A 57,269-nucleotide genomic window follows, 5' to 3' on the forward strand; every position below is an offset into this window, starting at 1 on the left:
GAACGGTTCTTTCATGTGATAGCGCGGCACTTTGCCCATCGACTTCCCAGCACTGTGGGAAGCGACCCTGAATCGATCGAGAAAGCGCTATCGGACCCGGGAGGCAATATCCACCTGACCGTCGAACTGACTGAACTTGAGGACATGGTACATGTCGTGCTATCGAACTATAACGGCACGGCACACAAAGGCACGGGAGCCCGAACCCCTCTTGAGGCTATGGCCTACTCGGTTCGCTCATCACCGGGCTTTCTCAGGACACTGCCAACACCAATCCGCAGCAATCTGTGCCTGATGCAGGAGGCAAGGATAGCGACGATTAAAGGATCTACTTTTAAAGGTGTGCGCCCCCATGTCAACTTCGCTCATGTCCGCTATTCCAGCCCAGTATTAAGCACCAATGCCGCTCTCATTGGACGTAAGGTACGGATTTATTACGATGTACGGGATGTGCGAGCAATCAAGGCATTTTTCGAAGATGGCAGCGAGCTAGGCGTGCTTACTGCTACACGCCCATGGAATATTACGCCGCACTCGCTTCGGGTCCGCCAGGAGATTCACCGACTTCTCGCCGAACGCAAGCTGCGCGTGGGCCCTGAGGACTGTCCAATTGGCGCATGGACACGGATGAAATGGAAGGAGTGCCGCACCAGCAAGCGCGCCGTGAACGCCCTGGCCAAAGCTAACGTCAAGGCCCCAGCCCCGGCGGCTGTGGAAGCTTCGATGCCAGCTCAACAGAACGCACTGACTACCGGCGTATCCGACGAGGTCAATGCAGTTAATCAGCCCGCGCCTGATAACGCGGTGGTCGTACCAACACCAATGCAAATTCGCCGCACGATCATCTTTTGATCAGGAGCCCCCATGTCCGCTGTTGAAACCAGGCCGATTCCGCTCGATAGGCACCCGATCACGCTGCACCAATACATTGTCGCCACTCCTAGCATTGATGCGCTAATCCGCAAGATAAAGCAGCTCATTCGCATGCATACGCCTGGAGCGATCATTTTCGCGTATCCCCGGTTCGGGAAAACCTATGGGATCCGGTATGTAAAGAATTCGCTACAGTACGACTATCCGGGAGTGGTTTGCCTGAGCTGCGGCACAGAGGCCAAGAAGAACCCGTCCGAGGACGCATTTTTCACCACGCTGCTCGAGGCAGCTGGGCACCCAGGCGCTTTAACGGGGACGGTCACGCGAAAACGCCGGCGGCTGCTGGAGCGAATCATGGAACTTGTCGATGCATCGGGCTACAACTGGTTTGTCATGTTCGCCGATGAAGCCCAGCGGCTTGAGGTCATGGAGTACGAGTGGCTCCGTGACGTTCACGACTGTTTGGAGCGTCGCGGCGTACGGATGATCACGCTGCTTGTGGGCCAACCGCAACTGCTCAATCAGAAGTCCGCGTTTCGCCAGAGTAGCCACACACAGATCGTGCTTCGCTTTATGATCAGCGAAATGCGCTTTGACGGCTTGAAGGATGCAGACGCGCTTGCCGCCTGCCTGCGGGGTTATGACGAGGCAGTCCATCCGCCTCAATCCGACTGGACATTCACGCGCTTCTTTTTCCCCTTGGCTTACCAGCATGGCTTTCGCCTTCTTAGCGAGGCGCGAACTGTATGGCAAGCGTTTGCACGTGCTCATGAACAGTCAGGATTAAAAGTATCGATGGAGATTCCGATGCAGTATTTTGCGCATGCCGTGGAGATTGCGCTGGAGACGAACATGGCACAGGACCATTCCACTTTTCAGTTCACGCCCGATATGTGGGATTTTGCAGTGGCCGAATCGTTATACGTTGAGGCCCTCACCGAACTTCATCTCGGCATGGCTTCTCACTAGCTCGACATGGCTTCCAAACGAATACTCGTCGATACCTACAGCCAGGTTGAGAACCAATGGTGTTGGCGCGACCAGTGGGCCGTCTTGGGTGAATCAGCATGGACGTTACTCTACAAATTCGCTCGCCTCAATCAGCTAACGGCGCGCGAATTCATGGAACTGGCAATCAGCCGCACGTGCCGCCGCCGCGTCGCCATCTGCACTAAACCCATGGTCGACCTGAGGGAAGATGACGTCTTTGACTTGGCCGTCTTGTCGCAGATGTTCCGCATGCCGCTTAAAGCGGTACGCAGTGCTTTTCTCTATTCACTGGTTCCAGGAAGCGTTTTACGTTCTTGTAGTCACTTACGCTGGTGTCAGCAATGTCTTGACCGTGGCTTTCATTCCCCGCTTTTCCAACTTCGCTGTACCCGTACATGTCCGATCCACCAGGTGGACCTCCTCGAGCATTGCATGACGTGCAAGCGCCCGATACCATATCAAATCAGCTCGCATTTTTTCCTGAAGCCGTTTAGTTGTCCCCATTGCGCGACTGCGCTCGCTCCAGCGTTAGCAGTTGACCGTCCCGTCATTCGCCAGATGACAAAAGGCGAGGCGTCAAGTATGACATTTTTGCTCCGCTTTCATCGCGGGGCGGACGCCGATATTGTTTCGAACACCGATGCGGAGCGCCTCTTTGCTGGCATAACCACCCTGGGGATTTCCCATGTTCCACTCGCTCAGACTGATATCGACATGCATTTCGCCGGCTTTATCGCAGCGGTGCTTGAAAGGATCAGGCCGTCGCAAACACGGCGGGGGAAAGGGCTGCGCCGTGTGCAGTTAGACGTGCATGAGTGCGGCTGCGCTGCGTCATGCTCAGCGCTGGACGACGACCGCGACGAATACTACGATGAGGACAATATTGCGGCGCAACGCGCGCTGAGTGCGTCACAACAGCGATATGACGACCTTGTGGCCGTGTACAAGGCACTACGGCGCCGCCTTTGGCGAAAGCAGCTGGGCACACACAAACGCTGCGCGATCACGGCTGCGAGAGCCTTGTGGTGGGACCTTCGAGGCGAGAGGACAAAAGGTTTCTGCTCGGAGGCACAAGCGTTTCTTCAATGGAGGATGCTATGGGAGGGAAGTGGAACTCCGCGCACGCTGATGACCGCGCCGTCGAAAGACTATTTTGGAATTTTAGGTTGGCACCTTGCCCGCCGCGTTCCAATGCCCGCATATTGGTCGCCGCAGACTAAAGCATGGGTGACGCGCCGCATCTTCGCCTCCACCTTGATAGACTCGTTTGCGCGCCTGCTTCACCAGACCAGGCACGCTCTCAGTGGCGAGGAAGTAGAGTGGATGGAGCGGTGCAACCCGATTTACCTTGATTGCCTGTGGGCAGTCACGGGCAGCGACTGCCGCGACGAACCGGCGCGTCTCTATACGGAATCTATTGAGTACGGCGTCGGCCGTGCCTTCAAAAAAGCACACTGGGCACGACACCTGGCACAAGTTTCACAACTTCGACGCTAGGCGGCAGAGAAATGTGAGGGGGACGCCCGGCTAACTGGGCAATGCATTTTCCCGCGCTAAAAGTCCCGGCTCAGCCTGTTCGGAGGCGCGAATCAAGTCAAGCGCCTGCTGTTCAGTGTAGATCATGGTGGTACCGATATCGCGATGGCCCAGCCAGCCGGCCACAGTGCGCAGATCGTGGCCAGTCATCAGTGCAGCCTTAGCAAAAGTGTGTCGAAGCCAATGGGGCGAGGCGGCAAGGATTTGTTCGCGACGTGCCATGTCGCCAACGGAAGCCAGAAAATCCGCTGTCTGCGCGATGCGGCCCTTGACGATCGCGTACAGGCTATGTCGGGAGGTTAGGGGTAAGCGTGACGCCAGCACCGTCTGGACGCAAGTAGGCATGCCCGCCAAAGTAGTTCCCACTACTTTTATGATGGGAACTACTTTGGATACTGAAATGAAGCCGGGAAACCGGAAAGGGCGGCCGAACTATCCGGTCGAGTTCAAGCGGCGCCTTGCCGCTGCGGCGTGCGAAGCCGGGGTGTCGGTTTCGAAGCTTTCGATGGCCAACGGCGTCAACGCCAACATGGTGTTCAAGTGGCGCCGCGAGTATCGCGCAGGTCTCTTTGACAATATACCGGACGCAAGCACAACGTTGCTGCCGGTCGTTATTGCGGATACTCCGTTGATGGTGGCGCCGGCGGTGATCGCCCAAGCGGCGTCGCCTGCCGCCAACCTGAGCACGGTCGAGATCATCTTCGCCGACGCGGTCGTGCGTGTTCACGAGGGCGTCGACGCTGCGCTGCTCAGAACGATCTTCCAGAGTCTGCGACCATGATCGGGCTGCCGGCGGGCACACGTATCTGGATCGCTGCAGGCTTCACGGATATGCGCTGCGGCTTTAACGGCCTGGCGGCCAAGGTGGAGAGTGCGTTGCTGGACGACCCATTCAGCGGCCACGTGTTCGCGTTCCGTGGTCGGCGCGGCAACGTCATCAAGTTGCTGTGGTCCAGTGGCGATGGCCTGTGCATGTTCGCCAAGCGCCTCGAGCATGGCCGCTTCGTCTGGCCGCAAGCAACCGACGGCAAGGTCCATCTGACGCCGGCCCAACTGTCGATGCTCCTCGAAGGCATCAACTGGAAACAGCCCGAACGCACCGCGCCCCTCATGTCGGTGTTGTAAACGTTTAAACATGCGCGTAAACTGCGCGCATGCCTTCCAGCCCTACCTCACTTCCCGACGATATCGAAGCCTTAAAAGCGCTGCTGCTGCAGCGCGACGGCGAAGTGCAACAACTGCGCGATACCGTCACGACGCTGGAGCAGGCCCTCAATGTCCGCTCTCTCGAAATCGAGCAGCTCAAACTCCAGTTGGCAAAGCTCAAGCGAATGCAGTTTGGCCGCAAGTCCGAGAAGCTCGACCGCAAGATCGAACTGCTGGAAACGCGGCTGGAGGATCTCATTGCCGAGGATGGCGCCGGCGAGCAGAAAGCGACATTGCCCGCTGCGCACGCGCGCAAGGTTGCGCGCCAGCCGCTGCCGGTGCATCTACCGCGCGAAGACAATATCATTGAGCCGCCGGACCAGGCCTGCTCCGAATGCGGTGGCAAACTCAAGCCCTTGGGCGAGGATGTATCCGAGCAGCTTGAGCTCATCAATTCGGCCTTCAAGGTAATTCGGCATATACGCCGCAAGAAGGCATGCGCCTGCTGCGATCACATCGTGCAGGCGCCAGCGCCTAGCCGCCCCATCGAACGCGGCATCGCAGGACCAGGCTTGCTGGCGCACATACTCGTCGCCAAGTTCGCCGACCATCTGCCACTGTACCGCCAGTCCGCCATCTACGCACGTGACGGCGTCGAGCTTGATCGTTCCACGATGGCGCGCTGGGTAGGTGCGTGCGGGGCCCTGATGCGCCCCCTGGTCGACGCACTGCAGCGCTACGTGCTCCAGCCCGGCAAGATCCATTCGGATGACACGCCGATGCCTGTGCTTGCGCCGGGGAACGGCCAAACCAAGACAGCACGCCTGTGGGTCTACGTGCGCGACGACAGGCGCTCCGGCTCGACTGCGGCGCCGGCCGCATGGTTCGCCTATACGCCGAATCGCCAAGGCCAGCATCCACAGTCGCACCTGGCCAACTTCACTGGGGTTCTACAGGCCGACGCGTTTCCAGGCTACGATAAAATCTTCGCCGATGGCCGCGTGCGCGAAGCAGCGTGCATGGCGCATGCGCGACGCAAGATCCATGATCTGCATGCGCGCAAGGCGACCGTGACAACGACAGAAGCGTTGCGGCGGATCGGCGAACTGTACGCAATCGAAGAACAGATCCGCGGCCAGCTGCCTGATCATCGACAGCGAATACGGCAAGCACAAGCGCGGCCTTTGCTCGACGACTTTGAAGTATGGTTGCGGGCACGGCTGCTCACACTATCGACCCAGTCCGACACTACGAAAGCCATAAACTACTTGCTCAATCAGTGGCAGGCGCTGGTGTACTACTGCGAAGATGGCTTGGCCGAGATCGACAACAACATCGCCGAGAACGCGTTGAGAACCTGCTGCCTTGGCCGCAAGAACTTCTTGTTCATGGGCGCAGACAGCGGCGGCGAGCGCGCTGCAACGATGTACTCGCTGATCGTCAGCGCCAAGCTCAACGGCATCGATCCGCAGGCTTATCTACGCCATGTGCTGGCCCACATCGCCGACTATCCGGTCAATCGGGTTGAAGATTTGTTGCCGTGGAATCTGGCTGATAAACTGAGCACTGTCAGCGCGTAGTTGTAACGTCACATCCGGTGATGGTAATTGCGCGCATTGAACGAAACTCTCATGGCCAAGAAAAATATCGTCATCACTTTGCGCATCAGCATCGCAGACATCACGCCGCCAATCTGGCGCCGTATCGTCGTCGACGGCGACCTCAGCTTGCGTGCGCTTCATCACATCATCCAGGCCGCGTTTGGCTGGACCGACGCCCATCTTCATGAGTTTCGTGTTGAGGGCCGCACCTACAGCATGCTTGACAACGAGCATGTTCTTGAGGGCAGCTACGACAGCGACGAGGAAATGTTCGATGACCGAAAAGGAAAGCTGAATCGATTGCTGTACACCGGCCAGCGCTTCACCTACCAATACGATTTCGGGGACAGCTGGCAGCATGAAATTCACGTCGAAAAAATTGAGCAACGTCCAGAGCCAATGGGCAGTGCCTATATCATCGATGGCAAGCGCGCATGCCCGCCTGAAGACGTCGGCGGCATCGGCGGCTACGACGACTTCCTCACGACACTGCGGGACGAACCGAAGAGCCAGGAAGCAAAGGACTATTTGAGATGGGTGGGCGGCAGCTTCGACGCAGAGGCCTTCGATCAGCGAATGGCGAACGCGACGCTGCTGCGCATGGCTTGGAATGGCTGGGGCCGGAAGTAAGCGGGCGTCAAGACGGTACTGATGCCACGCTTACGGTTAGGGCGCGCCAGGCGCCAAAATCACGTCGTGCTGCCATCGACTTGATTGCCAGGCCGCCTGAGGTGGTTACACCCTTGCGAGTGCGGGGCGACAACAATAGTGGAGTCTCGTCCGACGGCAATGGAAGTGCGGTCAGTCCAAACGCCTTTCGGTACGCCATCAAGGCCACGAGTGCAGTCTTCGTCACTGGGATCTTGCGCTCGATGTTGCCTTTGGCGGTCTCTTGTTCAATATGCATGATCCAGTATGTGTGGCCTGACTTGGGATCGGACAGTGGCTGAAACGCGCCCATGGTCGCTTTGATGAATTCGGTCGTACGCAGTCCCAGTTCACGCAATCCAATCAACACAAATCTGTCGCGCACGTAGCGCTGCCGCTGCTCGAATGTGAGCTTTTCCTCAGCTTCCATGGTTTCGAGCACCACCCCGTATAAATCAAGGGGCACGGCACGGTTTGCGTTCACTTTGCGCTGAGTGCCGGCGCCGTGGAAACCCATAGGGTTCATCCCAATGTAGCCCACCTCCCGCCAGGCACGGTACATGGCGTGCACGCAGCGTTGCAGGTCGGACTGGCTGCTGGCCGACGGCTTGCAGCGAAACGGCGTGTATCCAGCCTCGTCAGCACGGGCAAACCGGTAGCCATCATGCGCGCATATGGCGGTTTCCGGTAAGTCTCTCAAATATTCGAAGAATGCGGTGACATCAGGCATGACCCAGCGTGATGGCGGCTTTCCTGCGACGTTGTCACAGTACCACCGCAGTTTGGCCAGGTGATAACGGTACGTCGCGACGGTTTCAGGGGATCCTTTTTTGGGACGGCTCCCGATTGCCCGGAGCCAGACTTCTGCAGCTTCCCAATCGTCGGCGACTACGCCCAAACCATGCTGCGGCCGTGCGACCTCTACGGTGACTGACGACGCCACCATCGGTGCAATGCTACTCATGTATGTTCCTTCGCAACCGCTAATGCCGCTGCCAGGTTAGCCCGCCGCATGGTGTCCAGCGTCTGTGCATCGCGGGCCTGCTGCAGCTCCAGATTCGCACAGCGCTCCTTCCAGGTCCTCACTTCACCACGCGCATCGTCAATGCTCATCAATGAAAACTTTCTCATTTCGTCACCACTTTGCACCATCTTGTCGATAATCTGGGTCAGCTGATCATTCTTTTCGCGCAAAGCTTCGCATTCAATGCGATATTGTTCAGCACTTGTACGGGCCGCCGCCGACTCAGCGGCTGCGGTGGTGGCCAGGCTACGGAGAAGGGTGAGCTCTCGCTCAGCTTGCTCTAGCGCATGCTGAAAGTAGTCGAGCTGAGCGTTCTGCATATGCTCGGCAGTACCGAGGACGGCGCTCATTTTCCGATCGAGAGCCGCAATAGCGGCATTCGTCGTCAGCATTGAAGCGTCGGGCTCGGTGAACTCAGGCGGATCGGTGGCCGGTACAACACGCCTATGAAGCAACTGTTCAGCCTGTTGCCTCTCGCGCGCCAACGTGGCCATCGAAGGCCGTCTCTGGGGCGAATACGCATCCATCAGTCTCCGATAGATTTCTGGGCTGAACAGACGGCCTGTTGCCCCAAACACCAATGCAATGAACGAGCGGACGTAAGGCCGGTGGCTACGCGCGTCGATTGGAATGGTCGCATCAAGCTCCATAACGCCGCGGGCGATGTGTGCTGCTTGCTGGTCGGTAAGCTGGAACGGAGGGCGCGGCATAAAAAAACGAGGTTGAGCAGTGATAATAACCGTTATAAATATCACGGTCAATCGTGTGTAATCAACTTAGTCCGAGCTAAGTTGAGTAGATTTAATGGACGGTTTTTTTGCGTCAGCGCCCGCATTCCTGGCCCACTTTGAAACTATTACGGTGTAAGAGGGGGGAAGTCCCACGCCTGGTGGGCGCCTTTCCGGTTTCGGTGGCGACGCCCTGTCGTGCACCCTTGTGCTGGGCAATAAATGGATATAGAGCAGGCGTTTCCCCCTGCACGCTATGGGCGCGACGCGTAAGGTGTGGAAAATGTGCGTCTTATGTGTAAAATCCGCACATACCGGTCCGGAGAGTTAAATGAACACTACTACAAAAAATCGCGGCGCCGTTCGGGTGAGCTGCGAGATGTCGCCGCAGCTCAGCGCAAGGTTGATAGAGATTGCTGAAGCGTCACACTTGAGCGTGTCGGACGTGTTGCGTCGCGCCGTCGCCCTCATTGACCTCGCTTACCAAGCCAAACTGGATGGGCATAAGCTTGGTCTGTTAGATTCCAACCGCGTCCTCATAACCGAATATACGAACGTTCTTTGAGAGACTAACCCTATGCTTCCGCCTGTGAATTCAAGACTCCGTTCCGATGGCTTCGGTAGCGCTCGAATACCGCCCAGTGTTTTGATTTTGGAGGTCAAGCGGAAACGGCAAGATCAGAATGAAGAATTGCTGGAGTGGGTGCTTGTCGAAAGGCGAGAGGAGGTAGAACGCGATGGGAAGACCGGCAAGGTCCACCGTGCTAAGGTATGCATCTACTATTGGGATCTGAGCGGTCAGGGAGATGCGAACGATGTTCCCAGCGGGGACTTTTTAGGAAGCTATGATGCCAGATGGAATACGGTATCCCTCACAGCCGGTGCGCTAGATACCGGAGGATACGTTCTCATTGAACCGTGTCGGCTACGAAGCGCCCGCCTTGGCACCTATCTGATGAATACGATTGTTGCGTGGGCAAAGCAATGGCCAGACGCACAAGTCAGGGAGGTCAAATTGCTTTCAAGCGACGCCAACGGAGAGAACCGTGTGCGTAGGAATCGGTTCTATCGCCAGTTCGGCATAGAATTCGATTTCATCGACGACGATGAAAGCGCAGGCGTCTCACGACCTATGCTCGCTCAAGCTTTGACCACAACCACATCCTGGGAAGAATCGATTACAGAGCACAATCTGGTCACTCACGCGAGACAGACCGCTTCGGCAGTAAAAGCACTGAAAGCCGATTTACGTTTTGTTCGGCAAGACCTTAAGAAAACGTCGCGGGAGTTAGGCCAAGCGTACCAATATCCGTTTCGATGGCTGTTCCAACGTGTTGTGAACGACAATTGGCCGCGAACAATATCTGCCACGGTGATCATAACTGTTCTCGGCTTCGCTGCACTGAAGCTTACGTGACTACGAGTTCACAATCTCTCTCGAAGGATTTCTAACTCTACTTTTTGCTTGTCGATTTCCATGAATCGAAATAATCCCAGCGAAGTGCTGAGATAGCCCCCTGATTCACCAGACACAGCCTATGCGTTATTCTTACGGATAGGAATAGGACTGTGTTTATGACTAGGAACAAGCAAACAATCGAAGTGGTGACGGTATCCCAGGAGCGCCGCAGGCGCTGGTCTGCCGATGAAAAAGCGGCGCTGGTACGCGAGACATACGAGCCCGGAATGAACGTGTCACTGGTGGCCCGCAAGCATGGCGTTGGGGCCAGCCAGCTGTTCAATTGGCGCAAACTCGAACGCGAAGGCGCACTCACCGCGGTCACCGCGGGTGAGTCGGTGGTGCCGGCCAGCGAACTGGCTGCCGCCCGTGCCCAGATCGCCCAGCTGCAGCGCATGCTCGGCAAGAAAACGATGGAAGCGGAGATCTTGAAGGAGGCAGTCGAGTTCGCTCGCGAAAAAAAGTGGATTGCGCGCTCGCCCTTGTTGGGCAAGGACGACCAGTGAAGCCGGTCTGTTCTGCTCTGGGCGTGGCGCGCTCTCACGTTACGCTGATGCTGGCACGTTCTGCCGACTGGGTCGACGGTCGTACGGTACAAACGTTCCACCAGCCTGCCGATGCCATTCTGGTCGACGCTGTGCGCGCCGAGATCACCGCGCTGCCGACCTATGGTTACCGCCGGGCCGGCGCTCTGGTCAACCGCACGCGCGCCTTGATGGGCCTGCAAGCGATCAACCACAAGCGCTTTTACCGAGTGATGAAGGAATACCGACTTCTGCTGCAGAAGGCGCCAAAGCGGCCGGTCAGCGGTCGCGTGCACGATGGCGTCGTTGGCGTCGCCGAACCGAATCAGCGCTGGTGCTCGGACGGCTTCGAGATCGCTTGCGACAACGGCGAAGTCGTCACTGGCGTGTTCATGAAGGATTGCTGCGACCGCGAGATCATTGCGTGGCGCGCATGGGCTGAACGGGGCCTGCCGGGCGAGCCGGTGCGTGACATGCTGGTGGAAGCGGTCGAAGCGCGATTTGGCCAGGCGAGCGTTGGCGAGACGAGGCTGGAGTTCTTGAGCGACAACGGTGGCGCCTACCGCGCCCACGAAACGCATGCTCTGGCGCGGGAGATGGGCATCGAGCCGGTACACACACCGGTGTGCAGTCCGCAGTCGAACGGTATCGCCGAGAGCTTTGTGAACACGTTTAAACGGGACTACGTGAGCATGATGGACCGCAGCAACGCCGAAGTCGTTCTCGCTCAACTGCCAGACGCCTTTACCCATTTCAATGAGGTTCATCCGCACTCATCGTTGAAGTTAAAATCGCCTCGCATGTTCAGGAGGGAGCTGGCACGCCCGGAGCGTGTCAATGATTTTGAAACACCTGGTTGAATTGGTGAGAGTCTAAATCTCGGATCTCAGGCAGCTTTCGTCTCCATCGCCGGTGGGTTAATCCATGCTGCCGTTGGTAGCTTCTGCGGCTGCGGCATGCGGTGTTTGAAACGGTTCGGCGTGCGCTGGAATGCATCTGCCAGAGTGGCTTGTCGTTGCTTGCGTACTTCGATCGCGCGACCGGTGTGGACGCTCTCGGGCGTCATCATTCCGATGCCGGAATGGCGATGCTGCTGGTTGTACCAAGTGAAGAACGTGGCGCAGTGAGCGCGCGCGTCAGCCAGCGAGCCAAAACGTGCTGGGAATCCGGGCTGGTACTTCATGGTCTTGAACTGCGCCTCCGAGTACGGGTTGTCGTCGGAGACGTAGGGCCTGCTGTGCGACTTGGCGATGCCTAGATCGGACAGCAGCGTGGCCACTGGCTTAGAGCGCATGCTGCTGCCTCGGTCGGCATGCAACGTCAGCGCGCCCGGCGAGATGCATTCCTTAGCGGCGGTGTTGGCGATGAGTTGCTCGGCCAATTCGGCGGTTTCCTGCTCGGCCACCATCCAGCCGACGACGTAGCGGCTGAAGATGTCGAGTATGACGTACAGATGGAAACAGGTTCCTCTGACCGGCCCCTTCAGTTTCGTGATGTCCCAGCTCCAGACTTGATTGGGCACCACGGCCAGCAGCTCGGGCTTGGCGTACTCTGGATGGCGTAGTTGGTTGCGCCGCTCGCGCACGGCGGCGCAGCCCTGCAGCAAGCGATACATGGTGCGTACCGAGGCCACATAGCGCCCTTCGTCGAGCAACTGGGCGTGGATGGCTGCAGGCGCGCAATTGGCGAAGCGCGGGCTGTTGAGCACGTCAAGTACGACGCGGCGCTCCAGTTCCGACAGCGCCAGCGGAGGCCGCCTCGCTGGTGCTGTCGCGACAGGGGGCGGCAACAGGCAGATGTGGCGCGCGGCGCGGTCGCGATACAGGGCGCTGCGTGGCAGACGCAAGGCGCGACACGCAGCGGCCAGGCCGACCTGCTCACCCAGGCTGTTGGCGGCATTAATCACTTCGGCTCGCTCGGTGTGTCGCTGGTGCTCAGACCCAGCAGAGTGGAAAGTTTTTTTTGGACGTCGATAATCAAGTCGGCCTTGACCAGCTTCGCGCGCAGGCGTTCTACTTCTTTTTCCAGCTCCAGCACGCGCCGCGTCTGGGCGGCAGCGGGATCAGCTTTTGGGCCGCGCTTGCGCTCCAGAGCGGCGACCTCGCCTGCAGCTTGACGCTGCTTGCGCCACGTCGCCAGGTGGGACGAGTAGATGCCTTCCCGACGCAGCAACGCGCCGATGTCGCCGGGCGCCACGCAGGCGTCAGCGGCGGCCAGAATGCGCAGTTTCTCGGCCTTGGAGAAAGCGCGCCGCTTGGCAGTTGGGACGACCTCGGGGTCTGGCCGTTGCGCTTCGGAAGGCGACACGTCGGTGGTGTCCGGGGGAGCTACTGGAGTGCTAATTTGATGCTTTCGGTTGTGCATTTGGGGACCTACCGCTGTACTCTAAATTAATCGGGTAGGTGTCTCAAGTTATATTGGCACAGGGGGGCCGGGCTCAGGAAAGCGGCGCTAATTAGACGATAGGCTGTGTCCGGTTATACGGGGGCAAGATCAGTGCCATCTGTTCAGCCGCGGGCGCGGGGGCTTCGTCGACTTGTGTGTGACTTAATTTCAGGACGGACGGAGCAAGACGTTGTCGCGCCACTTGCGGAGCCACGCCCGCACATACTAGTGTCGGAGCGCGAGTTCGACGTGTTCACGCGCCTGATGGAGATAGCAAATGGAATTCATCGCCAGAATGCGACAGGCTTGGCGAGGTTGGTTTCCGCAATCTTGGGACCTCTGCAATCAGACCATTTGCTGTCTGTTGCGGAGCGCGTCCAGCATGCTGCTGTCGGAGCAGCCTCGTTAGAACGTCTTTTTTCCCCGGACTACTTCTTTTCCCTTTTCGACCCATCAGACTGCGTACAGCTGCGCCCGGAGGACTACAGCGTCGACCTCGCCCGTGACATCGTCCTAAGCACACCTTGGAACCGCAACTGCTTCGTAAACGCGTTGGCGAACATTGGTTCCGGGCGGAGTTGCGGCACTTGGCGCCAAGATCCGAATCACGCAGTTTCGCTGGTCCTGCCGTGGAGATTTGGTATCGTAATCAATGGCAACCATTCAATTGCAGCTGGGATTCTAGGACGTGAAGGGGTGCTTACCCCATCAGAGGTTCTCGACCTTACGCCACTGCTTAACCGGGTCAGATGTGACGGAAATCATTTCGTCCGCAGGGACTCGGGCGAAAACATAGCTCGGATCCAGAACGGGCGTACGGCAGCGCTGTTCGAGATCGGCAGACTGATGGCCACCGCCCAGCCATCCAGAGGTAGCTAATGAGCCGCGGCACGCGTAGTCTTCCGCTCTCCACTCCAGCACGTAAGATTACGCGTGTCGCCTGCTTAAATTAGTCATTTTGAGTAAATTTTAACGTAGAGATTAGCGCTACATGTGCTTTTGAAAAGTGTGGCCCGTTGAGGTAGAACGGACGCGGTATAGATCTATGCCGGCTGTTGTGGCTTTCTGCTCAGCAGGAACGCGCGAGCTTACACAGCAAGCGCTCTGCAGCTCAATAGGTTAAGCCATATCTTTCAAACTGGAAATAGTTATAATCAAATTGTCTCCTGGGTCGCAATCCAAACTTGTCACGGTGACGCTTTGACGGGACCCCAATTAAAACGCGTAATTCAAACAAGGAATCCCGATGCAAAATTTGGCCGGCCTAGACATTAAACTGAAGTCGATTATAGCGCTGGTCCAAGGGCTGGTAGTTGCCGTGGCTTCCATAGCGGCAATAATTTTGGGGCTGTATCTTGCATATTCCAACCAGGTGGGCTCGGCGGTCACATGTTTGACAACAGGCATTGTCCTGTTCGTTTTCAGCAATTTGCATTTATTTGAAAGCATTAAAGCTCCAGGCATTGAAGCGACGATGCGCACGATCGATGCAAAAGTACAGGAAGTACAGGCTCTCGCTAAGAAGGTTGCGAGCACATCCTCGGTCACCGCTGAGTTTTGTATGGAGATCATGGTCCGCATCGGGAGGATGTCAGGGCCCCTACCTCGATCGCAGGCGCTGCAACTGGTTATGAAGATGCGGAACCAGCTACGGATGCTGGATGTGGAGCGGTGCGTGTCAAGGTAGTTGTCGCATAAAGCAGTCGTAAAGTTGGTGCCTCCTTTGGTTATGCAGCACGCTGCTGGTCAAGCTTAGACGGCGGGTTGAGCCACACTTTGTCAGGCGCCAGCCAAGCCCTCGGCTGTCGTTTCCAACGCAAAGGATGGCGTGCGCACGCTTCGGCGTAGATAGCTTGCCGCTTCGTCAGAATGGCATTCGCAAGACCGCTGTGCCGCTGCTCTGGCGTGACATAGGACAGCCCGCTATGCAGATGCTCGCCGTTGTACCAAGTGACGAATTTGAGCACCCACTGGCGCGCCAGTTCAATGTCAGCAAATCCATGCGGCGGATAGCCAGGGCTGTACTTGCAGGTGCGAAACCAGGCTTCGATATGGGCGTTGTCGTCCGATACGCCAGGGCGGCTATGCGATGGGGTAATGCCCAGCGTCTCCAGCTTGGACTTAAGCGTATGCGCCTTTTGTGCCGAGCCGTTGTCGGCATGCAGCACCAACGGCTTATCACCCCGCCGGTGTTCGCGCCAGCAGGCCCGTTCAATCAACGCAGCGGCCTCGTCGCCACCTTCACATGCATGCACCTCCCAGGCCACCAGCTTTCGGCTAAACAGGTCGATGACAGCGTACAGATAGAAGAACATGCCGCGGACCTGACTGGGCAGATACGTCACATCCCAGCTCCACACTTCATTGGGACCATGGGCAACGTGGCGCTGCGGTTCAGTCTTCGACGCTGCTTTGGCTCGGCCGCGGTGATGCTGCTCTTGCGCCGCCCTCAGCACCCGGTAGAACGAGGACTCGGAGGCGACGTATACGCCCTCGTCTGCGAGGCGCGGCACAATTTGCGCTGGCGGCAGGTCTGTGAAACGCGGCTCGTGGCAAATGGCCAGTACCTGTTCGCGTTCCTGCTCGCTCAGCTTGTGCGCCGGCTCCGGCCGGACCGCTCCGGGCCTGCCGTCGGCACGTACCGCACCGTCCCGCTGCCACCGTTCATAGGTGCGTGCAGTCAGCCCAAGCTCGGCGCAGGCGGTTTTCAAACGTGCCCCGGCCTGGCGGGCCTGCTCAATATCGGCGACCATCTCTTCGCGCTGTGGCAACGCAATCATGCGTCCTCGCCGTCCGTCCACAGCGCTTCGTACTTTCGGGACAGCACGAGCAGCGCTGCCGTCTCCGCCAACGCCTTCTCCTTGCGCCGCAAGTCCTTCTCCAGCTCGCGAATGCGCTTCTTGTCTGTAGCGCGCTCGGTCGTGGCCGCGCCGCCCTGGCCACCCGCGAGCACTGCGTGCACCTCGGCACGCCAGCGTTCCAGCTGCTCCACCAGCAGTCCCTTGCGACGGCAGTACGCGCCTAATTCTGCTTCGTTCAGTGGTGCCGCCTCCAACACGACAGCGAACTTGTCAGCAGCACTCCACTGTTCCGGATTCTGGCCGTCGCCGGGCACAGCACGACCTTGCTCACGGGCCTGTTTTCGCCACAAATACAGCGTGCCCTCAGGTATTCCAGTCAGCTGCGCTACGTCTGCTACAGGTTTGTTGTGCGGCGCCGCCATCAGGCTCAGCGCATGCTCTTTTTTCTCTTGGGTATATCGTGTCATCGTCAATTCCGTCGCCCCTTGGCGAATTAGAACTCCAAATCAATGGAGGCGACAACTATTTTGACAGAGGGGGGGAGGAGGGCACGATAATCGAAATTATGAAGCCCTGGAACGAAATAATCGGAAACGATCTGCTTCGAGTCGCACATGATCGCCTCCAGCAAACAAAGGACCTCATCAATCAGAAACTTTCTGACAAGTTGCGTAACGTCAGTCAGCCGATTGATTCGAATGACCCGCAGTATCAGGCCTACTGCACAGAGCGAGAAAACTTCGAGAAATTGCATGCCCTCACGCTGAACTACCACGACGCCGCTGCCGAAGAAAAAGTGACGCTAATTGAAAATCTCTACGAAAGTATCGCGATCAACTATGGTGATTCATCCATCAGGAGCAAGCAAGTCGTGTTGCAGGCCATTCGCGAAGCAAAGCATTTCATCACGACAGGAAATTTCTTGAATCAATCGTTTTGGCTGGAGCACGACCCTATGAACAGCGATGCGTTGACACTGCGGTAGCTCACTGAGAAGCGCACGGATATATCCCGGCCTATCTGGTTAGGCAACGCGGGTGATCAGGTGACTGAATACTCGCTGCCGGATGAGCCTACTCGTCTGGCACGGGGCGACTGAGAGCTTAATGGACCGACGCCGAGGCTCCTCATACGTTTGCTGCTCCAGTGCTGACGATGTCCGACTTCACGTCGTCCTACTCGATTTAAAGAGTGCTTCAATTGGAGCATGAGCTAACATTGTCAGCCGTACCCAGTCCGAGGCCGACTGCAACAACGGGTTAGGAAAATTTACATAGGAGCCCTAGCGTGATTAATTTCGGAAAACTTGGAAAAGCCAAGGCAACGGCCGTTGCAGGTAGTCTTATCGAGCTGTTCGAGCAGCTCGACAGGAAAGCAACGCATCAGATACTTCGTCCAGTGCAGCACGAGGCCCTGCAGGGTTTGCAGAAGCACGGGGAGGAAGTTGATGTTGTCTTAAAGGTCAGCACGGGGTCTGGAAAAACCTTGGTCGGTTTGGTCTACGCTGAGTCAATGCGGCGGCGCTACCCGGGCGAACCAGTGGTTTACCTGTGTCCGACTGTGCAGCTGATCGGTCAGGTGCTGGAAACTGCTGAGAAAATTGGTGTTTCCGCAACCTCGTTCCCCAAGGACGGTTTCCCGTTTGACGCCCTCGAAGGTAAGAGCGTTCTGGTATGCACCTATGACAAAGTTTTCACGGCCAACGATGTTTTTACCCGGCACAATATCCAGCCAGCGGCGATCGTCATGGACGACGTGCATTCAGGAGTAGAACGGATCAAGCAAAAGCATACGGTTACGCTGCCCGCGGACGCTCACGGTCGCGTCCGTAATATTTTTGAAGCGACCGCGGTAAATTGCGATCCTGCAGTATGGAGGGGGATCCAAAAGGGCGACGGATCGGCACAATTCGAGGTTCCATTCTGGCTATGGCAGCCACAGGCTGCGCACGTTGCAGCGGTACTTGCTCAGTTTGGCGAGGAGCGCGAGCTCAGGTTTACCTGGCGAAATATCGAACGTTACCTCGAGGATGCGCGGTTATGCATCTCGGGCTCGGCCGTAGAGCTTTCGCTGCCGGTCGCACCAGTTGAGCAAAAAGGTGCATATGCCTCGGCGCGACACAGGCTATTCATGTCCGCAAGCATCAAAGATGGCACCGCCCTTATCCGGGATCTGGACTGTAACCCCAAAGCACTCGATCGGGTTATCCAGCCGGAAAGTGATAAAGGGGCTGGTGAACGTATGATTCTTCCGGTTTCGCTTATTGATCCGACGCTATCCAAACAAGCGGTTGCGACTCTCTGCATGAAACTGGCTGAACGCACGAACGTCGTCGTGCTCACTAGCTCAGCCGCTCAAGCAAAGATCTGGCAAGCAGCTGGCGCGACCGCATGGATCGGGGATGACGTTGACACCGCAGTCGGAGTATTGCGTACGAGCGCGAAAGGGCATTTTTACGTTTTCACACAGCGCTTTGATGGTGTCGACCTTCCCGACGACGCGTGTAGGCTGTTGGTCATTGATGGGGTGCCAAGCGGTGATCGTCTATGTGACCAAATTGACGCTGAACGCCTGAAGGAGTCTCCGAGTCATGCCACACGAGTGGTAAACAGGCTTGAGCAGGCACTCGGCCGTGCAGTTCGCTCAAGCGCAGATTTTGCGGCCGTCCTACTAGTCGGTACCGACTTGGCCGCATTCATCGGACGGCGCGATGTCAAGACTTTAATGGAGCCACACACGCGAGAACAAATTGAACTGGGAAAGGACATCGCTGATCAGTTGAAGGAAGGGGGCTCGTCCATCGATGCCATCGCCATGGCCGTAACATCGTTGCTTGATCGCGAACAGGACTGGAAGGATGCGCACAGAGAGCGCGTCGGCGCGGTCGCCAAATCCATTCGCATACCTGGTTTGACTATCACTGAACAAGCGGCGGTAGCCGAGCGTCGGTCATGGCTGGCTGCAAAGGCGCGTAATCATCAGCAGGCCACTAGTGCGCTTCAAGAGATTCTGGATAAACAAGGCCTACACGACGCTCAGCGCGCCGAACTGCTCGTCAGGATGGCGGGCTATGCAGCGCATTTTGACCAGGCGCGTGCTGGCAGCCTTTACAGGGTTGCATTTGAGATCAATAGTCAGATGGCCCGGCCACCCCAGCTGCCCGACAAAAAGTATGTGCAGCTGAAAGAACAGGCCGTTCTCTTCAGCGAAGCAATCGACAAGTTTGACACGCCAGCGGCGGCAGTGGCGGCTCTTGAGAGCCTGCGTGCGAGACTGGCGTACGCAGGAGACGCCCAAGTCGTCGAGCAGGCCCTGTACGAGCTCGGGCGCTTTATTGGAGCGACGGCCAGCCGTCCTGAGAAGGAAACAGGTCGTGGTCCTGATGTTCTTTGGCTCGTCGACGGGCTAGGCTTATGCATCGAGGCCAAGAATGAGAAGATCGCGCCGATCCATAAGTCGGACGCGGAACAGCTTCTGATGAGTACGCAATGGTGTACTAACGAAGCCCGTATTAGCGCCGACTCGGTTATACCTGTTTTTGCAACCAACAGCATGATGGCGGATCGCGCTGAGGATATCGGCTTCGGCCCGCGGGTGCTGGCTGAAATTAAGATCATGGATTTGATCGATCGACTAATCGCACTGGTCAACGCGATATCGTTTGCTGGACCATTGTTCCGCGACCCGGCCGACATCGGCCGGCGCCTGGCCGCCGCTGGAGTTACGGGCCGAGCGATTGCTGCAAGTCTTAATGTGCTGAAGGCTAATGGTTGAGACCATTGTCCTTTGTTCGCTAGGGAAGCACTGATTTAATCGACGAGTTGACTCCGCGCGCCGTTCTGAACTGGCACAATAACGCATCCCACTTTCAGCCTGAAATCATGAAACAAACGACCTTTTCGGATGTCGAATTTGCCGGCAAAAAGAAGTCGACGCGGCGTGAGCGCTTTCTGGCGGAGATCGACGCGGCGACGCCGTGGCCGGCTCTGGTGGCGGGATTGCTGCCGTACTACCCAAAGGGAGACGGGCGTGGACGTCCGCCAATTGGCCTGGAACGCATGCTGCGCATGTACATTGCGCAGCAATGTCTGGGGCTGTCCGACGAGGGCATCGAGGACGCGATTTACGACATCAGCTCGGTACGTAACTTTGTTGGCGTCGACCTCACTCACGAATCGGCGCCAGACGCGACAACGCTACTCAAGTTTCGCAGACTGCTCGAAGACAACGCACTGACCGCCCGTGTGTTCGATGAAATCAAGGCGCACCTCGCCAGCAAGGGTTTGTCGATGCGTGAAGGGACCATCGTCGATGCCACGCTGATCGCGGCACCGCCTTCGACGAAGAACAAGGATGGCGAGCGTGATCCGGAAATGCACCAGTCGAAAAAGGGCAACGACTGGCACTTCGGCATGAAGGCACACGTTGGCGTGGACATGGCTACTGGCTTGGTTCACACGGTCGTCGGCACAGCCGGCAACGTGTCCGACGTGACGCAGGCGCATGCGCTGCTGCATGGCGGCGAAAAGGTTGTCCTGGGCGACGCCGGCTATCAGGGCGTAGCGAAGCGCCCTGAGAATGCTGACAAAGCAATCAGCTGGCACACAGCAATGCGGCCGGGCCTGCGCAAGGCGCTCAAGAAAAACAAGCTGGGTCGCGCGAAAGAAACGCTGGAGCACACGAAGGCCAGTGTGCGCGCCAAGGTTGAGCATTGCTTCCATGTCGTGAAGTGCCTGTTCAAACATCGCAAGACTCGCTACCGTGGACTTGCCAAGAACAATGCGCAGCTGCTCACGTTGTTCGCACTGGCGAATCTGGTGCTGGCCCGCAGGTACCTGGGCAGCGCGCATACCCAAGTTGCGTCCACTGCATGAAAAATAGGGGGCAATCGCTGCTGAAATCTCGATTTGCAGCCCTTGCCGGTCCCGAAGATGGGTCAAGACAGAAGAATCTCGCCGAACAGGCGCCAACACGAAAATCGACCTCAAAACCTGATTAGTTCAGCACTTCCCTAGCACGCTAAGCCAGAAAATCGGGCGCGGAAGTGGTCTTTCCACTGATGATCGCTGCCGTGAGCGGGGAGCGGGTCCCGTTGCAACACCGCTTTTGCTTCAAAGATCCGCTTCAGCGAAATTAGTCGAATTGAGTGATCTATGGCGAACTGAAGCGCAGGCCGTCGGGTAGTTCATTGAGCAGTGTAGACCGCATTCAAACCGCATCTCGATTTGCTAATTCCACCATATCCTGTCCGACTTTTGCTTCGTTCGTTTGCTAAGTCCAGAATTTACTACGTGAACAGTCCGACTTTTGCTTCGCTGCACGCGGACGGAGGGCGTTCGTCCGGCGAAGCGAAACTATCCACAGCCGTTCTCGCCTAAGTCTTTGATTTCTTTGAACTGGCCCGTCTTTTGTTGGCACTTTTCCTTCCTATTCAAATGAAGAGAGTTTGACAATCCCCGGAAGTCGTGTTGTAGTGCGTTCCATCCCCCTACCGGTGGCTTGGAGTGGCAATGGCGACGACAGCTCGGTTCATCAAAGCGGCAGACAATACCAGGCCATACAAGAGCCATCGGTATGACTTGTTCGGTCCAAAAATCCAGCGCATGTTGACACTGTACAGCCTGGCGCAGGTCAATACTTGGCTCCTTCTCGAATCAGATCCCTTAGTCCTATCTTACTGCGAACGGCCGGTAATCGTCCCCGATACGAAGCCGAAAGTTGTGGTCGACTTTTGGGCTGGGTACGCGGGGCGTGACGAGCTGTGGTTGATCAATCGCTCTGAGGAACCCGCCGCCGATATCGATGCGACCTTGCCGGCTTTCGCGCAATGGGCCAAAGCAAATAAATTCAAAGTTCGGCAATTACCCCCATCGGAAGCCGTTCAAGGGAAGGTTTACTTTGATAACTGGGGCGCAATCATTCGCGAACTTTCGGCCAACCGGCGATATCTCCAGCCAGCCCTCTTGAAGTCGGTTCGGGAGGTGCTCGAACAGCAACGCCCTATCGGCGCGCTCTGCCGGCTGTTGCCGGAGGAAGACCCTGTGCTAGTCCGAGTGGCGGCCTATGCCATGCTTCACTCTGGCGTGGCTTCCTGCCCCGATATCGCGACCAGAGAGCTGGGGCCAGCGTCGCTCCTGGAGCTGACATGACTGAATTCGTCTTCGGCCAGATGCCAACTAGCAGGTCGACGTTACCGCAGCATCTCGGCCACGGTCGCATCCGCGATGTTCGCGGCTCCATTGCCCTGCGACTGACGGCAAGTCGGCGGGTCGAGCCACGTGTACATGCCGGACGCTTCTATGCCTGAATTCGCCTTCGACAAGTTACGTTTTAATCGGTCCTCGTTTCCGGAACAACTCAGCGACCTCGCAAGCTGGCCGTCAGTCGATATTTCTGCGCTCTCGGAGGCCGACGCGCTTGTCTTCACTTCGCGCCGCGAGGCAATCGCGCTCTACGTCAACGAGCCGCTACTTCCGATGAGGACGATTCTGGCGAAGACTGGCGTTGAACCAAAGACCGTCTACCGGTTGATTGACCGATGCCTCGCAAAGCATAGCGATGGGCGCATCTTCGGGTTTCGCGCGGCAATCCCATATGCGAGGTTAAAGGAGTACGAGCGCGTGCACTCCATCAACCGCGCGCAAGGTTCGCAAGGCGTTGGCCTTTCCGGTGCGTTCGGCCTCCTACTTCAACAATACCCCTCGCTGGGGGAATACTTGTTGATGGAAGCGAAGAAGCGCCACACGCCGATTACAGGCGCCAACGAAGTGCGCAGATCAATCACGCGCATTCACAAGCGCTTCCTCGAGGAGTGCCGCGCCGTAGGGATCAAGCCGAACGAGTATCCGTTGAATCAGGAACTTGGCGGAAAGCGCTCGCTTTCGGACTACTTCCGGCGCTATGACAGCCGCAATTTCGGGGCGGCCGTAAAAAGCAAGAGCGGTGGGCGCGTGCGTCCCGTGGCGCCGGAGAACATGGAGCAAGCACCGCCGGCTACACGCGCTTTCGAAGTCGTGGAGTTCGACGGCCATAAGATTGACCTTCGAGTAACGGTGCGCTACACCGATCCGCTGGGATACGAACATCTGCTCGAACTGACCAGGATTTGGATCCTCGTTGTGCTGGATATCGCCAGCCGCGCGGTTATTGGATACAAGCTTGCATTGTCGAAGGAGTACAACAAAGACGACGTCGCCGGCGCATTCCAGGCCGCACTAACGCCGTTCAGACCGCGCACCTACAAAATTCCAGACCTTGCCATTCGGAAGGAGGGCGGCTACCCGTCGGCTGTCTATCCAGAAACCGCCCATGCATGCTGGGAGTGGTTGCGGTTCGACGGCGCGAAAAGTCATCTCGCAATCGATACGCTGACAAGGCTGACGCAGATCGTCGGCTGCTGGCCCGACAACGGCCCCGCCGGCGAACCGGATGAACGGCCATTCATCGAGCGTTTCTTCGCTGTGATCGCCAAGAATTTCGCACACCGCCTCCCCGGGACAATGGGGAGCGACCCTAAATCTATCGAGAAGGCTCTGAGCGATCCGAAAGGGGACCTTAGTCTGCTGGTGGAACTGGACGAGCTCGAAGACATGATCGAAGTGGCCGTTGGCGACTATAACGGCCATGCACACGATGGCGTTTCCGGGCGCACGCCTCTTGAAGCCATGGGGCAATTGCTGACGCGAAATCAAGGCTTCCTGCGCACGCTGCCGGTGGTAGTACGCCAGAACCTGTGTCTGCTTCAAGAGGCGCGGGTGGTAACGATCGTTGGAAGTGCCCAGTCTGGCGTCCGGCCGCATATCAACTTTCTCGATGCCCGCTACACCAGCAATATCCTCTCCAACAGCGCCGGGCTGATCGGAACAAAAATACGCATCTACTTTGATGTTCGCGACATCCGAACGGTCAAGGCGTTTTTCGAGGACGGCGCCGAACTAGGCGTGCTGATGGCTGCGGCGCCCTGGTGCTACACCCCTCATTCCCTGCGCGTGCGACGTGAGATTACGCGACTCAGGCGGCTCGGAAAACTGAGATACAAGGATGGCGACGATGCCGTAGAGGCATGGGAAAAATATAAGTGGTCATTGGCGAAGAAAAACAAACGAGCTGCCACTGACCTGGCCAAGGCGCAAACCGAAAACAAGCAACTGCCGCCAAAGCTGCCCGTACCTGCGCCATCGCTACCGTCACCGCTTGTGCCGGCCACCACCGCGCCCACCGACGACGCCGCAGGTACGCCTGCTCCTTCGGGCAGCACCAACACCAACACTACGCCCGCTCAACCGCCCCAAGCGCGCGCGTTAAAAATAAAACGCACCATCACTTTCTAACGTAGAGGGGAACTCCATGGCTGTCACCTACAACCGCCCAGTACCGTTCGACAGCCATCCGGTGGTCGAACAGACGTACATCGTTCCGACGCCCTCCATCGAAGAAATGTATCTGCGCGTCAAAAAGCTGATTCGGCTGCGAATCCCCGGTGGCATCATGTTCGCCCACCCCCGCTTTGGCAAGACATACGGCATACGCTATGTGATGAGTGTCCTCAAGGAGGACTTTCCAAAGGCCGTTATGCTCAGTTTCGGGTGCCAGATGAAGAAGAATCACTCCGAAGACGCTTTCTTTTCGACGCTGCTCGCCGCTGCGGGCCACCCCGGCGCGCTGACAGGAAATATAACCAAAAAGCGATCAAAGCTCACCGATAAAATCATGGAACTGGTGGACCATTCGGGTCTTAAATGGCTGGTGATGTTCGCCGATGAGGCCCAGCGCCTCGATATCATCGAATACGAGTGGTTGCGCGACGTACACGACGAACTTGAGCGTCGCGGCGTGCGCATGATCACGCTGCTCATTGGCCAACCGAGCCTGCTCAACCAGAAGAGCGCGTTCCGCATTGGCGGACAGACCCAGATCGTTTCGCGTTTCATGATTGACGAGATGCAGTTTCGGGGACTGCTCACAGCCGATGATCTTGCCACCTGCCTGGCCGGTTACGATGATGCCTATTTCCCCGCCAAATCCGACTGGTGCTATACACGATTTTTCCTTCCTGCCGCCTACAGCACAGGATTTCGACTAGCCAATCAGGCCGCAGTCTTGTGGGAAGTTTTCATGGAGGCCCATGAAAACGCGCGCTTCAAGCATGATACCGAGATTCCGATGCAGTACTTCTCCCGCACTGTCGAAATCGCTCTGCTGGAGAACTACCAGCATGACGATTATGAATTTGTCCTGACGCCGGCGATGTGGCGTAGTGCGGTTGCGGACTGCAACTTCGTATCGGCCCAGGAAGAGCTGCGCATGGCCATGCTCGACGAGTGAAAAAAACATGAAGCGAGCCAGAATCGTTGTCGAGACACCGTACGTCATCCCAAGTGCCTGGTGCTGGCGGGACGACTGGAACACGGGCTACGACTCCCCTTATGGCTTGTTTTCAAAATTTGCAAGGCTCAACGCCATGGGCGCGCGCGAACTGGCAGAGGTCTTTATTGATCGGGACTGCGGCAAACGCGGCTCCATCGTGCGGTTCCCGAAGGTTGACTTGCGTTCGAGCGCGCTGTTCGACAAGGCGGCATTCGCCAAGCATTTGCGCCTGGACCCTAATGCAATTGAGCATGCATTCGTCGTCGAACGACTGGTAAACCGGCGGCGCCGCTCCAGTGACGTCTTGCGCTGGTGCGCGAGGTGCGCCCGCTACGGATTTCACTCAGCCACGTATCAACTTGATTTGATCAGCGCCTGTCCCGTTCACAGCCTTGCGCTGCGCTCGCGCTGCCCGCGCTGCCGTTCTGAGATCCCTTACATTCTTACTCACGCCGTGTTCGCCGAACCGTTCTGCTGCCCGTCGTGTTCCTTCGACCTTGCTCCCAGTCTGCGCGAGGTGCGCCCGCCCTCGCTCAAGCTGCGCGGGAAGGAGGAGGGGTGGATTGACAACTTGGTGAGCCTCTTCGTCGCCGAGGACGAGATGGTACCAGTGAGGCTGGAACTGAACCGCAAGCGCAAGTTTCTCGGCATCGGGGAGTTCGCGATATCGCACGCGGACTGGCGCCGCCTCGAGTCCGAATATACCGGTTTTGTTCGGCAAGTGGTCGGGGTGCTCGAGGCCGAGCGCCCGGGCGTCCAGCTGGTGCTCCCTTTGGGGCCGCTCTCGGTGTCAACCAAGCGCTTTAGCGGGAAGACCAAGCTAATCCAGGTGAAAAGTGTCAGGCGTTACAAGTCAGACGACGTTCCGATCGATCAAAAAACGTCGGCGCAAGTAAAGCGTGCGTGGGATGGCAAGATGCGGGCAAGCTACGCCGTCTATAGCGGCGTCAGGCGTTCCCTGTGGCGCCATGTCGTGCATGATCACCAAACGTGCATCACAAGCGCGGCGGCGCATTTCTGGTGGAACATGGACGGCGAGTCAACCGCAGCATTTTGCCCGGTTGCCGAAGCATTTATCCGGTGGCGCATGCACTGGGAATCCTGCGGAACGCCCCGCTACTTATTTGCTCCCATGCGAAAAGACCCCATGGGGCTCGGCGCATGGCTGGGCGCCGAGGCCCCGATCTGCCCTCCCGGGTGGACCACGGACTCGGAGCAGTGGGTGTCGGATCACGTTCTTGGAAGCCACTGTCTGGGCAGTTTCTGGGAGTTTCTCGAAAAAGCGATCGCCAACGCGAAACGCAACAAGATCGCCTGGAGCAAGCATTCCCATACGGGGCGCTACACTTCTTATTGGGCGGTGACCGGCCGTGACACGAGAGCGTGCCCGGTCCGCATTTACGAGCAGGTGCGGCCCCCGTCCGCTCTCGCCGCGGTGCTTGCCAACCTTTCCCATAACGATCAACACCGAAAAGATCATCAGTCTCTTCTCGCGGCGATTGTTCGATAAGTTCAAGATCGTCGTTCGGCGTAAAAGCCAAATTTTCGGCCCCGGGAAGTGAGCTGCCGGAGCGGGGCCGGTAACCCAGTGCAACCGCTCACATTGCTCGGCTCTGCTCGTCCTTATCCCATATTAGTTTGGTCGGCAGCTGTTTCATGAGAATTGACCTGGGTTATCGGATGAGAAGTGCGGTGGGGCGAAAGGCAAACAACGGAAATCGGCAATCATGTCAACCACCGCATGGATCGGCGGGCCACGATCTCAAACCGGCCATTATGGCCTAAGAAGTTCGAACGTCTCTACGCTAAGCGCTATTGCAATTTTCTCCACATTATCTAGGGAAATATTGCGTACTTCGCGCTCGACGTGAGCAATGAAGGTCCGGTGGAGATTAGCTTCAAACGCCAGCATCTCTTGTGTCCAATTTCGTTCCGCTCGCAACCGTACTAAGTTTTTCGCCAAAAGTGCGCGAGCGCGCGGCCGATCTAGCGTTGTTGAGCTTGTGCCTATCTTTACCATAACCACAAGTTTCAGCGGAGAGAGCTTTTAAGTCAGCCGCGTTTGAGTCACAATGTCGAGTATTTTTCGCTGCCCGCTGCCCGCTGCCCGCTGCCCGCCGCCAGACGCGATAATGAGCGCGCCAACGGCAATTCATTCTCTTCGGTGGGCATCGGACGTCGCACAGCAAGCCGCCGTTCGCCCCCTACAATCACGACTCGCTCATACCATGTCATTTACAAAAATCAGCGAACTCACCGCCACCGAGTTTATCGGCCTTGCGTTCGCCCAGTTTGGCCACCGCAGGTATACCATCGCCGTCCTTACACACTATCTTTCTTCAATCCTTGCCGATTCTTTCAAGGTAGGGCACGTAAAGGATGTCGAAGGTCTGAACCGGATTGCCTTGGAGAACGGACTTGTCCGCATGTCGGAGGGGAGGAACGGTGGGGTTGGGTTTGAGGTCACCGAGCAGGGTGTAGAGGACGCTGCGGAAATCGAACTTCCCCGCAGCAAGTTCGAGCAGCATGCAGTAATGCATGAAGAGCGAAGCCGTGAGGCAAACGCCAACGCTGGACCAGTGTTCGATGCGTTGCTCCGCGCCGCTCCGGAGAAGGACGTGCACGGTCGGGCCTTCATCGAAAAAGTTTTAAAACATTGGCTGACACACGGCTGGCTATCAAGCAGACAGGTGGGAGCAATCGCACGGATTGGTGCGCGGTACGGCCAATTTATCCAAGAGCGGCACTATATTGGAAACGCCCTGGAAGTGTGGACCACCCCGTATGTTCAAAAGCTAAATGAGCAGCGGGCAGCTGATCAGGCCGCCTATCATGCGCGGATCCTTGTGGAGCGTGAGCGAAAGGCAGAGGAGGAGCGAACAAAGATGGCAGTTCGGGACGAGAATCGCAGGGCTCGAGCCGCCATCATGGAAATCGAAATGGCCGGCGGCTTGGCCGAGCTAGATGCTTTGGTATCCGCCGTATTTCCGAATGCCAACGGCAAGAAGGCCGCGAAGGCATTGGCATTTGTCGGAAGTGGCTCGAAAGAACTTCGAGCTTGCACCGCTATGGTGGCTTTTTGTCAGCCGCCTTCATCGGTGTGGAAACCGTCTGGGAATAGGCAGCAACCTGACGCCCAATCCGATGTGTGGAAGACGCTTGTCGCGCATGAATCATGCCGGGCAATCATTGAGCGCCATGAACGCGCAGGCATCTTAGCGAAACCCGGCATCGGTGCTGCAGACGGCAGCGAACAACAAGAGCTGACAAGTGTATGAAAACAGAAATTGACGAGAGCATAGATTTAGCGATAGTCCCGTCGTGCAAACACGAGCATGTGACATGGAACACTCGACTGCCCGTTTTGGAGCAAGCGGAAATTATGGGGGCTCTACGAGCGGCCGGGTTGCCGCTTGCATATATGGAGGCCAGTGAAGGGGAGAGTCCTCGGAGTGAGATAGTTTGTGTCGCGGAAGTGCGTGAAGAGGTGGTCCACGCGCTGGTGGCCACGCCTTCGGGGCTAGTCTATCGTTTCCAGCCAGCGCCGTTCGAACTCACATTTTGGGCTTTCGCCGCGCGCCATTATTATTGGGTTACGTTTTCATTGGCCGATCGGGCGCACGTCAGTACCCTGACCGGTGTTCCCGTAAAAACGATGAAGGGCCGGACGTTCTCGCGTTGTAGCTCAGGCTTGAGCAATGTCCCGCTTAACGCACTTTTAGCCGAGCTGAACGCGGCAACACCAACTTTGCCACGCCTTGTGGACCGGTATATGGATTCAGACCACATCGTTCGAACAAAAAGCCTGATCGGTGAGACCCCCGGCAACGCAGGTAGATCCGCCGTCGGTTGATTAGTCAAGAATTATACCCAGCCAATAATTCACAATAATTCTATCGAAGCCTCGTTATTGCGTTGCTTGCCCGTCACGTTAGCGCGTGAACGCGACTTTTTTTAGACAAAAGAGCATGACGCCTCCCGGACAATCCGACGAAACATTATTTAATAATAAATATTGATATACTATTGCTGCGATCCTATGGGGCCGAATAAGTTCACGACAAAGGCATTATGAGCGCACTACTGACCGAAAGAATCGCAACGGCTCTCGCGCAGTTTGCCAGCGGAACCCGGTTATACGCACTGCGCGTGGGTGACCGCCCCGACGGAAGCGATTCGGTCGAGTTCCTGGTGGAAGCTTTCGCCGCCGACGACGCCGTGCAAGGCATCGGCGGGCGCGACGTGATCGTGGTCTCCACCGATGCCCACATAGCGCTGGTACCCTTATTGGGTCAGCCGGCCAGCCTGGAAGTGAGCTTGGCCGACGGTACCCGCACCAGCTTCGCCGGCGACATCAGCGAAGTGGCCATGTTGGGCAGCGAAGGCGGTCTGGCGCGCTACCGCCTGCGCCTGTCGCCCTGGATGTGGCGCTTGAGCCAGGTGCGCAACAGCCGCGTCTGGCAAGACAAGACCGTGATCGAGATTGTCGAAGACGTGTTCGCGCCGTACGGCGCCGTGGTTAAGTGGCGCTGGAGCGACGAGACCGGCCCGTTCATGGCGATTGGCATCCAGACAGCAACGGGCCGCGTCGAACAGCTCCACCCGAAGCGCCTTGAGCGTTTCGGCGTTGATGCGTTCTTCCATCGTGCCGTTCGCGCTGGCGGGAGGCCTGTGGCTGCTGTGGCTGCTTGGGCATAACGTTTCGGTGGCCAGCGAAGTCGGCATCATTGCGCTAGCCGAGGTGTCGGCCGAGTTCGGTGTGGTCATTGGCGCGGGAACCAAGTCCGAGGTTAGGCAGCTGCTTGCTGCCCCGATGCTGGGCGGCATGATCAGGGCGTCGTTGCTGTCAATGTCCCTGGTGCCGGCGGTGTACATGATGTTGTTCCGGGCGCGCCTGCACATGCGGTCGTCCTAACCTGCTAACCAACCCCGGTAGCATTCAGAATCGGATCGGGCGTTTTCACTGTTGGCAGTACGTGACAAGGTGCCGGTGCGATGCCGGCCAGGTAACCGCCATTATCGCCAGCACTTACGGTAGGGAGGCTGTGCGGATTTTCGGTGCCTTGATAACAGGCACGTGACTGGCACATTACTTTCTTGTTATTTATGCGGTTTTAGCCGTACTGCCATGCATTACCAATGATCACGCGCTTGCGAAGCGTTATTATTGGCATCTCACTCCGAAGGCACTTTTTATGCGCTGGCTCGTGACTTTAATTCATGGGCAAGACAAGTTTCAGCTTTAGCGCCGTACGGTTACGAATACACGCTGGCTTGCTTTAAAAGTTTGCAGCGGCCCGACGTTACTTTAATGGGAAGTTTCAAAATACGACCTATTACACGGACAAACAAGAAGGGAATTACTGTGAATACGAAGAATTTCGTTCTCATCCTCAGCCTGGCAATCGGTAGCGTGGCAACTAGCTTGGCGTACGCCCACGCCAAAGTGGAAACCGCCGAACCGAAGGCCGACAGCGAACTGAGCCAGCCGCCGAAAGAGATCAGGCTTCATTTCAGCGATACGCTGGAACCTGCCTTTACCAAAATTGTCTTGTTCGATGCTAAAAACGTCGCGATCAAACTGCCGAAAGCGGTTGTCGATAAAGCCGACGCCAAGACGGTGTCGGCCCAGCTTCCAATGCTTCGCGCCGGACAGTACCTGGTCCGCTGGTCAACCATGACCCGCGACAGCCACAAGGTGAAGGGGGAATACCGCTTCAAGGTCAAATAGCATGGTCCTCGACGTGCAACTGGCGATCTACAGTTCCACCGTCGTGCTCAATCTGGCGTTGGCAGTGGCCGTCGGCGCTGCCATGGCGGCGATGTGGCTCGCTAGCGGCGCGACCCCCTGGTCTTTGGCGCAGCTTCGCCGCGCGCGTCCGGTCCGCATCGGTGCGGCCATGGCCGCCCTCGCGGCTATGGGTTCGCTGCTACCGTTCGTTTCCGCTTTCATGGCCGAAGTGCCCGTCGCTGAGGCCGGGGATGCGATGGGCGCGATGCTTACCGATAGCCATTTTGGGCTGGCATGGAGAGTAGGCATGGGAGCGCTGCTGGCAGCTGCGCTGGCGGCGGCCGTTCCGGTATCCGGCCAGCGGCTGCGCAACTTGGCGCTAGTGAACCTGCTTGTCCTGGCCGTGGCGCTCTACTCGCGCAGCATGGTGAGCCATGCTGCGGCGGACGGGGATCTGAGCGTGGCCATCGTCCTGGACTGGATGCATTTATGTCTGATCAGCGTCTGGGTGGGCGAAGTATTCATCGCCGGTTTTGTTACCCTGAACGGCATGGTTCCAGATTACGCGGCCGGGCGTGCGGAGGCTGCGCGCTACGTCGAGCACCTGTCGTCGTCGGCCACGTTCGCGCTGGGCGGCATCTTCGCCACGGGTCTGTTCAGCGCTTGGCATAACCTTGGCGGTATCGCGGGCCTAGCCGGCAATGTCTATGGCAGCGTACTGCTGTTCAAACTTGCGCTGGTGGTGCTTGCAGCTTTGCTGGGAGGTTTCAACCGCTTCATCGTGATGCCGTCGCTGCTTGCCAGCTTGCGCGAGCCGAACGCCGGCGCGCCCGAGGCGCTGCGGCGCTTCAGGCTCATCTTGCGTATTGAAGCGCCTGTGTTGCTCGCCGTCCTGGTTGCCGCTGCCATTTTGAGCGCGACACCGCCGCCCACTGCTGCTTAGCGATTTATTACAGCCCGAAACCGAATGAGAGGAAAAATGCAATGAGGAACAACTTTGTACTGTCAGTCTTGCTCGCCGTGGCATCCATGCAGGCCTTGGCGGCGCCCGCACCTGCGGCCGTTGACGCCAACGCCTCGCTGGCCGCATTCCATGCTGCGCTGGCAAGGGGTGACAAAGAGGCCGCTCTCGCCCTTCTCGCGCCGAAGGTAGCAATTTACGAGTCCGGCTACGTTGAAGCGTCGCGCGAAAGGTATGCACACCATCACCTGGGCGGCGACATTGCATTTGCAAAGACGTCGACACGCAAGGTGCTCAGGCATTCCGAAAAAATGGAAGGCAATACCGCGATCATCTGGGAGGAAACGGAAACGACCGGCACCGCCGGTGGCAAGCCTGTCCATTCCTTCGGGACGGAAACAGCCGTCTTGGAAAAGACCGGGGACCGATGGGTGATCACGCACGTACATTGGTCGTCGCGCATGGCTAAATAATCTTCCGACGGGTGAATCCATTGCATTCAAACGGTCCAAATGGTGGAGCCGTCATCCGCTGTTGCAGGTCGTTCTTAGGAGAAATGTATGGATAGCACATTGCACGAAAAACACCACCATGGCGCGGCGCCGGAGCCGACGCCGACGCCGACGCCCATGCTGCGCGACCCTGTATGCGGCATGGCGGTTTCGGCTAACCCTGAAAAGCACGTCCAACATGATGGGCGCGACTACTATTTCTGCAGCACAGGGTGCCGGGACAAATTTCGCGCCGGTCCCGCCGCCTACATGCACCCCCGGGCGGAAGAACCGGCGCCGCCGGTAGCGCCGGGCACCGTTTATACCTGCCCGATGCACCCGGAGATACGCCGCCCGGCTCCGGGCAATTGTCCAATCTGCGGCATGGGACTCGAGCCGCTGATGCCATCGCTTGACGAGGAGGAGAATCCTGAGTTGCGCGACTTCCGACAGCGCTTCTGGTGGACGCTGCCCCTGTCGATCGCCGTATTCGCCCTGGCGATGTTTGGTCACATGCTGTTTCCGGGAGGCCTGCCATACCAGAACTTGATCGAGCTGGCCCTGAGTACGCCGGTGGTGCTGTGGGCCGGATGGCCATTTTTCGTGCGTTTCGCGCAGTCGGTGCGCAATCGCAGTCCGAACATGTGGACCTTGATTGGTTCGGGCGTGGGGGCCGCGTATGGCTACAGCATCATCGCCACATTTTCCCCGGAACTTTTTCCTGCAACCTTCGCCACCCATGCCGGTAGGGTCGGCGTGTATTACGAAGCGGCCGCGGTCATTGTGTCGCTCACGCTGCTGGGCCAGATCCTGGAACTGCGCGCCCGTTCGCAAACTTCGGCCGCGATCAAGTTGCTGATGGGCCTCGCACCGAAGACCGCGCGCTGGATCCTGCCGGACGGCAGTGAACAGGATGTCCCGCTGGCGCATATTCATATCGGCGACGCCCTGCGCGTGCGGCCGGGCGAAAAAGTGCCGGTTGACGGAACGGTCACGGAAGGGCAGAGCGCGGTCGACGAGTCGATGCTGACCGGCGAGCCGATGCCGGTAACGAAGCGCCCGGGAGACAAGGTGATCGGGGCCACGCTCAACACCAGCGGCAGCCTCGTTGTGCGCGCCGACAAGGTCGGCTCACAGACCATGCTGTCCCAGATTGTCCAGATGGTCGCCCAAGCGCAGCGCTCGCGTGCGCCCATGCAGCGGCTCGCTGACGTCGTGGCGGGTTACTTCGTCATGGTGGTGATCGCCATCGCCGTCCTGACGTTGCTCGCATGGGGCGTGTTTGGGCCGCAGCCGAGCTGGGTATACGGCTTCGTCAATGCGGTAGCGGTCCTGATTATTGCCTGCCCGTGCGCGCTGGGACTGGCGACGCCCATGTCCATCATGGCCGCGACGGGCAGGGCGGCAACGCAGGGCATCTTGTTTCGCGATGCCGCCGCGATCGAGGGCTTGCGCAAGGTCGATACGCTGATCGTCGACAAGACCGGCACGCTGACCGAAGGCCGGCCCGTATTCGACCGCGTCGTCGCCATGCCCGGCTTTACCGACGACTATGTGGTGCGCATGGCGGCCAGCATCGATCAGGGCAGCGAACACCCGCTGGCGCGGGCCATCGTCGACCAGGCGGTAAAAAACGAGCTTGCGCTCGAAAAACCGACGAGCTTCGAGTCGTCCAGCGGCATCGGCGTGCGCGGCGAGCTTGGCGGCCGGCACATCGCACTTGGCAACACCGCCTTGATGGACGAGGAAAAAATCGACTGGTCAAGCCTGGCGACGCGGGCCGAAGAACTGCGCGGGCAAGGCGCCAGCGTTATGTATCTGGCGGCGGATCGCCAGCTGGTGGGTATCATCGCCGTTTCCGATCCGATCAAGGCGAGCAGCTTGGCAGCCCTGGACGCCCTGCGCCACGCGGGTCTGACGGTGATCATGGCCACTGGCGACGGCGAAACGACTGCGAAAGCTGTCGCCGGGCGCCTCGGCATTACAGAGGTGTATGGTGAGGTCAAGCCGCGTGACAAGCTCGCCCTCGTCGAGCGGCTGCAGAGGGCCGGTAAAGTTGTGGCGATGGCCGGCGACGGCATCAACGACGCACCGGCGCTGGCGAAGGCCGATGTCGGCATCGCCATGGGCACCGGCACCGACGTGGCGATCAACTCCGCCCACCTGACGCTGGTAAAAGGGGACTTGCTGGCGATCGCACGGGCCCGTACCCTGTCCCTCGACACGGTTCGCAACATGCGCCAGAACCTCGGGTTTGCCTTCATTTACAACGCGTTGGGAATTCCGCTTGCCGCCGGTCTGCTTTATCCTTTTACCGGGCAACTGCTGTCGCCGCTGATCGCCGCGCTGGCAATGAGCCTGAGCTCGGTGTCCGTAATCACCAATGCACTGCGCCTGCGCCGGTCGGCAGGATGATGTTGCTGAGGAAATCGGCTTGTACAAAACTGTAGGAGGTAAATGTGAATGAAGAGCGCTACGCACTGCCAGCGACGGCCTGCGTGACCGTGACACAAGAAGCGGGGATGTCGGCGGAAGAGAGCATGAATTCAGGATGCTTTTGCATCAGCCTGGATCAGGTGGCGCTACGCGCGGCGCTGGAAGAACAACTTGGTTCGCCCGACCTGGTGGCGATGGTCGAGGAGCGCTGCCCATTCCTGTTCTCCGCCATGCCGGTGTTTGTATCAGAAGGCCAAAGGGAGATGATGGAAGCTGCAGTCCATGCGCTCGAGTCTGTCATTGCAATGCCCGCCTATCGCGAGCGGATATTTGCGACGGCCCTCCCAATCGCCCGCCATGATCCCGGCGGTGCGCGCGGCGTTTTTTTCGGGTACGACTTTCACCTGGCCGGCGATCGGATCGGCCTGATCGAGATCAACACGAACGCAGGAGGTGCGATGCTGAGCGCCGTGATGGCGCGGGCGCACCGGTCGTGCGCGAGCAGCCTTGGCCAGCTGGCCGACGCGGCGGTTTCGGGGCCGAAATTTGAAGCGGCCATCCTGGAGATGTTTCTGGCCGAATGGGGCCGGGGCCGGCGCGGCCGGCAATTGCAAACGATCGCGATCGTCGACGTTTCTCCGGAGGGGCAATACCTTTACCCGGAATTTATCCTGTTCCAACAGCTCTTCGAACGACACGGCGTGCGCGCCGTGATCGCGGCCCCCTCGGCGTTGACTTTTCGGGACGGAACGTTATGGCACGCGGGGTCGCCCATCGATATGGTCTACAACCGTCTCACCGATTTCATGCTCGACGATCCGCAATCGAGCGCATTGCGCGAGGCGTATCTGGAGGACGCGATCGTTTTGACGCCTAATCCGCAGGCCCATGCGTTGTACGCCGACAAACGCAACCTCGCAATTTTGAGCAACCGCGGAGCGCTGACAGAGATGGGCGTTCCCTTGCAGATCCAGCAAATCCTGCTGGATGTGTTGTTGCCCACCGAAATAGTCCACGCGACCGACGCCGACCGTCTCTGGCAAAACCGGCGGCAGCTATTTTTCAAACCGACCTCCGGATTCGGCGGGCGTGCCGCCTATCGCGGGGACAAGCTGACCAAGCGCGTTTGGCAGGAAATTCTGGAGGGCGAGTATGTTGCGCAACAGGTCATGGCGCCGGGCGAGCGTGTACGCGGCAACAGGCAAGCTCCGGAAAGGCTCAAGTTCGATCTCAGACTATATACGTACGTCGGGCATATCCAGTGGACTGCCGCGCGGGTATACCAAGGCCAGACGACGAATTTCCGCACGCCCGGCGGCGGGTTTGCTCCCGTTTATCCGTCCCCCGATCTGGCGGCACCTTGCAGTAGCGATTGCTAGGCCGGCAAGGGAATCGATCCTAAAGTGCAACCAGTCGCGCGGGCGACTCCATGCCGACTAGTCACCGCGCGCCTTCGCTGGCTTTGCCATCCTTACAAGCTTGACGCATTCGAGTACGGCCAGTGGAATGGCACCGATTGCCAGCAATATCAGACAGTCCTGCAACGGCACAAATTGCGTCTTGAGCAGGCGAGCTAGCACCTCGTTGTGGTGACTCCAGACCTGCAGCCAGAAGGTCAGGAAGACAACACCAACAAGCATCAAATTCGTCTTTAGCGAAATGCGCCAGACCGGCAGCGTTTCGCTGCGCGCGCCAAAGGAACGCAACAGCTCTGCGAACACGAGCACGGCGAAAGCGTAGGTGCGCGCCATTTCCACACTGCTGATGCGCAGCATGTACAGATACACCGCCAGCGCAACGCCGGCAGTGAGCAACCCGGTCACCAGCATCATCACGACGAAACTGCGGTCCGTCATGCGTGCGGCGCGCGCACGGGGAGGGCGCTCCATCACTGACCCTTCGATGGGGTCGGTCGCCAGGCACAGCGCGGGCAGGCCATCGGTGACGAGGTTAATCCAGAGCAGGTGGATCGGCAGCAGCGGGGCTGGCAGCGCCGCAGCGACGCACGCGGTCATCAACAGAAGTTCGCCGGTATTGCCCGCCAGCAGATACTGCAGCGTTTTGCGAATGTTGGCGTACACCCCGCGGCCTTCTTCGACGGCAGCCACGATCGAGGCGAAATTGTCGTCGGTGACGATCATGTCCGCAGCTTGCTTGGTGACCTCGGTTCCCGCCTTGCCCATTGCAATTCCGATATCGGCGCCTTGGATTGCCGGCGCGTCGTTCACGCCGTCTCCCGTCATCGCCACCACGGCGCCATTGGCCTTCCAGGCGCCGACGATGCGCAACTTGTGGGCAGCGCTCACGCGGGCGTACACCGCGATGCGCGGCGCCTGTCGGCGCAGTTCCGCTTCATCGAACCGGTCCAGGTCCGCTCCCGCGACCGCTAGGTCGCTCGGGTCAGCGATACCGAGCTCGCGCGCGATCGCCATCGCTGTGTGTGGATGGTCGCCGGTGATCATTACCACCCGAATACCGGCGGCGCGACAGCGCGCCACCGCATCTTTGGCCTCCTGCCTTGGCGGGTCGTACATGCCTGTGAGCCCGACGAACACAAGGTCGGCCTCGACCTTGGCGCCGTCCAGATCGGCAGGCGCTGCGAACGCGAGGTCGCGCCAGGCGGACCCGAGTACGCGTAGCCCTTGCCCGGCCAGCGTCGCATTTTCCGCTTCAATCTGCTCGCGGTCGGCGTCGGTCATCGCACGCACTCCGCTTCGAACTAGAATGTTCGTGCACAAGGCCAGCAGCACATCGGGCGCGCCGTTTGTATAGGCGCGCAAGGATCCGTCGGATTGGGTACGAATGACCGTGCTTCGCTTTCGGTCAGAATCGAAGGGAATTTCATGGTACTTGGGAGTGGCCTGTTCAATGACAGCGCGATCGGCGCCAGCCTTGGCACCTGCGCAGAGAAGAGCGCTCTCGGTTGGATCGCCTATGACCTGCCACTGACCGTCCTCGCTGCTCAGTTGAGCGTTATTGCAACCCAACAGTACCGTCCCTAGAGCCAGCAGCAGCGCCGGCTGCTTCTCTGCCTTTTCGGTTTCAACTTCAACCGTGCCTTCGGGGCCGTAGCCGTCTCCGGTCACTTGGTAGCGCTGCCCAGCCACGTATAAAGCGCGTACCGTCATCTGGCCGGCTGTCAGCGTGCCCGTTTTGTCGGTGCAGATCACGGTGGTTGAACCGAGCGTTTCGACCGCCGGCAGCCTGCGCACCAACGCGCGCCGGCGCGACATCCGCAGCACTCCCAGCGAAAGTGCAACTGTGACGACGGCGGGCAAGCCTTCCGGAACGGCGGCCACGGCCAAGCTGATGGCGGACATCGTCAATTCTAGCAAGGCGGTCCCGCGAAGCATCCCGAGCAGGAACAGCAAGCCGACCATTCCCAGGGCGGCCCAGACCAGGATCCGTCCGACCGCGTCCAGCTGGCGTTGCAAAGGCGTCGCCTCATTGCCTGCGTTTTCTTTCAACAGGACCGCGATTTGTCCCAGCTCGGTCGACATGCCTGTCGACACAACCACCGCCAGGCCAGTGCCGGCCACCACCATCGTGCCGGTAAACACCATGTTGCTGCGGTCGCCAAGCGGTACGTCGGCCTGCGCCAGCGCCACGCTCAGCTTTGCCACACCCTCGGACTCCCCTGTGAGCGCAGATTCCACGCACTTCAGGCTGGCCGCCGACAGCAGCCGGGCGTCCGCAGCGACCAGATCGCCCGCCTCGAGCGCCAGCAAGTCGCCGGCGACGACGTCCTGCCCCGGAATCGCCACCAGGGCGCCATCCCGCCAAACCTTGGCCATAGGCGCGAGCATCTTCTTAAGCGCCGCGATCGATTTCTCGGCGCTGTACTCCTGGTAAAAGCCGATGGCGGCGTTCAGGATCACAATAGCAAGAATGGCGAGCGCATCCACCAGCTCCCCGATCAAGCCCGAGATGACGCCGGCGGCAATGAGGATCCAGATGATGACGCTTTTAAACTGCTCCAGCAACAGGCGAAAGGGGCTGATACGCGTGTCTTCGCGCAGCTGGTTCGGGCCGTCCCGGCCCAAGCGTTCGGCTGCGGCCGCCGCACTCAAGCCTGCCTCGGAGGACCCGTAATGTTCCAGTGCCGCTGCGGCGGGCAAGCTGTGCCATGCTGCATCACTCGGCTTCATGCTGGAACTTCTGTCGTCATTGTCCGCCGCGCCCGGTGCCATTTCCATTCTTCGACGGCGCAGAACAGGCAGGGCGCGATGTAAATTGTCACCAGCAGGCTGACCACCATGCCCCCCACCGAAGGGATGGCCATCGGCTGCATGATGTCGGCGCCGCGGCCAGTAGCCCAGAAGATGGGCAGCAGCCCGAAGATAGTGGTGGCGATCGTCATCAACGACGGCCGAATGCGTTTCAGGCCGGCTTCGACGACCGCATCGCGCATTTCCTGAACCGATGCGAAGTTCGCCTTGTCGAAACGGTTTTCAAGGTGGGTCGACATGATCACGCCATCGTCGTCGACCACGCCGAACAGGACCAGGAACCCCACCCACACCGCGATCGACAGGTTGACGCCCCACAATGCCAGCATGATGAATCCGCCCGATGCCGAGACCATGATGCCGAAGAAGATCACCGGCGCGATCCACCAGCGCTTAAATCCAAGATAGAGCATGACGAACATGATCAGCAGGCACAGCGGCACGAGAATGCGCATGCGCTCGGTCGCCCGGACCTGGTTTTCGAACTGTCCGCTCCATTCCCAGTAATAGCCGGGCGGTAGCTTGAGGCGCCCGTCGCGCAGGGCCGCCTGCAGCAGTATTTCGGCGTCCTCCACCACGCTGACTTCGTCGCGGTCGCGCGTGTTCATCGTCACGTAGCCCACCAGCAGCCCGCGTTCGCCCTTGATTTCCTGCGCGCCGAGCACGCTCTTGATCGTGAGCACCTGGCCTAACGGGATATGAGCGCCCGACGAGGTCGGCACCAGGATTTTTTCCAGTTCAGGCAAGTCTTCGCGCAACTCGCGCAAATAGCGGACCCGGATCGGGTAGCGCTCGCGGCCTTCGACCGATTCCATGATATTCATGCCGCCAATGGCAATTTCAATGACGTCCTGGACGTCGCGGATATTGACGCCGTAGCGTGCGATTCGGTCGCGGTCGATCTCGAACTCGAGGTAAGGCTTGCCGATGATGCGGTCTGCGACGATATCGGTCGCGCCCGGCACCTGGGCCAGCAGCTTTTCAATGTCCAGACCGATGCGGCCGATTTCCTTGAGGTCGCCGCCGTAGATTTTTACGCCCATCATCGCCCGAAAGCCCGTCTGCAGCATGATCAGGCGGGTCTGGATCGGCTGCAGGAATGTCGGTAGCACGCCCGGCATGGCCGTTTTTTCCTGCAGCTCCGTGAGGATCTCGCCTTTCGTGATGGCGCGCTGCTCTGGCCAGATCCATGCAAGCGGCGCCTTCAGGGGCGCAGGCCAGCCGCTGAACCAGCGCTCCACCGGCAACTGGCGCCATTTCGCCTCCGGTTTCAGGATAATCATGCTCTCCATCATGCCGATGGGGGCCGGGTCGAGCGCGGACTCGGCCCTACCCAGCTTGCCCACGACCGATTCCACTTCCGGCACGCTGGCTATGGCAAGATCCTGACGCGCGCTCACTTCCAGCGCCGGCCCCAGGCCCGCTTGCGGCAACAGCGAGGGCATGTAGAGAAAGGCACCCTCGTCGAGCGGCGGCATGAATTCGCGGCCAATTCCCGTCATTACCCGGCGATCGGCTACTACGACGATGCCGCGCTGCGCTTCGAACGCCTGCTCGTGCGGCGATTGGCGACGCCAGAGCATGCGGCTGGTGTCGACGCCGGCTTGACGGATCGTCTGCCAACGCAGCTGACCAAATTCGACCACGGGTGCGTCTTTGCTGCCAGCAACGCCGTTGACCGCCCATCCGAGTGGCGCCAGGATGACCCCGGCCCCCAGCCAGATGCTCATGCCGACCGCCAGGATCACCACCGGCACTGCAAGGAATGTCTTTTTGTGTGCGAGGATTGCGCGCAGCACCGGCGTATAGACACTGGCGATAGCACGCGATACCGGACTTTGCTCGAGCGGCAAGAAGCGCTCGCGCGTCATACGCACCAGGGCCAGCATGACGATCACACCCGCTACTAGCGACATCGGCCAGCCGCTGTAGTGGCTGCCGGGCATGCTCCACATGAACAGCGCGTGGACTGCAAACATGCTGCCAACGCCGATCACCGCGGCGCCAACCCAGATTCTGCGTCGCGCCCACGTCACGGGCCGAAACAGGAAGTAGCACACCACCGGCACCACGGTCAGCGCCAGGATGACGGCGGCACCGATGGCGAATGTCTTGGTGTAGGCAAGGGGTTGGAACAGCAAGCCTTCCTGGCCTGTCAGGAAGAACACCGGGATGAAAGACACCAGCGTATTGGAAACGGCGGTAAAGATTGCGCCGCCCACTTCGCTGGCACCCTCGTAAATCTTTTGGAAGTGACTCTTTTCCTTGTCACCGCTGGCGACGTGCCGGTAGATATTTTCAGTCATGATGATGCCCATGTCGCCCACATCGCCGATCGCAATTGCAAGGCCTGCCAGCGACATGATGTTGGCGTCGACACCGAAGCCGTACATCAGAATGAAGCATAGGGCCACCGACAAGGGGAGCGTAAGCACCACCGAAACTGTGCTGCGCAAGTGCAGCAGGAAGATGAAAATGATGGCGCTCGCCATCAGCGCCTCTTCCAGCAGTGCATCCTTGAGCGTGGCAACAGTTTGGTTCACAATATCGGTGCGATCGTAGAACGGCACGATCTTGACCTTCGAGATGCGCCCGTCCGCCAACACCTTCTGAGGAAGGCCCGGTTCAAGCTGGGCAATCTTGCGTTTGACCTGTTCCACCACTTGCAGGGGATTCTCGCCGTAGCGCATCAACACTACGCCGCCGACAGCCTCGACGCCGGCTTTATCCAGCGCGCCACGGCGAAACTCCGGGCCAAGCTGCACGGTGGCCACGTGCTTGACCTGAATCGGCGTACCTTTCTCCTGCCTGATCACGACCTTGCCCAGGTCGTCCGGGGACTTGATGAAGCCGACGCCGCGAATAAAAAATTCGATGCCGTTCTTCTCCAGGACTTTGGCGCCGACGTCGATGTTCGACTTGCGCACCGCTTCGTAGACATCCATCAGCGTCACCCGGTGCGCCCGCAGCTTGGCGGGATCGACATCGATCTGATATTGCTTGACGTGGCCGCCGATGCTGGCCACCTCGCTCACGCCTTCAACCGAGTTTAGTTGATAGCGCACGAACCAATCCTGGATCGAGCGCAGTTCCGCCAGATCGAACCCTTCCGCTTCGACCGTGTACCACAACACCTGGCCGAGGGCGGTCGCGTCGGGGCCCAGCACTGGCGTCACGCCGGCCGGCAATCGTTGCTGGGCGACATTGATGCGTTCGAGCACGCGCGACCGCGCCCAGTAATAGTCGACATCGTCCTTGAACACCACAAACACCATGGCAAAGCCAAAGCCGGACATGGAACGGATGCTTTTGACCCCCGGGGTGCCGGTCAGGCTGGTCGTGAGCGGATAGGTAACCTGATTGTCAACGTCCTGCGGCGAGCGCCCGGGCCAGTCTGCGAAGACGATGACCTGCTTTTCGCCGATATCGGGAATGGCGTCAACCCGCGTTTGCTGCAGCGCATAGTAGCCGCCCGCGACAATGGCGCCGGCCGCCAGGAAGACGATGAAGACATGGGTCAGGCACCATTTAATGAGGGTGTTGATCATGTGTGGCTTAGTGTCCCTGATGCGGCGCTGAAGCCGGGGCTGGCGCGCGTGGGGCCGACGAAGGAACCGCAGGGGAGGTGGCCACGGGAGGCGGAGCCGCAGGCGCGCCAGGGCCGCCGTGCTGGTGTCCGGCGGCAGGTGCGGCGCCTTCCTTATAGAACAGGCTCGGCAATCCGCGGATCTGGAATTGGCTGTCGAGGAGGAAATTGCCGCGTGTGACCACCCGGTCGCCTTCGGTCAATCCAGTCAGAACAGGGTAGACGTCATCGAGGCGCTCCCCCGTTGTCACTTCGACCGCGAGGAATTGACCACGCCCTTTTTCCACATACACGATCTTGCGGGTGCCACTGTCGAGTACGGCGGTCAGCGGGACTGTCAACTGCAGCTTGCCCGCCTTGGAAACGTCAGGCGCATTGGCGTCGATGCTGGCATTGACGTACATGCCCGGCTTAAGCAATTTGCCTGTGTTGTCGATGGCAACGACCAGCTTGACCGTGCGCGACTCTTCACTGAGTACGGGATTGATGAATCGTACCTTCCCTCGGAAGACCTTTCCAGGTACCGCTTCGGCTGTTATCTCGACAGCCTGGCCGGCCTGCAGCGTGGCCAGTTCGTTTTCGTACAGGTCCAGGTAGACCCATACCGAATCGAGGTTCACCAGCCGGTACAGCACCTCGCCTGGCTTGACCATCGCCTTTTGCTGGACAACCTTTTCAATGACCGTTCCCGCCACCGGCGAGAACAGCGTCAGGCGCTCGTGCACCTTGCGGGTGCGCACCAGTTCATCAACCTGACGCTGCGTCAGTCCCCAGCGCAGCAATTTGCGCGTCGTCGATTCCACCAAGCTTGGACTGTTGGCGCTGTCGAGGGCGACCAGCATTTCCTGCTGAGCCACGACAAGGTCCGGGCTATAGATTTCAACTAGGGGCGCGCCCGCTTTGACCTCGACGCCGGTAAAATCGACGAAAAGCCGTTCGGCAAAGCCGTCCACACGGGCACTAATCGCGGTCAGCGTCGTTTCGTTGTAGTTGACTTTGCCGACCGCATGAATCACCCGCGTCACGGGGCGCCTGCTGACCTGCACTGTATCGACACTGGCCATCGCGCGTGCGTGTTCGGACAACTGCAGCATGCCGGCCGGAATCAGCGGCGCTGGCGGCGCAGTGATACCGGCCTGCGTTTTCGTCGGCGTTTTCTTGTTGGTGAATGCCAGTGCGAGAAACGCGCCGAGCAATATCAGGGAAATGACTCCGACGGCCCTGATGAGAATCATTTTGAATTTCAAGGTATCGCCTTGTTGAAGGTTGCGCCGGGGGGCACCGTGGCCACCACCAGTATCGACAGTTCAGCCAGGGCCAGTTCCCGCTGGAGACTGGCCTCGCTTTGTGCAAGTCGCAGCTCGAGCAGCACTTTCTGGGCATCGATGACGCTGTTGAAGTCGGACTTGCCGCCTGAGTACCCAGACTGCGCTAGCGCCAGGGCACCGCTGGCCATGCGGGGCAAGCTGCCGCCTAGCAGTGCCAGTTGCCGCGTGGCCTCGCGCGACATGAATGTTTTCTCCGCAATTTCCACCGCCAGCGCAATCTGCTCCGCAGAAAGGCGTGCGTTTGCCTCAGCCTTGTTCGCCTGCGCGGCCGCAATTTGCGCTTTTGTCTTGGCGCGCCAAATCGGCACGCTGACGCCGAGCGACGGTTGCAGCATGATCGGACTCGCTTTCCAGTCGGCTTCCAGTCCAACGCTGAAATCAGATCGCGCAGATTTTCGCGCAAGCTGCAGCGATCCCTGCGCCGCAGCCACTTCCGCTTGCATCGCTTTCAGCCGCGGGTTGCGCTCAAGTGCAAGTTCAAGCAGGCGATCGGCGGTCATAGCAGGAGGAGAGGGGACGGGCATCGCCGACACTGGCGGAGCAACGGCGCCCGCAGGGATGCCTAAAGCGGCCTTGAATTGTGCGAGCAGGGCATCGCGTGAATCGTCAAGATTGGCAATGTCGGAGGCAAGGCGCGCGCGTTCGATGCGCGCCTGCAGTACATCTTGCATCGGAGCGCGGCCCACCTCATTCTGCACCAGTGCCAGTTTTTCCAGTTGCGCAAGCAGGCGAGCCGTCTCGTGCATGATCGCGATTTTCGTGTCCAGGGCGTCAAGCTGATAACGAACCTTGCGCAGAGCAAACGCGCTCTGCAGGACACGTGCCTCGAAGGTGAAATACTTCGCCTGGCTTTCCGCGGTGGCGATGTCGCCAGCGGCCGCGCGCTTGCCAGCACTCGGCACGTCCGTCATCACGCCCGCCATCAAGGCCATCAGCGCCATGTCGGCAATGCTAGCCTGCAGCGTGAGGCGTGGGTCAGGTCGTGAGCGCTCAACGGTAATGCGATGAACCGAAGCCGCCCATGCGTGGTAGGCGGCCGCTACCTGCGGGTTGTTGAGTACGGCGTAGAGAACGAACTGGTCGAATTGCCCTCTTTCCTCCAGCTGCGGGAGTACTGGACGTTCACCGGCGGGGCGATACTGTCTCCCCACCGTGTCGAGCCGGCGTTGAGCACCAGACTCGCCAGCCCCCGGCGCGCCGGCACACCCCACGAGCAACGCGCTTGCGAGCAGCAGGCCGACTTGACAGCTGCACGACAGGGCGTTGTACTGGACTGGTCGCACAGGGCGGCGCAAAGCCATGACGGTTACTTCTTCTCTGGCACGTACATGCCCTTACCGTCTTGCGGGTGGCTGTGAGGCCGCAGCTTTTTCTTCGTTGTCGGCTTTTTCTCGACGACTGGTTTTGCTGTGTGGCTTTCAACGACGGCGGCCTGAGTACCCTTGGTAGATTGCACTGGCTTTGCAGGTATCGACATGCCCTTGCCATCGCGCATGTGATTGTGCGGCGTCACGGGATTTTTTGCCGCAGGGCGCGTATCCGCAGTATCGGCAGCGTCGGTCTGCTGTGCTATAGAACTTGATGCTACTGCTGGCGACAGGATAGTAGCGGCGCATAGCGCCATCAGGATCGAATGCAGTGTCTTCATGAAGGATCTCCCGGTTAGTGTGGCAATTGGTACAGGTATCCATGCTACGGAGCGGGAGTGCAAAAAAATATGATGTGGATCAAAATTACCAAGATGGAGAAGTGCATCTATCCCATCCTGCGGTCTTTTCTCGGCGGGAGCCGTTTTTTTCGACAAACCTGTCCGGATCATGACATTTTCGTTACTTTCCATAGAGGTGACCACGTCGAAGGAGAATGCTTGAAAGGGAGGGTGGAGGCAGAAAAATGATGTTGATTAAAACGAGGTTAGTCAGGGCAGTCTGGCGGCTTTGAAGCGCTGAGGGAAGCGGGCCTGTCGCTGATCATGGCCGCGGCAACGGCCTTCCATTCCATGTGTCGCGGCGAGCGATATAAAGCAGGAGGAACTGCCGCTCCTGCATGGACATGGTGCAGGCCCAGCTTGCCGATATCGAAGAAATGCGCCACATGCTGGCAGAAGCGTTCAAGATCGTCGACTACCACCCGAGGGGCGTCACAAAACTCAACCGGGCCGGGGCCGCAATGCGGTCGGTCGCCGGCCCACGTCCAAATACGAAATGCCCCCGGATAATAGGAATCTGTCGGCGCGATTACATTTTTGTTATTTTTCGTCGCCACCGCCCGTTGGGCGCAAAATGTCGGCTGGAATGGGGGAAGCATGAAAATTTTGATTGTGGAAGACGAGGTCAAGACCGGCGATTACCTGAAACAGGGCCTGGTCGAGGCAGGATTCGTCGTCGACCTAGTGCGCGATGGGGCGGACGGCTTGCATTACGCCCTGACTGAGGCGTACGACCTGCTGGTCCTGGACGTGATGTTGCCGGGCCTGGACGGCTGGTCGATTCTCGCGGCGGTGCGCAAAGCAGGCAAGGAAGTGCCGGTCCTGTTTCTCACCGCGCGCGACCAGGTCGAAGACCGCGTGCGCGGTCTGGAGGAGGGGGCCGACGATTACCTCGTCAAACCCTTCGCGTTTTCCGAACTGCTGGCGCGCGTGCGCACCTTGCTGCGGCGCGGCAGCAAGGGCAAGGATACGGCATATCTGCAGGCGGCCGACCTCGAACTCGATCTCATCCGGCGCCGCGTTGTTCGCGCCGGGAAGCGGATCGACCTCACGGCCAAGGAGTTCGCGCTACTCGAACTGCTGTTGCGGCGCCAGGGCGAAGTCCTCCCACGCTCCCTCATCGCCTCGCAAGTGTGGGACATGAACTTCGACAGCGACACCAACGTCATCGAGGTCGCGATACGTCGCCTGCGCGCCAAGGTCGACGAAGGGTTCGAACCCAAGCTGATTCACACAGTGCGTGGCATGGGTTATGTGCTGGAGGCCGACACATGCGCCTGAGCTTAGGCGGCGGCACGTCGCTCACGGTCCGGCTCACAGTCCTGTTCGCCGCCGCGTCGACGGCGGTGTTGCTGCTCCTCGGTTACCTGATCGCCAGCTCGGTGGGACAGCATTTCGAAGAGCAGGATATGAGGCTATTAAGCGGGAAACTAGAACTCGTTGAGCATGCTCTTGAAAAGACGCGGTCAGGAGACGAGCTTGCCAAGTTGCCCGCCCAGCTGGCCGACTCCCTAGTCGGCCACCACAGCCTGAACGTCCTGGTAGTCGCCCCCGACGGCACCGTCCTGTTCTCCACCAAAGAGGCGCAGTTCCCACAACGGCTGATACGCGCAGCCACCTTCAAAGTGAGCGGCAGCGAAATTTGGGCCACGTTACCTGGTCACTCAGTCCGCGGCATCGCGAAACTGGCAGCGACCGGGATCCCGGGCGCCGGCCCTGCGACCATCGCGGTCGCAACCGATATCGGCCATCACGCGCACTTCATGGGCGCCTTTCAACGCACGCTGTGGGGCGTGGCGACGCTCGGCGCTTTCCTGACCGGCTTGCTAGGATGGGTTGCGGCGCGGCGCGGCCTTGCGCCGCTGCGCGCCATAGGCCGCGAAGTTGGTGCCATAACGGCCCGCCGTCTGGATGCCCGCCTTTCGGCCGACGCCGTCCCTGCCGAACTGGCCGAACTGGCCGCTACGCTCAACGGAATGTTGGGGAGGCTGGAAGATTCGTTCAGGCGCCTGTCCAATTTTTCCTCGGACCTCGCCCATGAGCTGCGTACACCCGTGAGCAACCTGCTGACACAGACGCAGGTGACGCTGTCTAAGTCGCGCACCGTCGGGGAGTACCAAGACATCCTCGCTTCCAACGCTGAGGAATTTGAGCGGCTGGCACGGATTGTTTCCGACATGCTGTTTTTAGCGAAGTCGGAGAATGATCTGGTCGTGCCAAACCGGGAACCGGTCAACCTTGCTGACGAAGTCAGAAGCGTTCTTGAGTTTTATGAGGCGCTGGCGGAAGAAAAAGGGATTACTGTCGCGTTGTTCGGCCAGGGCTCCATCTCGGGCGACCGCTTGATGATCCGGCGCGCGATCAACAATCTTGTATCGAACGCGGTCAGGCATACTACGCCAGGCGGCGCGATCACCGTTCGGATCCTCGATCGCGACGAATCCGGGATTGAGCTCCAGGTCGAGAACGAGGGCGAGGGGATCGCGCTCGAGCATCTTCCGCGACTGTTCGACCGCTTCTATCGGGTCGACTTCGCGCGCCAACGGCAAAGCGAGGGCGCAGGTCTCGGGCTGGCTATCACCAGGTCCATTATTCGGGCCCACGGCGGCGAAGCAGCGGTCTATTCGGAGAACGGACTGTCCACTTTTTGCCTGAAATTTCCGGGATAGTCGGCGATTGGGAGGATAAATCGGCAGTCGCCGTGCGCAGTTTTTTGCACGGCTGGCGTCGAGTCGAACGACGTTATTTGGCCGAATGCGGGTACTTTTTCATCCATGCTTCGAACATGGCGATTTCCTTCTTCTGCGCGGCGATAATTTTCTTCGCCGCGCTGATCATTTGCTTATCCTTTCCGTGATCGATCTGGGCCTGGGCCATATCGATCGCGCCTTGATGGTGGCTTACCATCATCATGGCGAAATCCATGTCCTGGTTGCCGGTCATGGACATGGACTTCATTTTCTTGTGCATGTCATCCATCGATGCATGCATGGCCATCGATGTCTTGCCTGCTGCGTGAGCGGATTTGCTCATATCGTGCTGGGAGTGTGCAGCGTTCTGGGCCATCGCAGGACTGGCAATTGCCAGTGCGCTAGCCGACACGACGGCTGACAATACCAGTTTAGCTGCGGCAGTTGAGAGGAAACGGCGATTGATAGTCGATGTCATGGTGGAGCTCCTAATAAGTGAATGTGTACTCGATTGTGCTTAGTGCATTGCGCCGGCCATTGCCCGGCAGCTCTCGGCGCATGCCCTGCAGGCCTGCATGCATGCGTCCATGCCGCCGACTTGTTCGCAGCTGGCGGCGCACGCTTCGCACACTTGCGCGCACACGGCGCACAGCTGGGCGCTAAACGCGGAGCCGCTCAGTTGCAGGTTTGCCGACGTCTGGCACAGTTCTGCACAGTTCATCATCAGACGAAAATGCGCCGGCTCGATGTGGAGGCCTCCGACTTCGAGACAATGGGTCAACGCGCTCTGCAGGCAGAGGTGATGGCACTTGGTGCATGCGTCAATGCATGCCTGCATGTCGTGGGATATCGCGAAATCATGTTGCATGTCGATCCTTTCCGGTTGGTGGTTCGAAACGGCGCGACCGGCTGGCCGCGTCGGCGTGCTTTTACGTTGCGGCCTGCAGCGCGGTGATGGTAAATGCACCGTTAATTTTTTCGACAGTGAATTTTACTTTGTCGCCGGCTTTCACTTGCTCCAGCATGGCCGGGTCCTTGACCTTGAAGACCATCGTCATGGCCGGCATGTCGAGGTTGACGAGGGGGCCGTGTTTTACTGTGATCTTGCCGGCTTCCTTATCGACCTTTTTTATCTCGCCGTCCGACTGGGGCTGAGCGACCGCCTTCGTGTCAGCTGCTGGCATTGTTTCGGCCACGCTGGCTTGCGCCGTTGTCGTCTTAGCGGCCAGTATTGTCGTGCCCTGCAGTGCGGTGACGGTCAAGGCGCCGTTGATCTTTTCGGCAGCAAATTTCACCTTGTCGCCGGCTTTGACCTGCTCCAGCAGCGCCGGATCCTTGACTTGGAAGACCATGGTCATCGGTGCCATACCTAGATTAGCAAGGCGCCCATGCTTGATCGTGATCTTGCCGGCTTCCTTGTCGACTTTCTTGATCTCGCCGTTCGATTGCGGCTGAACGGCTTTGGTGTCGGCGCCTTTGGTGGCGGCAGCTGCAGTCGCGTGGTTGTGGCCGGCAGCCGTGGCCAGCGCGGGAATACCAGCCGCGACGATCATGCCGATCAAAATTTTCGAGATGGTTTTCATAGTGAGTCCTTTTTGTTATAGCGTATGGCGTGCAGATATTGCTAGTTGATTCGGCACGACGTTCACTTCACGGCGACTTTGCCCTTCATGCCGGCTTCGAAGTGCCCCGGCTGCAGGCACGCAAAATCAACCTTGCCGGACGCGGTGAATTTCCAGGTAAGCTCGCCGGATTTTCCCGGCTCGACCGACACCATGTTTTCCTCCGCGTGCTCCATCTCCGGGTTTCTGCGCATCATGTCGGCATGCTTCTTCAGGTCGTTCAGCGAGCCCAGCACCATTTCATGCTTGAGCTTGCCTGAATTAGTCACAACGAAGCGCACAGTTTCGCCTTTTTTTACGTTGATGGAAGATGGGTTGAAACGCATAGCGTCCGTCATATCAACATTTACGGTGCGCGTGGCATCCGCGCTCTGTCCGGGAATGCCTACTGCCGCTTTAGTTGACTGGCCGGTCTTTGCCGGGCCGTGCGGAGAGGAAGCTCTCATGTCGTTCTGATGCTTGGCGGACAATGCCTGCGACGCCGTCGCGGGGTGCACGCCGTCACGCGCGGTTGCGCCGCTTATTAACGCGATCGTTGCTGCAGCGATCAAGATATGTTTCATCATATTTTTCTCTCCTTGTAATTGCACCTGCGCCACCAAGTCAATGTGGCGCTAGTGGGAACCGTGACCGCTTCCCTTGCGGACTTTCAGAACTTTCTCGCCTGGCTTGGGTGCGGCGGCGGCTGTGCCGGGTGACTGCTGCGCCGCCGGTAAATCTGCCTGTCCGCCTTGCCATTCATAGGCGACCGTGCCGGCCGGGTGCTTGTACCAGCCCGGATCCTTGTAGTCGCCGCGCGCCTGTCCCTTGCGCACTTTCACTGTGGTGAACATGCCGCCCATCTCCATCCCGCCGAAAGGGCCTGTGCCGGTCATCATGGGTAAGGTGTTTTCCGGTAGCGGCATTTCCATGTCGCCCATCGAGCCGCCCTTGTCGCCCATGACCATGTAGTCGGGTACGAGCTTGTTGATTTTCTCGGCTATGCCGCGGTGGTCGACCCCGATCAGCGTGGGAACGTCATGTCCCATGGCATTCATCGTGTGGTGCGATTTATGGCAGTGAAAGGCCCAGTCGCCAGGCTCGGTGGCGTCGAATTCAATGGCGCGCATCTGGCCAACCGCGATATCCGTTGTTACTTCCGGCCAGCGCGACGCCGGGTTGGTCCAGCCGCCGTCGGTGCCAGCCACCACAAACTCGTGGCCGTGCAGGTGGATTGGGTGATTGGTCATCGTAAGATTGCCAACGCGGATGCGGACCCGGTCGTTCAGGCCGCAGACCATCGAATCGATGCCGGGGAACACCCGACTGTTAAAGGTCCAAAGATTGAAATCGGTCATCGTGGCGGTTTTCGGGGTCGCGCTGCCAGGTTCGATGTCATACGCATTGAGGAGGAAGCAGAAGTCGCGGTCGACCCGGTGCGCGTTCACGTCCTTCGGGTGCGTCACCCAGAAACCCATCATCCCCATGGCCATCTGGGTCATTTCATCGGCATGCGGGTGGTACATGAAGGTTCCCGGCCGCTTGGCGATGAATTCGTACACGAATGTCTTGCCCGGCTTGATGCCCGGCTGGGTCAGCCCGGTCACTCCGTCCATTCCGGCAGGCAGTCGCTGGCCGTGCCAGTGGACGCTGGTGTGCTCGGGCAGCTTGTTGGTCACAAACAGGCGCACGCGGTCGCCCTCGACGACTTCGATAGTCGGACCCGGAGACTGCCCGTTGTAGCCCCACAAGTGGGCCTTCATCCCGGGGGCGAGTTCGCGCACCACGGGCTCGGCCACCAGGTGGAATTCCTTGACGCCGTTATTCATGCGCCAGGGCAGCGTCCAGCCGTTGAGCGTGACGACGGGGTTGTAGGGGCGCCCGTTTGGCGGACTCAACGGCGGCCGGGTCGCGGCCTTGTCCATTTGGGGGGCCTCCGGCAATGAAGCCGCGCCCACGCGGCTGACCAGCCCTGCGCTCAGCGCCACGGCGCCGGCGCCACCAAAAAAATCTCTACGTGAAACCATCGTTTAGTCCTTCAAAATATCTTGTTAATGTCCGGCTGGTTCGGCAACAGCGCTGGGGGCTTTGGAGGCCGCGGCGGGTGCGGCGGCGCGCCCGGTCTGCGCCATCTGCAGCGCCGATTCCGCCATCCAGAAGTCACGCTGCGCTTCGATGGACGCGTTCACGCTCAACACCTGCGACCGCGAATCGGCCAGCAGCTCGAACACGCTGATCAGCATGCCGTTGTAGCGCAGCAGCTGCTCGTCGGAGATGCGTTTTTTTAGCGGCACGATTTCGTCGCGGTAGTGGCGGGCGATGTCGTAGGTGGTCCGGTAGGCCGAATATGCTTCCCGTACTTCTGAACGGGCGTTGACAGCCGTTTCGCTGGCGCGTTGGACAGCCTGCATGTACATTGCTTCGGCGCGCGCCACGCGTGCGCCGCCCCAGTCGAACAAGGGAATCTGCAATTCAATTTCGTAGCCCGATTCACGATTCGGGCTTTCGTTAAACGAATTGCGCAGATAGCTGATGTCGAGCAGGTTGACGAAGCGGGTCGCTTTGGTCAGCCCGAGCGAGCTGGCCAGACCCGACAGTTCGCGCCGTGCCATGATCACGTCCAGGCGGTTTTGCATCGCTCCAGCCTCCAACGCTTGTACTTCGCGCGGGGCGGTGGGCAGGTCGGGCAGGCGGTTGGGCAACTGTACCAACGCTGCGGCACTCAGGCCCATCAGCCGGGTCAGGCGTTCTCGCTGTTCGGTGCTGGTTTGGCGCGCACGCGCCAGCTGCACCAAGACATCAGCATAAAACGCTTGTTCACGCGCATGGTCGAGCTTGCTGAAGTTGCCGGCGACCGCCATCCGGCGGGCCAGCTCGGCCGCAGCCTCCGCAGCCAGTTTCACCTGTTCCATGTAGACCGCATGTTCCTGGGCGGCGACGGCGGAAAAATAGGTCCTGCGAGTGTCATCGGCCAGGCGCAATGCTTCCCCAGCCGCGCGCAGCTGCGCCTGCTCGAACGACCTGCGTTCGATGCGCGTGGCGACCGGCATCGTCAGCAAGCTCATCACCGGAAGCATGAGGCTGCGCTCGAGCTCGATCTCGCCGCCGCGCGTCAGGCGCCCAAACGAAAATACCGGGTTGCGGATCCTTCCCGCCTGCACCAGATTCGCCTCGCTGATGCCCAACTCTGCGTACGATGCCTGCAGTCCCTGGTTGTTCATCAGGGCGACAGTCACGGCGTCCTCAACGCTCAACGGCTTGGCGAGCAGGGGAGCGATGGCGGCGACGACGCCGGCCTTGTCCGCGTCGGACTTCACCCAGCGCGTGTTCTTGCCGATGCGCTCCTTGGTGAGCGTCTGAACACTGTCGAATCCGCCGTCGGGGGAAAAGGTGGCGCACCCGGCCAGCACGAGCGTCGCAGCGCCGAGCGCCGTGGATCTCAAAAGCAATGCTGAACGATTCATTCCTTCTCCCTCTTGTTCTTCGGTCGATTTGCCGGCGGGGCGCTGTGAGCCCCGTGGCTTGCCTTGTCTGTCGCGCCAGGGACATCCTGCCGGGGTGGCGCGCTCATCTTTGACATGTCGTGCCCGGCGTGCGGATCTGCGGGCTGCGCCTTTATAGCGCCAGGGTTTGCGCCAGGTTTTTTGGCAGGGGAGGGCGGGCGCGCCCGCACAGGAGTGGGAGCGGCAGGCTTTGCTGGGGTAATCTTCGACATGTCGTGTCCGGCATGCGGATCTTCCGCCTGCGCCTTTTTCGCCCCATGCGCCGCATGGCTCGCGCCCGCCTCGTCCGCGGAGGAGCCGGCACCCGGCCGGGCGGCGGCAGCCGGGGTTGCGCCCATCTTCGACATGTCATGCCCTGCATGCGGATCCTCAGACTGCGACTTCATCGTCGCCATGTCATGACCTTGCATGCCCCCCGAGTCGCGCACCTGGTCGTTTGCCTCCCGCCAGGACATCACCACTGGCTCCTTGTACGGTTTATAGTCCGCGAACGCGGACTGGTAGGCCGAGCCGGATGCGGCAAAAGGCCCGGCGCGACTGTCCTGAGCTGGCGACGGAATCTGCGCCAGCGCCACCGACGGAGCGGTGGCAAAGAAAAGAAGTGTGCGAAACGAATTCCAATGCATGTAGTGTCCTTTGTCGGCAACGCGCCGATCTCATCATGAGTTTATGAAGTCTATCCAAACCTTGCTGACAACTAGCAGTCCGCTTGATTACAAATTTGTAATGTGTTGGGCTATGCACTGGTTGTCGGCGCACAAACAGGGGAATCAGGTGCGAACTTAATATTGGCACCACATCTCCGAGGATCCGACCATGTCTTTTACTCTTCTGCCGCAGTTTAAAGTTCTCCCGCGCACTAATTTAAGCCAGGATTACAATCATTCCATTCTCATTGCCGTGTTGCGCGGTCTGGCGGCGGTAGAAGTCGCCGCGGCACATCTGCGGGCCCAGGTCTTCCCCGGCCTTAAAGGCATGCAGGATCCGGCCCTCTGGTATCAAGCCCTGGCATTTTTCACCGGCTTCGGGCATCAAGCGGTTGTCCTGTTTTTTCTTCTGAGCGGTTGGCTGGTCGGCGGCAGTTTCCTCAACAGACTGCGTGAACCGCTCAGCATCAAGCATTACGCGGTGGACCGGGTGACGCGTTTGTGGATTGTACTAATTCCGGCATTTGTGCTGTCATTGATCATCGCAGGGATGACGAATGCGGTCGATCTCGGGGCGGTGAGTTTTGCGCCGGGCAACGAATATTCAGCGATGGCATTTGTGGGAAACCTCTTTGGATTTCAGGAGACGGCGGTGCCCCGTTTCGCCGGTAATTTTCCTCTCTGGAGTCTGGCTAACGAAACATGGTACTACGTACTGTTTCCATTGCTGGCCATGTCGTTCTGCGCGAAATCCACCATCTCACGTATTGCAGCGGCGGCTATGTGCATGCTCATTGGCGTCAGCCTGCCGGGCCCCATCATCTTGTATTTTTCGCTCTGGCTGCTCGGCGCCGCATTTTCCCGTATCCAGATTACCGCTTCAACCGCTCAGCAAATCGGGGTTGCCTGCTTATGGGTTGGCATGGCGGGTTATTTCCGGGTGACTGCCGGCAATGACATGCTCGACGCGCATTCATACTTTCAGCACCTCATCTTTTCCTTGCCGATAATGCTGCTTTTATCGAGCCTGCAGACTAAGACGGATCCCAAACGCACGGCCCTCATGCGCGCAAAGAAGGTCGGCGACGTTCTGGCCGGTTTTTCTTTCACCCTTTATGTGATTCATATCCCGCTGCTGGTCCTCCTCATCAACTTTTGGTCTCCGCTACGAGCTGGGCGCTTGTCGCCGTACGAGCTAAGCAGCCTGGCTACGTATGGCATCATCCTCGCCGGGATCTTGGTTGCCGCCTATGTTTTCCACCTTCCTTTTGAGGCGCAGACGCATCGCGTTCGTAAATACTTAAAGCGGAAACTATTCAGCACGCCCGAGACGGCGCCCGGACAGGTCGAAAGCGCGGTATGACCGTGCGCGCCATAGCGCTAACACGGCCCAAATTCCCGATAGTTAGCAGGAATTAACTGATTGCCCGGTTGGTCATTGCAAGGACACCGACCAGGACATCCACAATGACGCCCACAACTGCAGCTCGGCGGTACATTCGGTCCGTCACAGCCACAACGGCACGCGTCACCTACGCAACTTGGCACGCGCATCGAGCGACATCGTCAAGCTTTTTAAGGCGATTAGAAAATTTCATTGCATCCACTCCGTTTGTCGACAAAGCTGCGATAGGGAAGGGCAAAGACGTCCTGCAGTGGGCCTTTGCCGCGAATAGGGGCCGTGCGGCCGTGCCGGTCAGCGTCGGTCCGGGCTTGATGACCGATGGACAAGAGTCTTACGCACCGATCAGTCGGTCATCGCTCCGGTTACTGCTTGTCCGGGTACCCGGCCTCGCTGAGCGCGACGAGAAAAGCGCTCTCGTCCAAAACGCTGTCGACCCGAACTTCCCGCGCGGGAGGGTCGGTTTCGATGCGGGCTTGCGGGTCGATGCTCAGTAGCGCGCTAGTGACGGACTTGGCGCAACCGCCGCAGGTCATGTTTGGAATGTAGAAGCGAATCATTTTTTACTCCTGGTTGATTAAAGTGTCCGGCTACTGTGAGGTTTGCAAGCGTTGGAAGGTCAAACAGTTTTTTGGCGAAAAATTGACTACTTAAATTTGCATTGCGAAAATTGCGCCCAAAGCTCCCCCGACAGGACGCCATCGATGATCGATGCCCCAGACTTGGCAATAACGATGTGGATATGGGTCGTGCGCGCTTACCGCAGCTCGCGCATGAGTCACCTGCTGGCGCGATGCCGTGACGAGGAGGGGTTGTCGATGCCAAACCGAGACGTTCTTTGTGGCGAGGGTGACACCGGTACGGCTGCTGCGGTCGGTTCAGCCAAATCCGCAAGGATCGGGCAATCCGGGCGGTCATTGCCGTGGCAATGATTGGCCAGGTGTTCGAGCGTTTGCGCCATCGATTGGAGTTCAGCGATCTTCGCCCTCAGTCCGGCTGCATGGGAGAGCGCCATTGCCTTGACGTCGGCGCTGGCACGGGCACTGTCGCGCCACAACACAAGTAGCGCGGAGATCTGTTCAACGGAAAAGCCCAGGCCGCGCGCGCGACAAATGAAGCGAAGGCTGTGCACGTCTGCCGTGCTGTAGTGTCGGTAGCCGGCATCAGAACGAACAGCTTGCGGGATCAGTTCAATCTGTTCGTAGTAGCGAATCATCTTCGCAGACACGCCTGACAACTTGGCTGCTTGACCGATATTCATGATTTTTTTCCTCCAAAGGAACTCATCAAATGACCGAAAAACCAGGCGTTAAAATACGTAGCGATGTCTCTGCGGCGTACATGCCGTTCGGGATCAATGCTTGCTCACTGGGCGCAACTTGTGCGGCGCCGTCCCGTTCTCAGACGTCTCGATAATGGCTTCGACCGTCATCGGCGCCCGGAAACGCTTGAGCCGGAGTGCGTTGCCTAGCACGAAGATGCTGGACAGCGCCATCGCGGCCGCCGCGAAGATCGGCGACAGCATCGTGCCGTTCACCGGAAATAGTGCGCCCGCGGCGACCGGGATCAGTACGGCGTTGTAGGCGAAGGCCCAGAACAGGTTTTGTTTGATGTTGCGAATCGTCGCCTTGCTGATAGCGATCGCGTTCGGCACGCCGCGCAAGTCGCCCGACATCAGCACCACGTCGGCCGCCTCGATTGCCACATCGGTTCCGGTACCGATGGCGAGCCCGACGTCAGCTTGCGCGAGGGCCGGCGCGTCATTGATGCCGTCTCCTACGAAGGCGACGCGCGCGCCGTTGATCTGGAACTTCTTGAGCGCGGCGACCTTGCCATCCGGAAGGACCTCGGCGGCGACTTCGTCAATGCCGAGCT

General features: G+C 59.0%; 53 protein-coding genes (2 of these 53 cut by a window edge). 32 read left to right on the top strand and 21 right to left on the bottom strand.

Translation table 11 applies throughout. The features are described 5' to 3' along the window. The 3 genes in view from KY495_RS20445 to KY495_RS20455 are tightly spaced (at most 12 nt apart) and all read left to right on the top strand, a layout consistent with a single transcriptional unit that may run on beyond the window. A protein-coding gene (locus KY495_RS20445; RefSeq protein ID WP_219881143.1) for a transposase family protein crosses the window boundary here: on the top strand, positions 1–852 show its end. Its footprint begins 1,134 nt before the window's first position; only the last 852 of its 1,986 coding nucleotides appear in the window; its start codon lies beyond the left edge, outside the window; the stop codon is at positions 850–852. A 12-nt stretch (positions 853–864) separates the two neighbouring features. After that, positions 865–1,842 carry an ATP-binding protein gene (locus KY495_RS20450; RefSeq protein ID WP_219881144.1) on the top strand — a complete coding sequence of 326 codons (978 nt, stop codon included), beginning with the start codon at positions 865–867 and terminating at the stop codon, positions 1,840–1,842. A 6-nt stretch (positions 1,843–1,848) separates the two neighbouring features. Beyond that, the gene (locus KY495_RS20455; protein ID WP_219881145.1) at positions 1,849–3,360 is read left to right on the top strand and encodes a hypothetical protein; all 1,512 of its coding nucleotides are present in this window, start codon (positions 1,849–1,851) and stop codon (positions 3,358–3,360) included. Between the two features lie 30 nt (positions 3,361–3,390). Here the strand turns inward: KY495_RS20455 and KY495_RS24245 are convergent, their stop codons facing one another. Continuing rightward, complete coding sequence (locus KY495_RS24245) at positions 3,391–3,744, bottom strand: site-specific integrase (protein WP_219881146.1); 354 nt, start codon at positions 3,742–3,744, stop codon at positions 3,391–3,393. A gap of 55 nt (positions 3,745–3,799) precedes the next feature. Here KY495_RS24245 and KY495_RS20465 point away from each other — a divergent pair, with 55 nt between their 5' ends. From KY495_RS20465 to KY495_RS20480, 4 genes are read left to right on the top strand one after another with little or no spacing between them, the layout of a single operon-like run. Further along, on the top strand, positions 3,800–4,180 hold the full coding sequence (locus KY495_RS20465; protein WP_229518289.1) for a transposase: 381 nt from the start codon (positions 3,800–3,802) through the stop codon (positions 4,178–4,180). Then, complete coding sequence (gene tnpB, locus KY495_RS20470) at positions 4,177–4,524, top strand: IS66 family insertion sequence element accessory protein TnpB (protein ID WP_119784802.1); 348 nt, start codon at positions 4,177–4,179, stop codon at positions 4,522–4,524. The genes KY495_RS20465 and tnpB overlap by 4 nt, the downstream gene beginning before the upstream one ends. A 29-nt stretch (positions 4,525–4,553) precedes the next feature. Continuing rightward, on the top strand, positions 4,554–6,125 hold the full coding sequence (locus KY495_RS20475) for an IS66 family transposase (RefSeq protein ID WP_219879846.1): 1,572 nt from the start codon (positions 4,554–4,556) through the stop codon (positions 6,123–6,125). Positions 6,126–6,176: 51 nt separating this feature from the next. Then, a complete protein-coding gene (locus KY495_RS20480) occupies positions 6,177–6,776 on the top strand; it encodes a plasmid pRiA4b ORF-3 family protein (RefSeq protein WP_219879845.1) in 600 nt (199 codons plus the stop codon). Between the two features lie 7 nt (positions 6,777–6,783). On the opposite strand, the gene KY495_RS20485 is transcribed toward KY495_RS20480, so the two are convergent. Then, positions 6,784–7,758 (bottom strand): hypothetical protein, encoded by a 975-nt coding sequence (locus KY495_RS20485; protein WP_219881147.1) that lies wholly within the window; start codon positions 7,756–7,758, stop codon positions 6,784–6,786. Beyond that, on the bottom strand, positions 7,755–8,573 hold the full coding sequence (locus tag KY495_RS20490; protein ID WP_219881148.1) for a hypothetical protein: 819 nt from the start codon (positions 8,571–8,573) through the stop codon (positions 7,755–7,757). Before KY495_RS20490 ends, KY495_RS20485 begins: the two co-directional genes overlap by 4 nt. Positions 8,574–8,877: 304 nt before the next feature. On the opposite strand from KY495_RS20490, the gene KY495_RS20495 reads away from it, so the two are divergent. From KY495_RS20495 to KY495_RS20505, 3 genes are all read left to right on the top strand, one after another. After that, on the top strand, positions 8,878–9,111 hold the full coding sequence (locus tag KY495_RS20495) for a hypothetical protein (RefSeq protein ID WP_219881149.1): 234 nt from the start codon (positions 8,878–8,880) through the stop codon (positions 9,109–9,111). A gap of 12 nt (positions 9,112–9,123) precedes the next feature. Next, complete coding sequence (locus KY495_RS20500; protein WP_219881150.1) at positions 9,124–9,963, top strand: hypothetical protein; 840 nt, start codon at positions 9,124–9,126, stop codon at positions 9,961–9,963. A 158-nt stretch (positions 9,964–10,121) separates the two neighbouring features. Next, a protein-coding gene (locus tag KY495_RS20505) for an IS3 family transposase (RefSeq protein ID WP_229518394.1) occupies positions 10,122–11,389 on the top strand; the annotation gives its coding sequence in 2 pieces (ribosomal slippage) (positions 10,122–10,461 and positions 10,461–11,389; 1,269 coding nt in all). A gap of 26 nt (positions 11,390–11,415) precedes the next feature. Here KY495_RS20505 and KY495_RS20510 read toward each other — a convergent pair. Next, a protein-coding gene (locus KY495_RS20510) for an IS3 family transposase (protein WP_374040956.1) occupies positions 11,416–12,893 on the bottom strand; the annotation gives its coding sequence in 2 pieces (ribosomal slippage) (positions 11,416–12,465 and positions 12,468–12,893; 1,476 coding nt in all). 270 nt (positions 12,894–13,163) lie between these two features. Between KY495_RS20510 and KY495_RS24415 the strand changes: the two genes are divergently transcribed. Both KY495_RS24415 and KY495_RS20520 read left to right on the top strand, forming a co-directional pair. Beyond that, the gene (locus tag KY495_RS24415; RefSeq protein ID WP_374040967.1) at positions 13,164–13,793 is read left to right on the top strand and encodes a DUF6710 family protein; all 630 of its coding nucleotides are present in this window, start codon (positions 13,164–13,166) and stop codon (positions 13,791–13,793) included. 367 nt (positions 13,794–14,160) lie between these two features. Then, positions 14,161–14,601: a hypothetical protein gene (locus KY495_RS20520; protein WP_219881151.1), complete on the top strand. Its 441-nt coding sequence runs from the start codon at positions 14,161–14,163 to the stop codon at positions 14,599–14,601. A 40-nt stretch (positions 14,602–14,641) separates the two neighbouring features. Here the strand turns inward: KY495_RS20520 and KY495_RS20525 are convergent. Next, positions 14,642–16,182 (bottom strand): IS3 family transposase gene (locus KY495_RS20525; RefSeq protein WP_374040953.1). Its coding sequence is split into 2 segments (ribosomal slippage): positions 14,642–15,726 and positions 15,726–16,182, totalling 1,542 coding nucleotides; the frame shifts between segments, so codons are not numbered across the junction. Between KY495_RS20525 and KY495_RS20530 the strand changes: the two genes are divergently transcribed. The 8 genes from KY495_RS20530 (at position 16,176) to KY495_RS20565 (ending at position 26,591) form a co-directional block, all read left to right on the top strand. Beyond that, on the top strand, positions 16,176–16,700 hold the full coding sequence (locus KY495_RS20530; RefSeq protein WP_219881152.1) for a hypothetical protein: 525 nt from the start codon (positions 16,176–16,178) through the stop codon (positions 16,698–16,700). The genes KY495_RS20525 and KY495_RS20530 overlap by 7 nt on opposite strands. Before the next feature lie 302 nt (positions 16,701–17,002). Further along, positions 17,003–19,489, top strand: a complete 2,487-nt coding sequence (locus KY495_RS20535; protein ID WP_219881153.1) for a DEAD/DEAH box helicase family protein — start codon at positions 17,003–17,005, stop codon at positions 19,487–19,489. A gap of 107 nt (positions 19,490–19,596) precedes the next feature. Then, on the top strand, positions 19,597–20,589 hold the full coding sequence (locus KY495_RS20540) for an IS5 family transposase (protein WP_219881154.1): 993 nt from the start codon (positions 19,597–19,599) through the stop codon (positions 20,587–20,589). 636 nt (positions 20,590–21,225) lie between these two features. Continuing rightward, positions 21,226–21,864: a hypothetical protein gene (locus KY495_RS20545; protein ID WP_219881155.1), complete on the top strand. Its 639-nt coding sequence runs from the start codon at positions 21,226–21,228 to the stop codon at positions 21,862–21,864. Further along, on the top strand, positions 21,861–22,022 hold the full coding sequence (locus KY495_RS20550; RefSeq protein ID WP_219881156.1) for a hypothetical protein: 162 nt from the start codon (positions 21,861–21,863) through the stop codon (positions 22,020–22,022). The genes KY495_RS20545 and KY495_RS20550 overlap by 4 nt, the downstream gene beginning before the upstream one ends. Continuing rightward, positions 22,015–24,045, top strand: a complete 2,031-nt coding sequence (locus KY495_RS20555) for a hypothetical protein (protein WP_219881157.1) — start codon at positions 22,015–22,017, stop codon at positions 24,043–24,045. The genes KY495_RS20550 and KY495_RS20555 overlap by 8 nt, the downstream gene beginning before the upstream one ends. A 16-nt stretch (positions 24,046–24,061) precedes the next feature. Then, positions 24,062–25,039 carry an ATP-binding protein gene (locus KY495_RS20560; RefSeq protein ID WP_219881158.1) on the top strand — a complete coding sequence of 326 codons (978 nt, stop codon included), beginning with the start codon at positions 24,062–24,064 and terminating at the stop codon, positions 25,037–25,039. 7 nt (positions 25,040–25,046) lie between these two features. Further along, complete coding sequence (locus tag KY495_RS20565) at positions 25,047–26,591, top strand: hypothetical protein (protein WP_219881159.1); 1,545 nt, start codon at positions 25,047–25,049, stop codon at positions 26,589–26,591. 264 nt (positions 26,592–26,855) lie between these two features. Here the strand turns inward: KY495_RS20565 and KY495_RS24250 are convergent, their stop codons facing one another. Beyond that, positions 26,856–27,101, bottom strand: coding sequence for a helix-turn-helix domain-containing protein (locus KY495_RS24250; RefSeq protein WP_219881160.1), 246 nt, complete (start codon positions 27,099–27,101; stop codon positions 26,856–26,858). Positions 27,102–27,309: 208 nt separating this feature from the next. Between KY495_RS24250 and KY495_RS20575 the strand changes: the two genes are divergently transcribed. The 9 genes from KY495_RS20575 (at position 27,310) to KY495_RS20615 (ending at position 36,079) form a co-directional block, all read left to right on the top strand. Then, a complete protein-coding gene (locus KY495_RS20575; protein WP_219881161.1) occupies positions 27,310–28,359 on the top strand; it encodes a hypothetical protein in 1,050 nt (349 codons plus the stop codon). After that, positions 28,356–28,934: a hypothetical protein gene (locus tag KY495_RS20580; protein ID WP_219881162.1), complete on the top strand. Its 579-nt coding sequence runs from the start codon at positions 28,356–28,358 to the stop codon at positions 28,932–28,934. Before KY495_RS20575 ends, KY495_RS20580 begins: the two co-directional genes overlap by 4 nt. A 218-nt stretch (positions 28,935–29,152) precedes the next feature. Continuing rightward, positions 29,153–29,779 carry a contractile injection system protein, VgrG/Pvc8 family gene (locus tag KY495_RS20585; RefSeq protein ID WP_219881163.1) on the top strand — a complete coding sequence of 209 codons (627 nt, stop codon included), beginning with the start codon at positions 29,153–29,155 and terminating at the stop codon, positions 29,777–29,779. Beyond that, positions 29,712–29,996 (top strand): hypothetical protein, encoded by a 285-nt coding sequence (locus tag KY495_RS20590; protein WP_219881164.1) that lies wholly within the window; start codon positions 29,712–29,714, stop codon positions 29,994–29,996. Before KY495_RS20585 ends, KY495_RS20590 begins: the two co-directional genes overlap by 68 nt. Positions 29,997–30,446: 450 nt before the next feature. Beyond that, positions 30,447–30,812, top strand: coding sequence for a copper resistance CopC family protein (locus KY495_RS20595; RefSeq protein WP_219881165.1), 366 nt, complete (start codon positions 30,447–30,449; stop codon positions 30,810–30,812). 1 nt (position 30,813) lies between these two features. After that, positions 30,814–31,755 carry a copper resistance D family protein gene (locus KY495_RS20600; protein ID WP_219881166.1) on the top strand — a complete coding sequence of 314 codons (942 nt, stop codon included), beginning with the start codon at positions 30,814–30,816 and terminating at the stop codon, positions 31,753–31,755. Between the two features lie 41 nt (positions 31,756–31,796). After that, positions 31,797–32,246, top strand: a complete 450-nt coding sequence (locus tag KY495_RS20605) for a DUF4440 domain-containing protein (protein WP_219881167.1) — start codon at positions 31,797–31,799, stop codon at positions 32,244–32,246. A gap of 87 nt (positions 32,247–32,333) precedes the next feature. After that, positions 32,334–34,679, top strand: coding sequence for a heavy metal translocating P-type ATPase (locus tag KY495_RS20610; RefSeq protein WP_219881168.1), 2,346 nt, complete (start codon positions 32,334–32,336; stop codon positions 34,677–34,679). Positions 34,680–34,723: 44 nt separating this feature from the next. After that, complete coding sequence (locus tag KY495_RS20615) at positions 34,724–36,079, top strand: hypothetical protein (RefSeq protein WP_229518396.1); 1,356 nt, start codon at positions 34,724–34,726, stop codon at positions 36,077–36,079. Between the two features lie 57 nt (positions 36,080–36,136). Here the strand turns inward: KY495_RS20615 and KY495_RS20620 are convergent, their stop codons facing one another. The 6 genes from KY495_RS20620 to KY495_RS20645 all read right to left on the bottom strand — a co-directional run bounded on the left by KY495_RS20620 (position 36,137) and on the right by KY495_RS20645 (position 46,150). Then, complete coding sequence (locus KY495_RS20620; protein WP_219881169.1) at positions 36,137–38,848, bottom strand: cation-translocating P-type ATPase; 2,712 nt, start codon at positions 38,846–38,848, stop codon at positions 36,137–36,139. Continuing rightward, positions 38,845–42,477, bottom strand: coding sequence for an efflux RND transporter permease subunit (locus tag KY495_RS20625; protein ID WP_219881170.1), 3,633 nt, complete (start codon positions 42,475–42,477; stop codon positions 38,845–38,847). The genes KY495_RS20620 and KY495_RS20625 overlap by 4 nt, the downstream gene beginning before the upstream one ends. A 7-nt stretch (positions 42,478–42,484) precedes the next feature. Further along, positions 42,485–43,762: an efflux RND transporter periplasmic adaptor subunit gene (locus KY495_RS20630; protein WP_219881171.1), complete on the bottom strand. Its 1,278-nt coding sequence runs from the start codon at positions 43,760–43,762 to the stop codon at positions 42,485–42,487. Next, positions 43,759–45,144: a TolC family protein gene (locus KY495_RS20635; RefSeq protein ID WP_219881172.1), complete on the bottom strand. Its 1,386-nt coding sequence runs from the start codon at positions 45,142–45,144 to the stop codon at positions 43,759–43,761. Before KY495_RS20635 ends, KY495_RS20630 begins: the two co-directional genes overlap by 4 nt. Positions 45,145–45,149: 5 nt before the next feature. Beyond that, a complete protein-coding gene (locus KY495_RS20640) occupies positions 45,150–45,683 on the bottom strand; it encodes a hypothetical protein (protein WP_219881173.1) in 534 nt (177 codons plus the stop codon). A gap of 74 nt (positions 45,684–45,757) precedes the next feature. Beyond that, the gene (locus KY495_RS20645; RefSeq protein ID WP_219881174.1) at positions 45,758–46,150 is read right to left on the bottom strand and encodes a hypothetical protein; all 393 of its coding nucleotides are present in this window, start codon (positions 46,148–46,150) and stop codon (positions 45,758–45,760) included. On the opposite strand from KY495_RS20645, the gene KY495_RS20650 reads away from it, so the two are divergent. Next, complete coding sequence (locus KY495_RS20650; protein ID WP_219881175.1) at positions 46,149–46,832, top strand: heavy metal response regulator transcription factor; 684 nt, start codon at positions 46,149–46,151, stop codon at positions 46,830–46,832. The two genes, KY495_RS20645 and KY495_RS20650, sit on opposite strands and share 2 nt — an antisense overlap. Beyond that, on the top strand, positions 46,823–48,220 hold the full coding sequence (locus tag KY495_RS20655; protein ID WP_219881176.1) for a heavy metal sensor histidine kinase: 1,398 nt from the start codon (positions 46,823–46,825) through the stop codon (positions 48,218–48,220). Before KY495_RS20650 ends, KY495_RS20655 begins: the two co-directional genes overlap by 10 nt. Positions 48,221–48,293: 73 nt before the next feature. Here KY495_RS20655 and KY495_RS20660 read toward each other — a convergent pair whose 3' ends face one another. The 6 genes from KY495_RS20660 to KY495_RS20690 all read right to left on the bottom strand — a co-directional run bounded on the left by KY495_RS20660 (position 48,294) and on the right by KY495_RS20690 (position 53,971). Continuing rightward, positions 48,294–48,719, bottom strand: coding sequence for a DUF305 domain-containing protein (locus tag KY495_RS20660; RefSeq protein WP_229518397.1), 426 nt, complete (start codon positions 48,717–48,719; stop codon positions 48,294–48,296). A gap of 451 nt (positions 48,720–49,170) precedes the next feature. Next, positions 49,171–49,824, bottom strand: a complete 654-nt coding sequence (locus KY495_RS24420; RefSeq protein ID WP_374040968.1) for a copper-binding protein — start codon at positions 49,822–49,824, stop codon at positions 49,171–49,173. A gap of 62 nt (positions 49,825–49,886) precedes the next feature. Then, positions 49,887–50,426: a plastocyanin/azurin family copper-binding protein gene (locus KY495_RS20675; protein WP_219884358.1), complete on the bottom strand. Its 540-nt coding sequence runs from the start codon at positions 50,424–50,426 to the stop codon at positions 49,887–49,889. Positions 50,427–50,477: 51 nt separating this feature from the next. Then, positions 50,478–51,869, bottom strand: coding sequence for a multicopper oxidase family protein (locus KY495_RS20680; RefSeq protein WP_219881177.1), 1,392 nt, complete (start codon positions 51,867–51,869; stop codon positions 50,478–50,480). Between the two features lie 24 nt (positions 51,870–51,893). Then, positions 51,894–53,306, bottom strand: coding sequence for a TolC family protein (locus KY495_RS20685; protein WP_219881178.1), 1,413 nt, complete (start codon positions 53,304–53,306; stop codon positions 51,894–51,896). Further along, entirely contained in the window at positions 53,303–53,971 is a 669-nt protein-coding gene (locus tag KY495_RS20690; RefSeq protein WP_219881179.1) for a hypothetical protein, read from the bottom strand. The genes KY495_RS20685 and KY495_RS20690 overlap by 4 nt, the downstream gene beginning before the upstream one ends. Positions 53,972–54,161: 190 nt before the next feature. Between KY495_RS20690 and KY495_RS20695 the strand changes: the two genes are divergently transcribed. After that, entirely contained in the window at positions 54,162–55,355 is a 1,194-nt protein-coding gene (locus tag KY495_RS20695; protein WP_219881180.1) for an acyltransferase, read from the top strand. Between the two features lie 404 nt (positions 55,356–55,759). Here KY495_RS20695 and KY495_RS20700 read toward each other — a convergent pair whose 3' ends face one another. The 3 genes from KY495_RS20700 to KY495_RS20710 all read right to left on the bottom strand — a co-directional run. Then, on the bottom strand, positions 55,760–55,954 hold the full coding sequence (locus KY495_RS20700) for a heavy-metal-associated domain-containing protein (protein WP_219881181.1): 195 nt from the start codon (positions 55,952–55,954) through the stop codon (positions 55,760–55,762). Between the two features lie 218 nt (positions 55,955–56,172). Beyond that, entirely contained in the window at positions 56,173–56,655 is a 483-nt protein-coding gene (gene cueR / locus KY495_RS20705; protein ID WP_219881182.1) for a Cu(I)-responsive transcriptional regulator, read from the bottom strand. 93 nt (positions 56,656–56,748) lie between these two features. After that, positions 56,749–57,269, bottom strand: the end of a protein-coding gene (locus tag KY495_RS20710) for a heavy metal translocating P-type ATPase (RefSeq protein ID WP_219881183.1). 2,050 nt of this gene lie beyond the right edge of the window; the window shows 521 of its 2,571 coding nt (coding positions 2,051–2,571); its start codon lies beyond the right edge, outside the window; it ends in the stop codon at positions 56,749–56,751.

This window comes from Massilia sp. PAMC28688 (assembly GCF_019443445.1).
GTDB lineage: Bacteria > Pseudomonadota > Gammaproteobacteria > Burkholderiales > Burkholderiaceae_D > Telluria_A.

Excerpts from the sequence above, each read along its gene's own strand:
- KY495_RS20450 (WP_219881144.1), top strand. The coding sequence starts at position 865 with ATGTCCGCTGTTGAAACCAGGCCGATTCCGCTCGATAGGCACCCGATC.
- KY495_RS20455 (WP_219881145.1), top strand. The coding sequence starts at position 1,849 with ATGGCTTCCAAACGAATACTCGTCGATACCTACAGCCAGGTTGAGAAC.
- KY495_RS24245 (WP_219881146.1), bottom strand. The coding sequence starts at position 3,744 with ATGCCTACTTGCGTCCAGACGGTGCTGGCGTCACGCTTACCCCTAACC.
- KY495_RS20465 (WP_229518289.1), top strand. The coding sequence starts at position 3,800 with ATGAAGCCGGGAAACCGGAAAGGGCGGCCGAACTATCCGGTCGAGTTC.
- tnpB (WP_119784802.1), top strand. The coding sequence starts at position 4,177 with ATGATCGGGCTGCCGGCGGGCACACGTATCTGGATCGCTGCAGGCTTC.
- KY495_RS20475 (WP_219879846.1), top strand. The coding sequence starts at position 4,554 with ATGCCTTCCAGCCCTACCTCACTTCCCGACGATATCGAAGCCTTAAAA.
- KY495_RS20480 (WP_219879845.1), top strand. The coding sequence starts at position 6,177 with ATGGCCAAGAAAAATATCGTCATCACTTTGCGCATCAGCATCGCAGAC.
- KY495_RS20485 (WP_219881147.1), bottom strand. The coding sequence starts at position 7,758 with ATGAGTAGCATTGCACCGATGGTGGCGTCGTCAGTCACCGTAGAGGTC.
- KY495_RS20495 (WP_219881149.1), top strand. The coding sequence starts at position 8,878 with ATGAACACTACTACAAAAAATCGCGGCGCCGTTCGGGTGAGCTGCGAG.
- KY495_RS20500 (WP_219881150.1), top strand. The coding sequence starts at position 9,124 with ATGCTTCCGCCTGTGAATTCAAGACTCCGTTCCGATGGCTTCGGTAGC.
- KY495_RS20520 (WP_219881151.1), top strand. The coding sequence starts at position 14,161 with ATGCAAAATTTGGCCGGCCTAGACATTAAACTGAAGTCGATTATAGCG.
- KY495_RS20540 (WP_219881154.1), top strand. The coding sequence starts at position 19,597 with ATGAAACAAACGACCTTTTCGGATGTCGAATTTGCCGGCAAAAAGAAG.
- KY495_RS20545 (WP_219881155.1), top strand. The coding sequence starts at position 21,226 with ATGGCGACGACAGCTCGGTTCATCAAAGCGGCAGACAATACCAGGCCA.
- KY495_RS20550 (WP_219881156.1), top strand. The coding sequence starts at position 21,861 with ATGACTGAATTCGTCTTCGGCCAGATGCCAACTAGCAGGTCGACGTTA.
- KY495_RS20555 (WP_219881157.1), top strand. The coding sequence starts at position 22,015 with ATGCCTGAATTCGCCTTCGACAAGTTACGTTTTAATCGGTCCTCGTTT.
- KY495_RS20560 (WP_219881158.1), top strand. The coding sequence starts at position 24,062 with ATGGCTGTCACCTACAACCGCCCAGTACCGTTCGACAGCCATCCGGTG.
- KY495_RS20565 (WP_219881159.1), top strand. The coding sequence starts at position 25,047 with ATGAAGCGAGCCAGAATCGTTGTCGAGACACCGTACGTCATCCCAAGT.
- KY495_RS24250 (WP_219881160.1), bottom strand. The coding sequence starts at position 27,101 with ATGGTAAAGATAGGCACAAGCTCAACAACGCTAGATCGGCCGCGCGCT.
- KY495_RS20575 (WP_219881161.1), top strand. The coding sequence starts at position 27,310 with ATGTCATTTACAAAAATCAGCGAACTCACCGCCACCGAGTTTATCGGC.
- KY495_RS20580 (WP_219881162.1), top strand. The coding sequence starts at position 28,356 with ATGAAAACAGAAATTGACGAGAGCATAGATTTAGCGATAGTCCCGTCG.
- KY495_RS20585 (WP_219881163.1), top strand. The coding sequence starts at position 29,153 with ATGAGCGCACTACTGACCGAAAGAATCGCAACGGCTCTCGCGCAGTTT.
- KY495_RS20590 (WP_219881164.1), top strand. The coding sequence starts at position 29,712 with ATGCGTTCTTCCATCGTGCCGTTCGCGCTGGCGGGAGGCCTGTGGCTG.
- KY495_RS20600 (WP_219881166.1), top strand. The coding sequence starts at position 30,814 with ATGGTCCTCGACGTGCAACTGGCGATCTACAGTTCCACCGTCGTGCTC.
- KY495_RS20605 (WP_219881167.1), top strand. The coding sequence starts at position 31,797 with ATGAGGAACAACTTTGTACTGTCAGTCTTGCTCGCCGTGGCATCCATG.
- KY495_RS20610 (WP_219881168.1), top strand. The coding sequence starts at position 32,334 with ATGGATAGCACATTGCACGAAAAACACCACCATGGCGCGGCGCCGGAG.
- KY495_RS20620 (WP_219881169.1), bottom strand. The coding sequence starts at position 38,848 with ATGAAGCCGAGTGATGCAGCATGGCACAGCTTGCCCGCCGCAGCGGCA.
- KY495_RS20625 (WP_219881170.1), bottom strand. The coding sequence starts at position 42,477 with ATGATCAACACCCTCATTAAATGGTGCCTGACCCATGTCTTCATCGTC.
- KY495_RS20635 (WP_219881172.1), bottom strand. The coding sequence starts at position 45,144 with ATGGCTTTGCGCCGCCCTGTGCGACCAGTCCAGTACAACGCCCTGTCG.
- KY495_RS20640 (WP_219881173.1), bottom strand. The coding sequence starts at position 45,683 with ATGGAAAGTAACGAAAATGTCATGATCCGGACAGGTTTGTCGAAAAAA.
- KY495_RS20650 (WP_219881175.1), top strand. The coding sequence starts at position 46,149 with ATGAAAATTTTGATTGTGGAAGACGAGGTCAAGACCGGCGATTACCTG.
- KY495_RS20645 (WP_219881174.1), bottom strand. The coding sequence starts at position 46,150 with ATGCTTCCCCCATTCCAGCCGACATTTTGCGCCCAACGGGCGGTGGCG.
- KY495_RS20655 (WP_219881176.1), top strand. The coding sequence starts at position 46,823 with ATGCGCCTGAGCTTAGGCGGCGGCACGTCGCTCACGGTCCGGCTCACA.
- KY495_RS20660 (WP_229518397.1), bottom strand. The coding sequence starts at position 48,719 with ATGACATCGACTATCAATCGCCGTTTCCTCTCAACTGCCGCAGCTAAA.
- KY495_RS24420 (WP_374040968.1), bottom strand. The coding sequence starts at position 49,824 with ATGAAAACCATCTCGAAAATTTTGATCGGCATGATCGTCGCGGCTGGT.
- KY495_RS20675 (WP_219884358.1), bottom strand. The coding sequence starts at position 50,426 with ATGAAACATATCTTGATCGCTGCAGCAACGATCGCGTTAATAAGCGGC.
- KY495_RS20680 (WP_219881177.1), bottom strand. The coding sequence starts at position 51,869 with ATGGTTTCACGTAGAGATTTTTTTGGTGGCGCCGGCGCCGTGGCGCTG.
- KY495_RS20685 (WP_219881178.1), bottom strand. The coding sequence starts at position 53,306 with ATGAATCGTTCAGCATTGCTTTTGAGATCCACGGCGCTCGGCGCTGCG.
- KY495_RS20690 (WP_219881179.1), bottom strand. The coding sequence starts at position 53,971 with ATGCATTGGAATTCGTTTCGCACACTTCTTTTCTTTGCCACCGCTCCG.
- KY495_RS20695 (WP_219881180.1), top strand. The coding sequence starts at position 54,162 with ATGTCTTTTACTCTTCTGCCGCAGTTTAAAGTTCTCCCGCGCACTAAT.
- KY495_RS20700 (WP_219881181.1), bottom strand. The coding sequence starts at position 55,954 with ATGATTCGCTTCTACATTCCAAACATGACCTGCGGCGGTTGCGCCAAG.
- cueR (WP_219881182.1), bottom strand. The coding sequence starts at position 56,655 with ATGAATATCGGTCAAGCAGCCAAGTTGTCAGGCGTGTCTGCGAAGATG.